This is a genomic window from Atopococcus tabaci DSM 17538 (assembly GCF_000429585.1).
Classification (GTDB): domain Bacteria; phylum Bacillota; class Bacilli; order Lactobacillales; family Carnobacteriaceae_A; genus Atopococcus; species Atopococcus tabaci.
The window spans coordinates 1-57,671 of record NZ_AUCD01000001.1 but is presented as its reverse complement, the minus strand read 5'-3'; the positions used below and the strand labels follow the sequence as shown (position 1 = coordinate 57,671).

The following is a 57,671-nucleotide window of genomic DNA, read 5'->3' as shown; positions in this document are numbered from 1 at the left end:
CGGAAAGACGTTGATGGAATAAAAATTGTCATTTAATTCCATCGCAAAATGAATGGTGGTCATATGTTCCACCGCTTCTTTTATTCTGTTCTCCAACTCATTTCCTGCTTCTTCCGGGTACTTTTCCTTATAAAGCCTGTATTGCTGCAAAAAGAGTTCCCCAGCAGGGTTGGACTGCAGCAAGGTCCCATCTTTATCGTAGTACAGTACACCCGTATCAATGCTGTTCATAATATTTGCAAGCAGGTTTCTTTCCTGCGAAATGGCTGTCGCGGACGTCTCCAAGGCGTTCCCCATTTTATTCATCGCCATGGCTAATTGAGCCAAATCGTCACGCCCATGGATAGGCACTTCTTTACGGAAATCATTTTTCGCATACAGAAAAGCCGTTTCAGTCATCTCATGAAGAGGATCTGAAATTGTTTTTTTCAAATAAAAGAAATACAACACCGATAAAAAGAGGTAAACAACGATCAACCAACCTAATATAGTGTTGGTGCGTTTTTCAATCTCATTCAAAAACGCTACATCTGCATAAGAGTACAATGTATACTCCGTGCCATTGACTTCAAAAGGAAAGACGCGAAAAACAAACGGCACCCGTCCTTGATTCTCTACCTGCAGGGTGGAATGAATCATTCCTCTTTCATTGCTTTCAATTATTTCCACCGCTGATTCATTTTGAAACAATTCGGTTCTGAATTCTGAAGGAAGTTCCTCAAAAAGTTCTCCATATTCCACAGAATTCTCTTCTTCAGAGCGAACATCGTAATAGATCTTTGATTCAATCAAGCCATAATCTTCAATGCTGTTTATTAAAAAATGTGGATCCCTCCAGCTCAGGGTTTCCACATTTTCAATAATCTGGTTAAAGTCTTTCAAATACATGTCTTCAACTTGTTCGGAATAGAACAAGCCGTAAAATAGCGAGGTCGCTAAAAATGAAAACAAAATAAAACCAATAGTATAAATCCATAGTCGAACAGCTACAATATTGACATTCATAAAGAATTCACCTACTCATCGTCAGCAGGCGGACAGGAATTTAACTTATAGCCAAGTCCCCAAACTGTTTCAATCATTTTTGCTGCTTTAGGGGATTTCTTGGATAATTTTTCCCGAAGTCGTTTGATGTGGGTGTCGACCGTTCTTAGATCCCCAAAGAACTCGTATTTCCATACTTCCCGCAACAACTGCTCTCTTCCAAAAATTTGGTCGGGTGAAGACATTAAATAGAGCAACAAATCGTACTCTTTCGGTGTCAAATTGACTTGTTGGCCGTCTGCTAAAACCCGGTGAGCTTGGTTGTCCACTTCCAAGTGCGGAAGTTTGATGACATCCAAATCATCTGCTTCTTTTGTACTTTCCGGCTGTGTTCGTCTTAAAATGGCGCTTACACGCAATACAATCTCGCGTGGACTGAACGGTTTGACAATATAATCATCCGCGCCCACTTCCAATCCTTGAATCCGGTTTGCTTCTTCCCCTTTTGCAGTCAGCATCATGATTGGGGTGTTTTTTTCTTCGCGCAGAGCTTGAGCGACATCAATCCCATCCATTTTAGGAAGCATCAAGTCTAGTAAAATCAAATCATAATCATTGTTCATCGCCATATTTAAAGCAGCTTCGCCATCTGCTGCTTCCTCAATGGTATAATTTTCTTTTTCCAGATACATTTTTAACAGTCTTCTGATACGGTCTTCATCATCGACCACTAGTATGGTTTTGTTTTCTTCGGCCAATTCCTACACTCCTTTACGAACCATGATTGGCATGTCTCAAATATGATTATACAAGAGAAATCAAGGGTGCGCCAATGATAGGTCACTGGGCTCTCTTATTTTTGGCTGCTCTTTGCCAAACGTATCAATTCATTTACTTCGAAAGGCTTTAATTCACGCCATTCTCCAGATTGCAATCCGCCCAAAGTCAAGGAACCATAAGTTTCTCTCTTTAACTTCATGACTGGGTGCTTGACCGCTTCAAACATTTTTTTCACTTGCTGATTTCGGCCTTCATGGATGGTCAGCTCCACCATCGTTGTTTCTTTTTTGTAGTCTTGAGATAAAATTCGTCCTTTTGCGGGTGCGGTTCGTTTCCCGTCAATCACCACACCTTTTTCTAGTTGGCGCAAAGTTTGTTTGTTTAAGATTCCTTTCACTTTAGCCACATAGGTTTTATCAATTTCGAACCGAGGATGCATCAATAGATTCGCAAATTCCCCGTCATTCGTAAGAATCAATGCTCCTGTTGTGTCATAATCCAACCGTCCGATCGGATAAATCCTTTGCGGAATCTCAGGCAACAAATCGACGACTGTCTTTCTGCCTTTTTCGTCGGACACAGAAGAGATGACGCCACGAGGCTTGTTCAATAAAAAATAAACGGGATGTTCCCGCTCAACTACTATCCCGTCTACTGCAATTGTATCTTGGCGGCTAACTTTGGTGCCCATATCCGTGACGATTTCTCCATTCACGGTCACCCGTCCTTCAGCAATCAGCTGTTCAGATTTTCTTCGTGAAGCCACGCCGGCATGCGCCATCACTTTTTGTAAACGCTCCATTTATTCATCTCCTTTACTCTTCAAACGTCTTCTGAAACGTTTCGAAAAATAAGTTATCTTCTTTTTCTTCTTCGTCGATAGACAATTCTGGCAGTTCTTCCAAACTCTTCAAGCCAAAATAGTCCAAAAATGCGTCTGTCGTCCCATACAAAACCGGTCTGCCAGGAGTTTTTAACCTTCCTTTTTCAGCTATCAATCCATGCAGCGACAGCTTTTGGACGGCTCCTGAAGACTGAACACCTCGAATTTCATCAATTTCCATCCGAGTGACCGGTTGTTTGTACGCAATAATGGATAGCACTTCCAATATTGCTTTTGTCAGATTCCCACTCGCCGGGGAATGCGCATAACTTTTAACCACTTCTGCGTATTCTTTTTTCGTTACCAATTTAAATCTTTTTGCAGTGTCGATGACGCTCAACGCGCAACTTTCCCGTGAGAGGTATTGTTCTTTCAGCTCATGGAGAGCCTGCATCACTTCATCTTCAGAAATTTCAAGGAGTCGTGACAATTCATCTGCCCGTACTCCTTCTTCACCTGCAACAAATAATATAGCTTCTATTGACGCTAAACGATTCATCATCAACGTTCCTTCTATCTTTCGAACTGATTGTTTTACCCTTGCGCGCTATAAAAAGAGAGAACAATGTCCCCATAGCTCTCTTCTTGTTCAGCTTGGATTTTATTTTCTTTCACCAATTCCAACAGCGCCAGGAAAACTGTGACTACTTCTCTTTTATTGGGAGACTCGAACAGTTCAGCAAAAAACACTTTCCCTTTATCTGAACTTCTTAATCTCTCCTCTATTAGATCCATTTTTTCATGTATGGACACTTCTTCCGCTTCCACTACTTTGGGAGGCGCCTCTGCTATCGATTTTCGCTTCAGGACATTCGCAAAAGCCATCATTAATTCGTTCATCCCAGCCTGGTTCGGTCGCAACTGAACATTGACTTGGTATTGAGACAAATCAGACGGCTCCTTCGAATACAACAGTCGACGCTCTTGTTGTTTTTCATCCAATTGCTGAGCAGCACGTTTAAATGCTTGGTATTCCAACAGCATTGCCGTCAGCGACTCTCTCGGATCTTCTTCAGTCAAAAACGCTTCTTCCTCGAATTCATCGATTGCTTCTTTCCTCGGGAGCAGCATGGCACTTTTGATGGACATCAAAGTAGCAGCCATGACCAGGTATTCTCCGGCGATATCCAATTGCAGCTCTTTCATCGCATGAATGTATTCCATATATTGAGATGTGACTTCAGCAATGGGAATATCGTAAATATCCAATTCCAATTTCTGAATCAGGTGCAACAATAAATCAAGCGGCCCCTCAAACACATCGGTTTTCACCGTCAAATCAGACATCTCTTCACTCCTTAATCGGACTGGCCGAGTTGTCTTGTTTCAACCGGGCACTCTCTTGTTGCCATTTGGTTACCAAAGAAACCGTCTCTAAGGTTCCTGAAATCTTTTTCGGTGCAAATTGTTCTGAAACTGCATCCAGTATTTTGAAGGACAATTTTTCATTTCGGTACGATGGATTGATTGCAATGTGTCTCATCAACACAACTGCATCCTCTTCTTCAATCCCTATGACAGCAACCAGATCATTTGTTTCTTGACTTCTCCATAAAAAAAGTCTGCGGCTGTCTTCCTTTTGATACCATTCCATTTCAGATATTAAGCGTTGGGTATCTTTTAAATCAGGAACAAAAGAAAGCAAGCCCATTGCAATTTTTTGATAATCTGATTTGTATTCGACTAGCATTGTTCCCCTCCAATTAAAGGTAGAGCTGACACCATTTTAGGCATCCTCTAAAATCACTTTCTATACTTTAACACAAACAATCCCCTTTCACAATTGCTCTCGGGGGCTGAGAGCAGTTTGTTTGCGCGGGACACAGATGTGTTTTGTTTCATTATGAAGGGAATCGATAAAAACAGCAGAAAGAAGGGAACTTGACTGTGATCAAGCTCCCTCAAAATAGTTACATGTTTTCTGGCATCGCACGGACTGTTTCTTTAACGACTTGTTTAAATGTTTCTTTCACTCGTTGAGTGGTTTCCACGACTTCTTCGTGATTTAATTCCGCTTGCATTCCAGCAGCCAGGTTGGTAATACAGGAGATCCCTGCTACTCGCAACCCAGTGTGACGAGCGACAATCACTTCAGGAACCGTGGACATTCCGACAGCGTCCGCTCCGAGTGTCCGAGCCATACGCACTTCTGCAGGCGTTTCGTATGTTGGACCAGAGAAGGCCATATACACGCCCTCACGAAGGGTGACATCCAAGCCACCAGCCACGTCTTTAATGATTTCTTGATAAGCAGGATCATAGGCGTTAGACATGTCAACGAAGCGTGGGCCTTGTGTGTCATCGTTCGGGCCGATCAATGGATGGTCTCCCAGGTAATTGATATGGTCTGTTATCAGCATCAATTCTCCCGGAGTAAACGTCTCATTGACGCCTCCAGCCGCATTCGTAACCACCAGTGAGTGCACACCTAATGCTTTCATCACCCGTACAGGGAAAGTCACTTCTTGGAGGGAATAGCCCTCATAGTAATGGAAACGGCCTTGCATAGCCACGACTTGTTTGTCTCCAATTGTTCCGTAGACCAATTGGCCGGCATGGCCGGCAACTGTGGAAACTGGAAATCCTGGAATGTCTTCATATGGCACTGCCACTGAGTTTTCGGCTTCATCGGCCAATTCGCCCAAACCGGAACCAAGAATCAAACCGACTTTAGGTGCGGTGATTCCTTGTTCACGCAAATAATCTGCTGCTTTGTTGATTTTTTCCGTCATTGCATGTGTGTTTTGTCCCATTATGCTGCTCCTCATCTACTTTTATTTCAAATCTGTCAAAAAACTTTCGCCGAATCCCGTGTTTTGTACCCCGAAATTCTCTGCAATGGTTGCACCGATATCAGCGAAAAATCCTTGTTCCAATCGTCCACGTTCTTTCATGGAAGGAGAGTATACCATCAACGGTACATATTCACGCGTGTGATCCGTTCCTGGGAAAGTCGGGTCGTTTCCATGGTCTGCTGTAATGATCAGCAAGTCGTTGTCATCAAGTTTTTCCATTATTTCCGGAAGGCGGGCGTCAAATTCTTCCAGTGCCTCGCCGTACCCTGCCACATTTCTACGGTGTCCGAATTTCGCATCAAAGTCAACCAGGTTGGTGAAACTCAACCCGTGAAACTCTTTGTCCATGACTTGCAACAGTTTGTCCACACCGTCCATATTGCTTTCTGTACGCACGGACTCTGTGATTCCCTGTCCATTGAAGATATCATTGATTTTCCCAACAGCAACGACATCTTTCCCGCCTTCTTTCAAATAATCCAGCACTGTTTTTCCAAATGGATCGAGAGCATAATCATGACGGTTGCTGGTCCGGGTGAAGTTGCCTGGTTCCCCAACGTACGGACGGGCAATGATTCGGCCGATCATATATGGTTCGTCAGCGGTAATTTCACGTACGTATTCACAGATAGAAACAGTTCATCCAAAGGAATGATGTCTTCATGAGCCGCAATCTGCAGGACAGGATCCGCTGATGTATAGACAATCAAATCTCCTGTTTCCATTTGATGCGCTCCATATTCATCGATGATTTCAGTCCCGCTTGCCGGTTTGTTTCCGACAATTTTCCGGCCGGTATGTTCTTCAATTTGTTGGATCAAGTCATCGGAAAATCCATCTGGAAATACACGAAATGGTTTCTGGATATTCAATCCCATGATTTCCCAGTGTCCGGTCATGGTGTCTTTCCCTACGGAGACTTCTTCTAATTTTGTGTGGTATCCCAAGCTCTCAGCATCTTTTTTGACGCCCTTTAATGATTCAATGTTTCCTAAACCTAAACGCTCCATGTTCGGAACAGTCAAGCCGACACGTTCAGCGATATGTCCTAATGTGTGGGCACCTTTGTCACCGAACTTTTCCGCATCGGGCGCTTCGCCAATTCCGACTGAATCTAATACAATCAAGTGTACACGTTTATACATGCAAACAGCCTCCTTCAATTATAGGTCCTCAAGCTCTTGGATGATACGTTTTGTATACAGAGGACAAACGGTGCTTAGTGATATGCGTATAAATTTGGGTAGTGGAAATATCTGAATGCCCCAAAAGTTCTTGCACAACTCTTAAATCTGCGCCGTTTTCCAATAAATGGGTTGCAAAAGAATGACGCAACGTATGTGGGGTCACTTCTTTTTTTATGCAGGCTTTCCGCACCAAAGCTTTCAAGTTTTTCCATACACCTTGCCTAGACAAGCTTTTCCCCCGGTGGTTCAAAAACACATACGGAGATTCCTGCCCTCTTTGTTCTAACTTGCTCCGGCTGTAAGTCAAGTACTCTTCCAACCATTTAATCGCGGTTCCGCCAATAGGAATGATACGCTCTTTGTCGCCTTTTCCTTTTGTTTGGATCAATCCCATGGACAGATGCAAATCGTCCATCTTTAGATTAGTCACTTCAGACACCCGTAGCCCCGTTGCATACATGACCTCTAAAATTGCCCGGTCTCTTAGTCCAAGTTTTGAAGAAGTGTCCGGTGCTTCAATCAATCGTTCCACTTCAGAAGCGGATAATATTTTAGGAAGCTTCTGTGCTTTCTTCGGTGTATCGATATGCAGCATCGGGTCCAGCGCCATAACATTTTCTTGATGGAGATACTGATGAAACTTCCGCAAACTAGACACCATCCGAATGATTGTATTCGAAGACTTGTTTTCTTCCTTCAAACTTTGAAGGAAAGACAGCACAAAGAAACGATCTACTTCATTCCAATCTTTTTTGCCGTCTTTCTTCAAAAAGTCAATGTATTGAGATAAATCCCGCCGGTAACTCTCAATGGTGTTCGCGGACAATCCACGTTCAATCTGTAAATAAGTGACATATTCTTCCAATACTTCTTCCATCTGTCTCATCTCTTCCACTTGTAATCATGCAAGATTTTCTGAATAAAACGCTACTTTCAGTTTAGTCCACGGCCCATCGTTTTTCAACCGTTCGAATTGTCTTTTTCTTCTTGTGGCTGCTCATTTAAAATCGTGTAACCTGCTTCTTGTCGAACCAGTTTTTGTTTCATCAATCTTCCAAGCGAACGCTTGAATTGTGCTTTACTGATGCCGAACTGTTTTTTTATGTCTTCCGGGCTGCTTTTATCTGTGTAAGGAATTCGGTTTTCTTTCGAGCGTTTTACCACTTCCAAAATCATGGCCGCATCGTCTTCCAATACTTCGTATGCACGTGGCATCAAGGACAGATTCAGTGTGCCGTCCTCTTTCACATCAATGACGCGTCCTTTTATCACTTCTCCCAAACGCGGCTCACGCTCGCGTTCGGAGGGATGAACAAACCCCAAGTAGCCTTCATCCGTGAAGACATAAGTGCCTACCAACTTAGGGTGATAGACGGTGCCGGCGATGTCTTTATTCCGCATCTCTTTACCCGCTTTTCGGGCCAATCCATCAAAGATACTGTCATCTGCCAATTTGCCCCACATCCGTTCTTGATCGTCTACAGAAAGACTGATCAACAACCAGTCCCCTTTTTTCGGCCAAATGTCTTTTTCATTCGGAAGGTCATCCATTGACACAACCACATCTTTGTCCGGCAGGCCGATATCTACGAATACCCCTAAATCTGTCTGGCTGCGGACTACCTCTCCCCATCCATATCGTCCAATCATAGAATTTGGAAGTTCAGGAGTCAATTTATACCGTCCGTCTTTCCCGACGTAAGCAAACCCTTCCACTGCATCTCCTAATTGGTAGAGGGAAAGATTTTCCGCCACCAATCGATACGTCACACCTGCTTTTTGCACAAAGACCGCTTTTTCATTCTTATCCGTCACAATGCCGGTGATTATTTTTCCTACTGATTCATTCATCTATATTGTCTCCTTTTACATCTTCTTTGATGTTTCTATTATACAGAAAAGCAGCCATGGGAGACAGAAACTTAATCAGGTTTACCATAATTCGCTTATGTAAACTTGTTTTAAGGTTCAGCAATAAAAAAAGAGGTTTGAAGGACAGCCCCTCAAACCTCTTTAACAAAACTGCTTAAATCGCTGTAGCTGCACCACGGTAAACAATACCACGACGAGAATCAACAGTGATCAATTCATCGTCTTGGATGGATTGAGTCGCATTTTCTGCGCTGACAATCACTGGAATTCCCATTGCGATTCCAATGACTGCGGCATGACTAGTCAATCCGCCTTGCTCTACGACGATAGCAGATGATTTTTCGATAGCAGGCAAGTATTCACGATCAGTGTTTTTCACGACCAATACGCCGCCTTCTACTGCTTTAGCATTTGCTTCTTCTGCACTTGAAGCAACGATTGCTTTTCCGATAACTGTGTCGGATCCAACGCCTTGGCCTTCTACCAAACGAGAGCCAATCATTTGAATCTTCATGACGTTTGTAGTACCGCGTTCGCCTACTGGAACCCCTGCAGTGATCAAAATCAATTCGCCTTCTTTAGCGAAACCTTTGTCCACAGTGATTTGGGTAGCTAAGTTGAACATTTCGTCTGTGCTGGTTGGTTTTTCTGTGATTGTTGGAATAACGCCCCATTGAAGAGCCAATCCACGGTATGTCTCTTCTGAGAAAGTAACGGCAACAATGTTGGCTTTTGGACGATATTTAGAAATCATACGGGCAGTGTGGCCGGATTCAGTTGCTGCAACAATGGTTTGGATGTTCAAGTTGCGGGCAGTGTGGCCGACAGCTTGTCCGATGGCTTCAGTCATATCTGTTTGATCGTATGCTTTCAATGCAAAAGCGTCATTGCCCAACAAAGCTTCTTCTGTACGAACTGCGATGTTGGCCATCGTTTGAACCGCTTCAACCGGATAGTCTCCAGCAGCTGTTTCACCAGAAAGCATGATAGCGTCTGTTCCATCAAAGATAGCGTTCGCCACGTCACTTGCTTCTGCACGTGTTGGACGTGGGTTTTGTTGCATTGATTCCAACATCTGAGTTGCAGTGATGACCGGTTTGCCGGCTGCGTTACATCTTTTGATCATGTCTTTTTGAACAATCGGAACTTCTTCTGCAGGAATTTCTACCCCAAGGTCTCCACGGGCAACCATCAATCCGTCAGAAACTTTAAGAATTTCTTCTAAGTTGTCGACACCTTCTTGGTTTTCAATCTTAGGAATGATTTGAACATGCATTTTCCCATGTTTTTCAAGCAATTCTGTGATTTCCAACACGTCTTGTGGACGGCGGACGAAACTTGCCGCGATGAAGTCGATGTTGTTTTCAAGTCCGAATTCAATGTCACTGGCATCTTTTTCAGTGATACCTGGCAACTGAACAGATACACCCGGTACGTTTACACCTTTTTTGTTTTTCAAAACACCGGCGTTTTTGACCGTAGTCACAATTTCATTGTTTTCTTTGTCAATGTCAGTAACCAAAAGATCAATCAAACCATCATCCAAAAGGATGTGAGACCCAGGTTGAACATCGTTGATTAATTCACTGTAAGAGACAGAGAATTTTTCGCGGGTTCCTTCTACTTCTTCCATTGCCACACGGACAACATCGCCTTTTTCGAAAGAGACTTTTCCGTCTTTCATTGTGTGTGTACGGATTTCTGGTCCTTTGGTATCCAACAAAATGCCTACCATTTTACCGGTAATTTCTTGAGCTTTGCGGATGTTTTTGATACGAGCCAAATGCTCTTCGTGGTCACCGTGTGAGAAGTTCAAACGGGCAACGTTCATCCCTGCTTCAATCATTTTTACCAGTGTATCGACAGATTCACTGGCTGGACCTATCGTACAAACAACCTTTGTCTTTTTCATAAATGGTTCCCTGCCTTTTCATTTCCTTAATCGGAAATTTGTTTATTTAACTCGAATAATGATAAATCCGGTGTGTGTGTATGGTTTTCCAGAGTGTCGATGATGTCGTTAGCGACAATTTGATTGTTGACAATGCCTACACACAAACCGCCTTTGCCTTCTTTCAACAACTCTACTGCTTTTGCACCAAATGTACTTGCCAGCACACGGTCGCGTGCCGTTGGGGATCCACCCCGTTGGACGTGACCCAATTCGGTCACCCGGACATGGAAGTTTTCGATTTCTGCCAATTCAGCAGCAAAATCATTTCCTTTCATGACACCTTCAGCGAGCACGATGATGCTGTGCTTTTTCCCTTTTTGACGTCCTTCACGGATAGTGTCTGCCACTTCTACAATGCTGAAATCTTTTTCCGGAACGATGATTTGCTCGGCTCCTCCAGCGACGCCGGCCCACAGTGCGATATCTCCGGCATTGCGGCCCATCACTTCAACAATGAAGGTACGAACATGACTAGTTGCTGTATCTCGGATTTTGTCCAAGGAATCCAACACGGTATTGATGGCTGTGTCGAATCCGATACAAAAATCCGTTCCCGGGATATCATTGTCAATGGTTCCCGGAAGTCCAATCGTTGGATAGCCTCTTTTCGTCAAAGCATATGCTCCGCGATAAGATCCGTCTCCGCCGAGGACAACCAAGCCTTCGATGCCAAAACGATCCAGCTGTTCGATCGCTTTCATTTGCCCTTCTTCCGTGCGAAACTCCGGATAACGTGCAGAATAAAGGAAAGTTCCGCCTCGCGAAATTTTATCTGACACGTCTCTACGCGTCAACTTACGAATGTCTCCTGCCACTAGTCCAGCAAAACCATAGTTGATTCCGTAAACTTCTAATCCTTCATACAAACCTTTACGGACGACTGCTCGAACAGCGGCATTCATACCAGGTGCGTCTCCGCCACTGGTTAAAACCCCAATGCGCTTCATACATTTCCACCTCTATAACATTATTCTGTCGACCTCCAAAGCTAAGCTCAGAAGTCGACTTTTGCCAAACTACATAGTCATTCTATCACGTTTGAAAGCAGTTGTCTTACGAAATAGCAAGTTTTTTCATTTGTTTTCAGAAAAATGAGAAAACTATGAGAGAATGACGTTCTCTTTTCCGACTAATTGGGTTAACTCTTGTAGAAATTCTGTTGATCCGTTCACCCAGTACTCCCGCTTCATTCGATATTTCTGTCCTGAGTGTTGATGATAAAGAATGACCGGGATATTTCCAGAATGATTCTTTGTGATTTCTTGTATTTTTTCTGAAAAGTAATTGTTTTCTTCGGACTGGATGCGCACATAACAAGTGAGCGACGGGTTCTCCCGGCTCCACTTCTCGGGCTGAGAAACATGGTTGACAATCACTTTGATGTCGCCGCGGTCGAGCTCTGCTTTGCCTTCTACCACCACATTCGCCCCATCTTTGAGGTGTTGGCCGTACTTGCGGTATTGTTCTGGAAAGAAAGTCAATGAACAGTTGCCCGTAGCATCGCTTATGTCTGCAAACGCCATCGGCTCACCACGTTTTGTTTGGATTTTTTTCACTTCTTTGATAGTGCCCAACAGGCGCGCAGTTTGATTTTTTTTCAATTCTTGGATATACCTTAGCCGACCGGTCTCTCTTAAAGAATCATACTCTTCGCTAGGATGGCCGGAGAAATACATCCCGGTATATTGAAACTCTCCCTCCAGCTTTTCTTCTTGAGACAAATCCGGCACAGGCTCATATTTCGGTTCCAATACTTCAAACAACTCGGTATTGTCTCCACTCAGCTTTAAACTGGATAATATTCCTTCTAAGGAATGAACCAAGGTTGCCCGGTTGGAGCCCAATCCATCAAAAGCCCCACTGTAAATAAGCGGCAAAATATAGTCCGGTTTCCGCCAGCGTTTATCTGCTCGTTTCAAAAAATCAATCATGCTGTAGAACTTTCCACGGTTGTTTCGTTCCATCAGGATGTTGCGAATAAAGTCTTTTCGCAGCCCTTTAATTGCTTCAAGTCCGAACAGCATGCCGTTGTTTTGAACCGAAAAACCGGCTCCGCTGTTGTTGATGTCCGGCCCTAAAATTGCAACTCCTTTTTGTTTGGCCTCCAGTAAATACTCTCTCGCTTTTTCCCCGTTAGCCGGAGTGGATTTCAATAAAGCTGCAAAAAAAGCTACCGGATAGTGCGTCTTTAAGTAGGCCATCTGATAAGCGATAAGAGAATAAGCCACTGAGTGCGAGCGGTTAAACCCATAGTCTGCAAACCGTTCAATATAATTGTACACTTGTTCCGCCGTTCTCGTGTCGTACCCGCGTTCTTCGGCTCCTTTTTTAAAGTGTTCTCTCTCTTCATCAATCACTTTTCGGTCTTTTTTGCTGATGGCGCGTCTTAAAATATCCGCTTCTCCCAAAGAATAACCAGCCATTTTGGAGGCCACACGCATAATTTGTTCTTGGTAAACCATGACTCCATATGTCACACCTAAAATTTCTTCCAAATCAGGATGCGGATAAGAAATGGGCTCCTGTCCTTTTTTCCGCTTGATGAACACATCAATCTGTTCCATCGGGCCCGGACGGTAGAGCGCATTGACGGCAACGACGTCTTCAATAGTGGTAGGAGCAAGACGTTTCAACACGCGTCGGATGCCGTCCGATTCAAATTGAAAGATCCCGGAGGTATCTCCTTTTCGAAACAAATCCAACGTTGCATTGTCATTCAACGGAATGGTTCTTAAATCAATGTCCACTTTTTGGCCTTCTCGAAGGAAATGAAGCGTGTCGGCCAAAATCGTCAAGTTTTTCAGTCCTAAAAAATCCATCTTCAAGAGTCCGATGGTTTCCACATTCCCCATAGGGTACTGGGTCAACGGCAATTCTCCACTACCTTTTTGAAGAGGCACCAATTGCTGCAACGGCTGTTCGCTGATGACCACGCCCGCTGCGTGCGTTGATACATGCCTCGGCAAGCCTTCTATTTTTTTGGCCGTATCGTAAATTTTTCGATTTTGCTCTGACTGACGAATCAATTCGGATAACGCTTTAGATTCTTTCCATGCCCGTGACAGCTTCGTTCCCGGGAAAGAAGGGATGGCTTTGGACCAAGTAGACAGCTCTGCAGTCGTCAACCCGAAGACGCGGCCGGTGTCTCTGATTGCCTGCTTGGCTGCGAGTGTTCCAAACGTGGCAATCTGAGCCACGTGGTCTGATCCATATTTCTGTTTGACATATCTCAGTATCTGCTCTCTTTTGTCATCCGGAAAATCCAAGTCTATATCCGGAAGCGTATAGCGTTCTTCATTTAAAAACCGCTCAAACAGTAAGTCGTATTGAATAGGATCTACATCTGTGATACCCAGTGCGTAAGCAGCCAGTGACCCGGCTGCCGACCCCCTCCCGGCGCCGGTCAGTATCTGCTGTCTCCGTGCATACCGCATCAGGTCCCAAACGATGAGAAAATAATCAGAAAAACCCATTTTAATGATCACCGACAACTCTTTTTCCAATCGTTCCACATATCGCCTGTCCACATTTGAAACTCTTTGTTTCAAGCCTTCACCGCTGATTTGCTTCAAATATCGCTCACTGGTCACTCCTTCTTCCAACGGGTAACGGGGCAGCAAGGAGCGGTGGAGCGGCACAGTGACGTCAACCCGCTCTGCAATAGAAACTGTCGCTGCAGCTGCATCTTCCAATCCATGCTCAGAAAACACCTGTCTCATTTGATTGGATTCCGGCAAATAATACGTCCCCTTTTCTTCCACATCTTCTTCTAACTGCACACCTTCGTCGATTGCACGCAAAACTTGTACGGCAAAATGATCTTCCGCATCTGCGTATTGCACATCATGCATGCCAGCGAGGGGAATACTGATCTCTTTTGAAAGAGTTAACAGCAGCTCTTTGATGGGAAGAAGCGGCTGGTGCACTTGAACGCCCAAGTAAAAATGGTTGCTTGGAAACAGTGAATTCCATGTCTGCGCAATCTGCGCGGCCTCTTCTTCTCTTCCCTCAAACAAAGCCTGTTCAATTTCCCCTTCTCTTCCCGGGGTAATCGCAATCAGATGTTCTGTGTGAGGTCTAAGGCTCTCAGGAGAAAGCAATTGATTTTCTTCCAAAAGCATTTTTTGACTCGATAATTTTACCAGGGATTGGTAACCTTTCTCGTCCACCGCAAGCAGCACAATCGGAAATTCTTGATCGGTCTGCCGGATTCCGGCCAAATCAAGTGTCAGGCCTAAAATCGGTTTTATCGCTTCTTTTTTACAGTAGGTGTAGAAATCCACTAACCCATGCAGCACATTGCGGTCTGTTAAAGCGATGGCAGAATACCCTCTCTTTTTAGCCGCCTGAACCAATTGTTCAATCGTCAATGTACTTTGCAATAGACTGTAGGAACTGGTCACCTGGAGTTGAACAAATGACATCTTCTCACCTCTTCAATATTCATTCTTTCTCATTATACCTGAAACAATCTTTTTCATCAGAAAAATGTTGTTCCATCTACATTCTTTCCTCAAAAAAACAGCCGTCTCCGATTAGAGACAGCTGTTTCGTTTAGTTTGAAGAAGGACTGTTTGCAGTTTCCGTTTCTTCTTCAAAGTGATTTTCAATCACTAAGTGGCCTTGCTCGTAACGGACAGAAACATGGGCACCTGGAAGAATTGTGCCGGATATGATTTTTTTGGCGATGGGTGTTTCAACCGTCTGTGTCAAAAAGCGCTTCAACGGACGTGCTCCGTAAACCGGGTCATACGCTTGTTCGGCGATCCATTCTTTGGCGCCGTCTGTGATGCTCAACGTGATGTCTTGTTCCGACAAACGATGAGATAAATCCCGTGTCATTTTCACAATAATCCGTTTCACGACTTCCTGACTCAACGGAGAGAACAACAGAATATCATCAATCCGGTTTAAAAATTCCGGTTTGAAGGATGAACGAAGCAGGTCCATCACTTGTTCCTGCGCCTGACTTGGAATTTTCCCTTGCTCATTCGTGTGGTCCAATAAAAAGTTTGAACCGATGTTGCTGGTCATAATCAACACGGTGTTGCGGAAATCAACAGTCCGCCCTTTTGAATCTGTCAGTCTGCCGTCATCCAGCACTTGAAGCAGCAGGTTAAAGACATCCGGGTGGGCTTTTTCAATCTCATCCAGCAAAAGAATGGTGTATGGACTCCGGCGAACGGATTCTGTCAGTTGTCCGCCTTCTTCATACCCAACATATCCAGGCGGCGCGCCGATCAAACGAGCAACACTGTGTTTTTCCATGTATTCACTCATGTCCAACCGCACCATATGCTCTTGGGAATCAAACAAATTTTCAGCCAGCGTCTTGGCCAATTCCGTTTTTCCGACTCCTGTTGGTCCTAAAAACAAGAAGGAACCCAGCGGCCGGTTCGGATTTTGAATGCCTGCGCGCGCCCGGATGATGGCATCCGTCACGCGGTCCACGGCTTCATCTTGGCCGATGACTCGTTGTTTTATCCGCTCGTTCAAATGTAGCAGTTTTTCCCTCTCTCCTTTAACCAAACGATTCACCGGTATGCCGGTCACCCGGGCCACAACTGCGGCAATTTCTTCTTCGGTAACCGATTCCTGCACCAACCGTTCCATCCGATCCGATTGGGAAGCATGGGCTTGTTCCAATTCCTTCAGCTCTTTTTCAAGTGCCGGAATTTTCCCGTGCCGAAGAACAGCCGCCTGTTCCAAGTTGTAGTCGCCCTCCGCTTCTTCTAAATCACGTTTCGCTTTTTCCAGTTCTGAACGTTTCTCTTGAATCGACGTCATCTCGTCTTTTTCTTTTTTCCATGTCAGTTCCAATTGCTGTTTTTCTTCACGGAGAGTGCCGAGCTCTTCTTGAATCACTTTAAGTCGTTTGTTGCTGGCTTCATCGCTCTCCTGCTTCAAGGCTTCCTCTTCAATCTCCAATTGCATCACTCTTCTGGTCACTTGATCCAGTTCTGTCGGCATTGAATGCATTTCAACCCGGATGGTGGCACAAGCTTCATCCACCAAGTCGATGGCTTTATCCGGTAAAAATCGATCCGTGACATAGCGCTGCGATAATTTGGCGGCAGATACAAGCGCGTTGTCATGGATGTTGACACCGTGGTGAATTTCGAACCGTTCTTTCAGCCCTCTGAGAATACTGATGGTTTCTTCAATGGTCGGTTCTTTGACGACCACGCGTTGGAAGCGTCGTTCCAACGCTTTGTCTTTTTCCATGTATTGCCGGTATTCGTTGATGGTGGTGGCGCCGATGCAGTGCAATTCCCCACGGGCAAGCATCGGTTTCAGCAAGTTCCCTGCGTCCATGCTGCCTTCGGTTTTGCCTGCACCAACAATATTATGGATCTCATCAATAAATAAAATGATTTTCCCGTCGCTTTTTTTGACTTCTTTCAGCACTGCTTTGAGTCGTTCTTCAAACTCTCCCCGGTACTTGGCTCCGGCAATCAGCGCGCCCATGTCCAATGAAAAGATTGTTTTATCTTTTAAATTATCCGGTACATCTTTTCGGACAATCCTTTGAGCCAGTCCTTCGACGATTGCCGTCTTCCCGACTCCAGGTTCACCGATCAATACAGGGTTGTTTTTTGTTTTTCGTGTCAAAATACGTACGACATCCCGAATTTCATCATCCCTTCCGATGATGGGATCCTGGTCGCCTGAACGAACCGCCTGCACTAAATCGATGCCGTATTTCTCCAATGCATTGTAGCTTTCTTCTTGTGTGGGTGAAGTCACACGTTCTCCCCCTCTCCAATCGAGAATTTTTTCTCTCAAATTCTTCTCTGTTAGTCCTTCTTTTATAAGATAATCTTTCAATGGATGTTGCGGAAGACGCATCAACGCAAGTAATGTTGCGTCAACAGCAATGTACTCATCTTTTAACGATTCAGCCGTTTGTTCTGCTTCCATCAGCACTTGATACAAATCTTGCCCCATCGTTTGGCCGTATTGAACCGCTGTTCCTTCTACAGAAGCGATGCGGTCGATTTCTCTGTCGACTGTTTCTGTGAATCGCTCCATGTTCACTCCTGCATCCTCATACATAGAATAAGCCAGATGATCGGGCTGCAAGAAAATGCGCCATAAATGGGCCACTTGCAAGTCTTGGTGGTGACGCGTTTGGGCGATTTGCTGTGCGTCACCTAGTGCTTGTTGGAGCATTTCCGTCATTTTTGCACTGTTCATGTTCATCGCCTCTTTCTGTTCGTTCTTTTATTATACTTTCTTGGTCAAAATTGGTCAATTGATTCATGCCGCTAAAAAACACGTCCCTATGAAAGGACGTGCTGTTTAGCGAATGCCCAGCGCAATACGCGCATAACGGCTCATTTTTGAAGGATCCCACGCAGGATACCACACAATTTTTACATCTGTTTCTTTGACTTCGGTTACTGCCGTCATCGCAGACAAGATGTCATCCATAATCACATCTGCCAGTGGGCAGCCCATTGTCGTCAACGTGATTTTGATTTCGCAATACCCACCATCGTAAAGGTTTACTTCATAGACTAATCCAAGATTCACAATATCTATTCCAAGTTCAGGGTCAATCACTTGTTCCAATACAGACAGGATGTGTTGTTTGATTTCATCAACTTTTTCTGTAGACCAAAGAGGGTTATTCTCTTCCATCTGCCGTCACCTCCGGGGAGCTTTGGCTTCATTTTACAAGTTCGGGCGACAAAAGTCTATCTTTTGTGAAAAGATTATCATGCTTACAGTTATACTTTAAAGACTCTTTTTAAAGAAATCAGCCATTTCCACCGAAACGGTGTATGGCACTTTATGACCCACTCCATTGCTGGATGAAAAAGTAACATTTTGTGCGTAAGGTTCATCTTTGATTTGTTGATAGAAATCATACGTCATGTTAAAAGGCACCAAATTATCTTCCGTCCCATGCCAGAACATGACCGGACGACCATCTATGGTTTCCGGGCGAAGATTTAAAGATATAGGAATCAGTTGTGCTACCGCATCTTCCATTTGTTCTCGAGGAAGGGTTTCTGCCCAAGCTGTCTGGCTCCTTTCAGCCCAAGGAGAAGAAAACAACCATTTGGTGAAGTCAACCGGTGCGGGGCTCCCCATCAGTACAGCTGCCGCTTTCACCCAATCATATTGCGTCAACATCGCGGCCGTCGTAATGCCGCCCATTGATAGACCGGACACTCCAAAACGGTCGGGGTCACTTAGTCCTTCCGCGATATAATGATCACGAATCAGGGGAGCTTCTTGGATGCTGCGGCCCACCACGTTCCAAAATTCCAAACTTTGCTCTGCCGGCAGCTTGGCATTCATCCGTTTGCCGTGCAAGTGTGCATCCGGCAGCAACGCGCGGAATCCCTGCTTGGCTAATTCATACCCGTTTACTAAAACAGACTCTTTGTAATTGGTCCAGCCATGATAAAAAATGACAGTCGGCAGTATGTGGTCCTTTTTCTTTTCTTCCACAATTTCCAATAAGGGCAAATTGTTTACGGTTGTTTCTTTGATTTGGATCATCGACACACCTTCCCCTTGTTTCATTTATAGGTTTTAGTATGATACCATTTATGATAAAATAAGAAAAATTCATCCACCAAATATTGTACCATATTTTGGGATATACAGCGTCTACGCTGATTGATGATGAGGAGGAAACGACATGACACAAAAGTTGATAGCCATCGACTTGGATGGCACTACTTTGAACAATCAATCTATGATTTCAACGAAGACACAATTTGTTCTCACCCAACTTCAAAAGATGGGCCACATCGTTTCCATAGCCACTGGTCGTCCATTTCGAACAAGCAGACAATACTATGAACAACTGAACCTTACTTCCCCGATAGTGAATTTTAACGGTGCGTTGTGCCATAATCCAGGACAAAACGATTGGAATGAGACATACCATCGAAAACTTTCCCGGGATTTGGCTTTAGACATCTCAGCATTGAAACAAGAAGCAGGCATTCTATTAGTTGCAGCTGAAACTAAAGAGCACGTTTATGTGAATGATTCTTTCGTTCCGTACAGAGATTTTTTTGCAAACGGGCATAAAGATACTAAGGCTTTGACTGCATCGAACTTAAAAGAAGACCCGACCGCTGTGTTGGTATTTACCGGTTCCAAGGAAACTCAACCCTTGATACAAGAAAAAATTATCCGTGAGTACGGAGACTCGGTAGAAATCCGTTCATGGGGCGGGGAGGCTCCGTGTTTGGAAATCGTTGCTGCCGGAGTTCAAAAAGCCTTGGGTGTGGAACAAATCGCTCATCACTACGGTATCCAACAGAAAAACATCTTAGCTTTTGGCGACGAAGACAACGACTACGAAATGATTCAGTATGCCGGACATGGCGTTGTAATGAAAAACGGCATTGACGAATTGAAAGCCGTAGCCAATGACATCACTTACAAAGAGAACCACGAAGACGGTATGGCAGATTATTTGGAGCGGTACTTTAGTCTTGTATAGATTGATTTCAATAAAGCCCCAGCTTGTAACTATCAAGCTGGGGCTTTATTTTTTGTTTTTAGTCCAAATACGGCACTGTTGTGAGACGAACGTTCTCGCTTCCTTGGAGCAATTTGGAAACAGGGCAGCGTTTCTCAGCAGAAGCTGCAATCTTTTCTGCTTCTTCGATTGGCAATCCTTCAATCGATGCTACAATTTCAACATCAAAATAATACCCGACTCCTGACGGTTCGCGTTTCAGTTGAATGGGAACGATCACTTTGCTCCGGCGATCCATTCCCCTAGCTTTTAATAATGATTGGATTGTAGCGTTAAAACAGGTGCTCAAGGACAACCCCAGCAATTCTTCCGGGTTCGTGCCGGGTTCCTCGCTGGTTGGGCTGGAGACGATGACTCTCAGTCCGTCTTTGCGATCAATATACGCAACACCGCTCACTCCGTCTTCATTGACTGCGGTAGTTTCGTACAGATTTTTTTCCAATCCGCCTTTTGCGTCCATTCCTTCTTCACCTTCTTTTAATGATTATGCATTGTTTGAATCAGGGGTGCCTGTAATCTTTTCAATTTCAGGAAGAAGCGCTCGTGCGATATTTCCTCCCATTACCATCATTTCGTATGCTGAACGGACGTCTTCACTCGTTCGGGCCAGCAAGCGCATGTAAATTTCACCGTCTCCGCGGACGCAGAATCGGTAATATCCTGATTTCATCTCGTTCAGTTCGTTAAGCAATTCCATTACTTCCGCTTTCTGTTCGAAGCTTTGGATGTATGCCAAACGGTTGTAGATGATTTGGAAATCTACTGTCGGGTTGTCCCGCCCATCAAAAACGATTCCAAACGGTAACCGTTTGCTTTTAGTCACTCGAAATGCTCCATTATACAATACTTGCCCGTTTTCAATCTCTTTTTTTGTTAGAGGTAAATTCTTTTCTCTCAGAATTTTCTCAAAATTATCAGTAATTTTACTCATTGGCCCATCTCCATTCTTAAATCTAACCTCCAAAAGGTCTCTTTTTTCATTATAACGGATAGTTGTTTGAAAAAACAGGTTTCCCGGGGAGTAAATTAAGAAACCAAAAAAGAGGCCGCCCCAGGTCCAATTTGGACGGGAATGGCCTCTTTTTATGCAAATTAACGACGTGGACGTTCTTTGATACGCGCAGCTTTTCCGTGACGGTCGCGCAAATAGTACAATTTTGCACGGCGTACGCGTCCTTGACGAGTCACTTCGATTTTCGCAACACGTGGGGAATGCAACGGGAATGTCCGTTCCACACCAACACCGTTTGATACTTTACGTACGGTGTATGTTTCACTGATGCCTGCACCGCGACGTTTGATAACAACGCCTTCGAAGAGCTGGATACGTTCGCGGGAACCTTCAACGATTCGAGCGTGAACGCGTACAGTGTCTCCAGGACGGAAATCAGGAAGATCAGAACGCAGTTGCTCTTTTGTGATTTCTTCGATCAATGGATTCATTATTTATACTCCTTCCGACAACTATTCATGCATGTTCATCACCGCAGCGGAATAGTGTTGTTATGAGCGGATTCTCTCCACCCACCAAATTACTTTATCATACTCTTCCTTGGGTGTAAAGTATATTTACTTGTTTTCTTTTGATTCTTTTTCCCATTCTTGGATCCAAGTCTTTTGCTGCTCCGTCAGCGAAGCGCCTTCCAACATGTCCGGCCGTCTCTGCCAAGTACGTTTCAGCGATTCTTTATCGCGCCATTCTTCAATCAAGCCATGGTTCCCGCTCATCAAAACTTCCGGAACTTTCATCCCCCGGTATTCCGGCGGACGTGTGTAGTGGGGATGTTCTAACAAACCGCTGGAATGGGAATCTGTTTCCACAGAGGTTTGGTTCCCCAAAACACCTGGAATCAGCCGGACTGTGGCGTCCATAATCACCATCGCTGCCAATTCCCCTCCCGTCAAGACATAATCTCCCAAAGAAATTTCGTCTGTAACGAGTGTGCGGATTCGTTCATCGTACCCTTCATAATGGCCGCATATGAACACTAAATGCTCTTCTTTTGAGAGCTCTTCCGCCATCTGTTGATCAAACGGTTTTCCAGCAGGGTCAACTAAAATGACTCTTTTTTTCGTTTCGGGGTGCTCGGCATTGATTTGATCCACCGATTCAAAAATCGGCTCCGGTTTCAACAGCATGCCTGCTCCGCCGCCGTAAGGGGTATCGTCCACATGTTGATGTTTTCCTTTGCCAAACTGTCTAAAATCTGTGAATCCAACCTCCAAAATGCCCTTTTCAATTGCCCGGCTCATGATGGAATAACTCAAAGGTCCTGAAAACATGTCAGGAAACAGAGTGATGAGATCGATCTTCATCAGCTATCCAACCCTTCCAAAATGTGTACAATCACTTTTTCTTGTTCAAGATCAACATCCAGTATGACATCATCAATATAAGGGAGCAAAAGATCTTTTTTATTTTGGCGTTGGACAATCCACACATCATTGGCACCGGTAGAAATGACTTCTTTGATTTTCCCGACAACATTGCCTTCTTCATCCACCACGTTCAACCCAATGATTTCATGAAGATAAAATTCATCTTCCTCCAAATCAGATAAATCTTCTTCACTGACTTTCAATACACCGCCGACAAGAGGTTCCACATCATTGATGGACATGTATTCTTCAAACATCAACAAATCGAAGTTTTTGTGTTGGCGATGGCCCCGCACCACCAATTCAATGGGAGACTCGCCTTCTTTGAACCAAGTAAGGACCGCCTGCTTCTTGTACCTTTTCTCCGGAGAGTCCGTGATGGACAACACACGTACTTCTCCTTTAATTCCATGGGTGTTTACAATTTTTCCTACATCGTAATAATTTGTCATATCTTCCACCCGCCTTTCTTTTATTCCAAAAAAAGAGGCTGAGATTATGTCTCAGCCTCTTTTGGTTGTGCGTTAGAGGGAAGAATCCCTTTTGATTTTTCTGAAAAGAAAAACCCGCTTTTTTAATTGTCTCTGATTGTTAAACGAACACGTTTTGGTCCGTTAACTCTTACACTATAGACAATCGTGCGCATCGCTTTCGCTATACGACCTTTTTTTCCGATGACCCGTCCGACATCTTCAGGATTCACCGATAGATGATACTCATAGAAATCATCCGTTTCTTCCATTGCAACTTCGATGTCTTCCGGATGACTGACCAGAGGTTTGACAATTGTCTGAATCAATTCTTTAATATCAGTCATGTTAGGCATCCTTTTTATTTGCTGTATTTAGCTTCATGGAATTTTTGCATGATTCCTTCTTTAGAAAGGATATTGCGAACAGTGTCGGATGGTTTTGCGCCATCTTTCAACCATTTAAGAACCAAATCTTCGTCAACTTTTACTTCCGCTGGTGTTGTCACCGGGTTGTAAGTTCCGATAGCTTCGATGATTCGTCCATCACGAGGAGAACGGGAATCAGCAACGACCATACGGTAAAATGGGTTTTTCTTAGAGCCCATACGTTTTAGGCGAATTTTTACTGCCATGTTTTTTACACCTCCAATTAAAATCTCACAACAAGTAGTTTACCAGTTGTTTTAAAGGTTGTAAAGTGTTTTTTCTTTACACCTTTACTTTTTCTTCTTTTTCTTTTTCTTCTTGTTGCGACGCATCATGGAATTCATGGCCATCTTGCCCATTTTTCCTTTAATGCCGTTTCCAAAAAGGTTTTCCATTCCGCTCATGTTGCCTTTTGACATTTTGTTCATCATTTTTTTCGATTCTTTAAATTGCTTGATTAAACGGTTTACTTCCACTAACGGGCGGCCTGAACCTTTGGAAATGCGGCGTCTTCTCTTTTGAGACAAAATGTCCGGGTTCGCACGTTCTTCCGGAGTCATGGACATCACGATGGCTTTCATTCGATCCAAGTCTTTCGGGTCCACTTGGAAATCATCCATTCCTGGAAGGTTGTTCATTCCAGGAATCATTTTAACCAAATCTTCCAGTGGTCCCATATTGCGGACTTGGTCCATCTGTTCAATGAAATCATTCAAATCATACGTATTTTCTTTCAGCTTTTCAGCCATTTCTTGCGCTTTTTGTTCGTCCATTTCATTCTGGGCACGTTCAATCAGCGTAAGAATGTCGCCCATTCCCAGGATTCGATTAGCCATACGGTCTGGATAGAAAGGCTCCAGCGCATCCAATTTTTCACCCATACCGGCAAATTTAATCGGTTTTTCCGTGACGGAACGAATAGAAAGTGCCGCCCCACCACGAGTATCCCCATCCAGTTTTGTCAAAATGACACTGGTGATGTCCAATTGATCGTTGAACGTTTGGGCAACGTTTACGGCATCCTGTCCTGTCATGGCGTCCACAACAAGGAAAATTTCATCCGGTACAACAGCTTCTTTGATGGAAGCGAGCTCGTCCATCAATGTTTCGTCGATATGGAGACGTCCGGCCGTATCGATGATGACAACGTCACGGTTTTCTGCTTTGGCTTGTTCAATCCCTCTTTGGGCAATCTCCACCGGGCTGACTTGGTCTCCCATGGAAAACACAGGGATATCCAACTGCTCTCCCAGCGTTTCCAACTGATCGATGGCAGCCGGACGATAAATGTCGGCTGCAACCATCATCGGCTTTTTGTTTTCTCTTTTTCTTAAATAGTTCGCCAGTTTACCAGCAGTAGTCGTTTTCCCTGCCCCTTGCAGACCGGTCATCATGTATACGGTAGGAGGCTTGGAAGAAAAATGGAGTTCTTCGCGTTCTCCGCCCATAAGAGACGTCAATTCGTCGTTCACGATTTTAACGACTTGCTGCCCGGCCGTCAAACTTTCGAGGACCTCTTCCCCTAAAGCTTTTTCACGTACCGTTTTCACAAAGTCTTTTACTACTTTATAGTTGACGTCGGCTTCCAAAAGTGCCAAACGCACTTCGCGCATGACGTCTTTTACATCTGCTTCGGTTACTTTCCCTTTTTTTCTTAAAGCAGAAAATGCATCCTGCAACCGACTTGTCAGTCCTTCAAATGCCATTTTAAGCTCCTCTCTTCTCGTCGGTTCCCCAAGTCATGCGAGATAAAATATTCATCATCTGACTGTCTTCCGGGTACTTCTCTTGAATATATTGTATTAGTTCGTCCATCACATGCTTATTCTGCTTGAATTCCTTCACCAATTCAAGCTTTGTTTCGTAATCCAGTAAAATATTCTCAGTCCGTTTGATGTTATCGTAGACTGCCTGCCTGCTGACATCGAATTCCTCGGCAATCTCACCGAGCGAAAAATCATCCGCATAATACAGTTGCATGTATTGTTGTTGTTTTTCGGTCAACAATGGCCCGTAAAACTCGAACAGCGTGTTCATTTGATTTGTTTTTTCCAGTTCCATCTTTGATCCTCTCCAAATCTGTCACACAGGTTATACGGTGCCTTCTATCAAGTCTCTGAACAAGCCATATGCAAATTTCTCCGTATCGAACGGCTGCAAGTCATCCATGCTTTCTCCCAAACCTACATACTTCACGGGAATTCCCAACTCTTTACCGATAGCCAATACGATTCCGCCTTTTGCGGTTCCATCCAGTTTGGTCAGTACAATACCCGTAACATTGGTTGTTTCTTGGAATTGTTTAGCCTGGATTAACGCGTTCTGACCGGTTGTGGCGTCCAGAACAAGCAACACCTCATGCGGACCGTCCGGCACTTCGCGAGTGATGACCCGTTTCATTTTTTCCAATTCGTTCATCAAGTTTTTCTTGTTTTGCAATCGGCCGGCAGTATCAATCATTAAAATATCTGCGTATGCTTCTCTCGCTTGCTTGATGCCGTCAAACACTACTGCTGCAGGATCGCCGCCTTGCTTAGAAGAAACGACATCCACCCCTACTCGGTCTCCCCAAATACGCAGCTGCTCAATCGCTCCAGCGCGGAACGTGTCTCCGGCAGCCAAAATCACTTTCTTTCCTTCCTGCTTGTACTGGTGTGCCATTTTCGCGATCGTTGTTGTCTTCCCGACTCCATTGACCCCCACAAACAAGATTACTGTCAAATCGTTTATTTTAAGGTTGACCCGGGCTTCTTCCGGACTTGTCTCCCCGTACATGTCCACCAACGTTTGGACAATGACCCTTTCTGCGTCATCCATATTGCGGACATTTTGAATACGCGCTTCTTCGCGCAACACGTTGGAAATTTGCATCGTTGCTTCAAACCCAACGTCTGATTCAATCAGCACATCTTCCAGTTCTTCAAAGAATTCTTCATCCACATATCGGAAATTCGCGAACAGTTCATTGATACGTCTGGATAATGTTTTTCTGGATTTTTGAAGCCCTTTGTCATACTTTTGGGTTTCTTTTTGTTCCGGCGTAAACTGGACCGGCTCCGTTGTTTCGGTCGACTCTGCTGGTTGCTCGGCCGGTGATTGACTGGCTGTTTCTTCCACATCTGTCGGGGTCTTTTCTTGCGGTTGTCCAGTAAAAGCTTGTTTGATCTTATCAAATAGCCCCATCTTTTTTCTCCTCCCTGTAAAAAAGCTGCTTTTTTCGAGCAGCTTTTTTGAGTTTATTTTTCTAGCACAAATTTTTTCAATGCATACGCAACACCGTGTTCATCGGCTGCTTTGGTGACAAATTGAGCTTCGTCTTTGATTTTGTCAGATGCATTTCCCATGGCCACACCGGTTCCGGCAAATTGGATCATCTGAAGATCGTTTTCTTCGTCGCCCAACGCCATCACTTCATGCGGCTCGATTTCCAACAATTTGGTCAACTGTTTTAAGCCTTTGCCTTTATCCGCTTCTTTGTGCATAAATTCCAACATATACGGATGAGACTTCATGACAGAAAAACGCTCATAAAAAGAAGCGGGGATATCGGGAATCGCTTCGTCTAAAATTTCCGTTTCTGTATGCACGACGATTTTGTTGATGGTCAATTCATCAGGCAGCCCATTCATGTCAATCGGTTCTGTTTCCAAAAATTTCATTTGATGCGGATATAAAGACGGTCGTCCTTCTGGATAAGGCGGTTCATAAATTTTATCCAAATCAATGAAGTTGCACGGCAGATTCAACTGCTGCGTCATATGGTAAATATCCTGGGCATCGTCTTTTGTCATCGTCACTTGATGAAGTGTTTCTCCAGAATCCGTACGTTGGACCAACCCGCCATTATAAGTGACTGCAAAGTCTCCTGCTTCCCTCAAATTCAACGCATCCAAGAGGTGTAAGACGGCTTTTAACGGCCGTCCGGTACACAAGACAACTTTGACACCTGCCTCTTTTACTTTGCGTATCATTTCTTTGTTTTCTGTTGAAAGTTCTTTTTGGCTGTTTAACAGCGTTCCATCTAAGTCAATTGCGACTAATTTAATCAAAGTGATTCTCCATTCCACAAGTAATAAGATTCAAAGGATTTAGTGTACCCCCACTTTTTCTTCCATGTCTGTTAAACGAACAGACACGAGGTGCGACACTCCTCTTTCCTGCATCGTCACACCGTACAACGTATCTGCTTCTTCCATGGTTCCTTTGCGATGGGTGATGACAATGAATTGAATATCTTCTTCGAAAGTGTGCAAATACCTTCCAAAACGGATAACGTTTGCCTCATCAAGTGCTGCTTCCGCTTCATCCAATATACAAAACGGAATCGGCCGGACTTGAATAATTGAAAACAGCAGCGAAATAGCTGTCAAGGCACGTTCGCCCCCGGATAAAAGACTTAAATGCTGCAGTTTTTTCCCTGGCGGCTGTGCGACAATGTCTACACCAGAATGCAGCAGATCATCCGGGTCTGTCAATATCAACTCTGCTTTGCCGCCGCCAAACATCTTCGGAAATACAACGGAAAAACGTTCTTTGATCAAATCAAACGTCTCTTTGAAACGTCTGCTCACTTCTTGATCCATATCATTCATTGTCTCATGTAAACTGTCTTTTGCTTCCAAAAGATCGGTTTGCTGCTTGGTTAAAAATTCCCATCTGGATGAAACCTTTTCATAGTCTTCAATTGCACCCAGATTTACATGGCCTAATTCCTCGATCCCTTTTTTCAAGAGCTGAACTTTTTTCTTCGCTTCATCGAATGGAATACCAAGAGGTTCCTGGTTGCGTGCTTCTTCAAAACTGATGGCGTATTCCTCTCTCAAGTAATCCAATAAATGGTCCAACTGAACCTCTTTGCGGTTTACCTCGACTTCGGATGTCGACTGAAGGGTTTGAAGCGATTGTTTCGTATTCTGTTGCTGCGTCAAAGCCGCTTCTGCCTGTTCCAACTGCCTCTCGACTTTGTCTTTTTCCACTTTCAACTCTTCCTGCTTCGCTTCCAACTGTTCTTTTTCTTTTGTCAATTGCGCCAATTCAGCTTGGGTTTCTTCTTTTGTTTTAACAGGCGCAGGTGAGGACGCAACCTGAAGCGTACGCGAGGCATCATCGATTTCCGTTGTGACTCGTTCATGTTGTTTCTTCAACACAGCCAGTTCTTTCCGCGTACCGGCTGCCTCTTCCTTGATACTGGACAATGCCGCCTGCAACGTCCTCATCTCTTGGTCGATCCGCTCTTTTTCTTTTTCACGGTCCTCCCATTTAGCTGTGACGGTCTCCATCTCTTGTTTCAAGGAATCAATTTGGTGCCTGACCTTTTCTGCTTGTTCGCTGACTTTGGTCATCCGGGCAGTATCCGACTCGATTTCCTGCGTGGCATCTGCTAATTCGTAACGTGATGCAGTCAACTGTTTTTCCAGCTGGTTTTTCTTTTCTTCCAGTGATTCGATCTCACTTGTCAACTGGCGTTCCTGCCACCGTTTTTGTTCGCCTGCTTCTTTTAATTCTTCCAATTCCAATGCTTGTTTTCCACAAGTGCGCTTCAAATTTCCCAGTTCAGTTTCTTTGTCTTCCAGCGTTTGTTCCATCTTCTTGATCTGTGTATTCAACTGGGCCAATTCGTTTTTCTGAGAGAACAAATTGATAGAAGAGGATTTTTTTCTTGCTCCACCTGTCATGGAACCACCTGCATTCATCACGTCGCCATCCAGGCTGACAATGCGGTAGCGATGGTTCACTAGTTTAGCAATGTTCACGGCTGACGGCAAATCTTCCGCCACCAATGTGTTTCCGAGCAGGTTTCCCATGACGCCTGAAACCTTTTTATCGAATGTAATCAAGTCGCTTGCGACACCTAAAAACCCTCTTTGCGACTTCACTTGTTCTAAAGAGGCCTCAGGTATTTTTCTAGGACGAAGCGTTGTCAGAGGCAGGAAAGTTGCTCGGCCGCTCTTGTTCTTTTTAAGAAATTCGATTGCTTTCCTTCCGGCTTCTTCGTCGTCCACTACCACAAATTGGCTGGATGTGCCTAAGGCCGTATCCAGTGCAGTTTGGAATTGTTTCGGCACTTCCATCAGCTCAGCCACGGTTCCAACAATTCCGTGCAGTTGATTGGTGCGTTTCATCACTGCGCGTACACCTTGGAAGTAACCGGAATAATTGTCTTGAAGTTCTTTCAGTGAGGTGCGCTTGGCTTTCGCTTCCTGCAGGATGCGGACCGCTTCTTGGATTTGGTATTCGCCCGTTTCAAATTGTTTCTTGGCTTCCTTGTACTCTTCCTGCAGCAACCCATACCGTTCAAGAAGTTCTTTTATTTCTTTCTTCAACTGCTTCAACTGGAGAGTTTTGCCTTCCAAATCAGACGTACATTGTTGGTAACTGTTCTCTGCTTCGTTGATCTGGTCATCAATTTTCTTTTTTCTGGCTTGTTGCTGCTGCAGATTTTTCTCCAAATACGTCCGCTCATTGTTGAAAGCACTCTGTTGCTGCATTCCATCGATGTATTGCTCCCGCAACTCTTCAATGACCGCTTCTTTGTTTCCTTCCAACCGTTTTCTCTGATTTTCGAGGATAGCCAATTTATCGGACACTTTCCTTTGGTCGTCTTGATGGCTTTTTAATTCAACGGTCAGGCGGTCAAGTTGGCTTTGCAATTCTTGTTTCTCTTGTTTTAATTTTTGGAGAGTCTGTTCTATTCGCTCAGTTTGTTCTGCAGAATGTCTGTTACGTTCATCAGCCAGCTTGCTTTCTGCTTCAGCTCTTTCATAGGCTTGAACTACCGACAGCAATTTCCGATGAAGCGCATCCTGCTCTTCTTGGATGAGTTTGGATTGTTTTTTATGTTGACTCACCGTTACTGTCTGAACCTGCAGCTCTTCATTAATCTTTTGCAATTTAGATGTATATTGCTTGATTTGAGTATTTTTTTGTTGGATCTCTTGGTGCAGTTCATGAATTTCTTTCGATGTTACCGCAATATCCAATTGTGTGAGCTCGTTTTTTTGGTCGAGATACGCTTTAGCGATACTGCTTTCTCTTTCCAACGGTTCCAGTTGGTGCTCCAGCTCATAAAGAATATCCTGGACCCGATCCAAGTTTTCTTTTGTTTCTTCCAACTTTTGCTCTGCTTTTTTCTTACGGTTTTTGTATTTCAACACTCCAGCAGCCTCTTCAAAAATGGCTCTGCGGTCTTCGGGCTTACTGTTGAAGACCGCTTCTACCTGTCCTTGGGAAATAATCGAAAACGACTCTCTTCCCAAGCCGGAATCCATGAACAGGTCGACAATGTCTTTCAAGCGGCACGGCTGTTTGTTGATAAAGTACTCACTGGTTCCATTCCGGTGAAGCCGGCGGGTAATCGCCACCTCTTCAAATTCTACCGGTAAAAATTGATCCTGATTGTTCAAAGTCAACGTCACTTCAGCGATATTGACTGCTTTTCGGTTATCCGAACCGGAAAAGATCACATCGGGCATTTTTCCGCCTCTTAAGTTTCGGGCGGATTGTTCCCCCATGACCCATCGAATCGCTTCAATGATATTGCTTTTTCCGCTTCCGTTAGGTCCAACAATTGCCGTGATGCCCTCATTAAATTCAATTGTTGTTTTATCTGCGAAAGATTTAAATCCTTGTATCTCTATTTTTTTGAGCTGCACTGATTGCGACTCCTCCCGTTCTTTAACTTTCTTTAGTTTATTGCAGCATCAATTTCCCCGCAATTGTACGAGTGCATTTTGAGCAGCCGCTTGTTCTGCGCCTTTTTTGGTGGTTCCTTTGCCCGTTCCCAGGACATGACCTTCCACCACTACCTCTACTACAAATTCTTTTTGATGGGCAGGCCCGATTTCATCAATCAATGTGTAAACCATATTGACTTCACCTTTTTGTTGAAGAAATTCTTGCAATTCAGTTTTGTAATCCATCCCATGTGAAAAAGCGCCCGAATCGATTTCTGGAAAAATAGTTTTCTCCAGAAAGCGGCGAACCTCATCTACGCCTTGTTCCAAATACAACGCGCCAATGAATGACTCAAACAAATCACACAGCAACGCCGGGCGGTTGCGTCCATTCATGCGCTCTTCGCCTTTTCCAAGTCGGACGTATTCGTCAAAGCGGCATTCTTTTGCATACCGGCTTAAGCTGGCTTCGCAAACAATCGCTGCCCGCATACGCGTCAACAACCCTTCTGGAAACTCTGGATACTTGTGGTACAAGTAATCCGAAACCGTCAATTCCAGTACAGCGTCCCCGAGAAACTCTAATCGTTCATTGTCGTTCAAAGATTCGTTCCGGTGCTCATTCACATAGGAAGAATGGGTGAAAGCTTCTTGCAACAATTTGTTTTGTTGAAAAGAAAGGTCAAAAGTGCCTTTGAGGTGTTCCGTTAATTCTTCTATCATTGTTTCCCATCCCTCATTTATTAAATAGTATCCCTTATATTATACTTCTTTTTTAACATAACGTAAACATCCGCTGCATAAGCAAAAAAGACTTCCTCAGAAAGGAAGTCTTCTTTGTGAACCGAGTTGAATTATTCAGTGACTGGAGCGTCAGCTGTAACGCCCACTGTGTGCCATCCGAAGTCTTCTGGTGCATCGTATCCCCATTGGAATTCACTGACACGGTTGTTAACCGGCAATGTTTCGTTACGGTAAAGAGTTGGGATGATCGGCGCCTGCTCGCTGAAGTATTCTTGCCATTCATGGAAGACTCCTTCACGCCATTCAGTGTCGAAGGACTGTTCACCAGTCATGTCAGCCATGAATTGGTCGTTTTCTTCTGTTGCCCAACGAGTGTAGTTAAATGGTGCTTGACGTCCGTACAATCCATCTGGAGTCGGGTCGGTACCTGTTCCCCAAGCAGCTTGGTAGATGTCAATTTCAGGGTCATCTGCTTCAACGCGGTCATAGAAGCTATTAAACTCCAACAAACGACCGTCTGTCAATTGAACGTTCAGGCCGACTTGAGCCCATGATTGCATGTAGTACTCAGCGATCGGTTCAGCTGTTTCTCCGCCAGCCATGGATGCAAAGTTGATGACCAACTGTTCGCCTTCTGGTGTTTCACGGAATCCGTCGCCGTCGATATCTTCGTATCCAGCTTCATCCAACAATTGTTCCGCACGTTCAGGATCGTATGGGTATCCTTCTACATCTGGGTTGTGGTATCCACCAAATGCCGGAATGATTGCAGAGTTTGCACGACTACGTACGCCTGAATAGAACTGAGATCCAACTGCATCGTTGTCAATGGCATATCCCATTGCTTGACGCAAGCTCAAATCTGCCATTTTCGCGTCTGGGTTAGGAACAACTTCTCCTGCTTCTGAATCCCACTCACCCAATTTGAATCCGATGTATGTGTAAGCCAGTTCTTCACGGCCCAAAATAGTGTATCCAGGAAGGTCCGCATATGTTTCGTACAAGTCAGTCGGCATGCTCAAAGCGATGTCGTATTCTCCGTTTTGCAACGCAGCTACGATACTGGAGCTAGGGACCACTTCAACGATGATACGGTCCAATACCGGTTCGCCTTTGTAGTAGTGTTCATTCGCCACAAACTCCACAGACTCCCCAGGTACGATGTTTTGTACAGCAAATGGCCCAAATCCGATTGGGTTTTCACGGATTTCAGGAGAAGATTCCAATTCGCCTACAGGAATATCTTGCAACTGGTGTTTCGGCATAGCGCCGGACCAAACCCCACCACCAGATTGAAGCATTTGGACACCAGTCTCTTTGTACTGAATTTCAATTGTACGGTCATCGACTACAGTGATACCAGAGATAGTGTCTGCATCTCCAGCTTTGTATTCTTCCATACCTACAATGTTCATCATGGAGGAGTCATAGCGGATACCTGTGTAGTCAGGATGTCCGATAACTTCGTAAGAATACACCATGTCTTCTGCTTTAACCGGCTCTCCGTCAGACCAAGTGACGCCTTCTTTCAATTGAATGGTCGCTTTGTTTGCTTCTTGATCCAAATCCAGTGTAGCGGCTCCGCTGTCGTCAATTTGGAAGTTTTCGTCTGTTCCAAACAATGTTTCAATGTTAAATTGCATCAATTCAGCATCATAGCCGTCTTCATACAATTCATAACTGAACAAACCTTGGAATGGAGAGTCAGTGACCAAGGCAACGTTCAATGTACCGCCTTCTTGGACTTCCCCTTCATTTTGGACGCCGGATTCAAATTCTACAATCCCGTCCGCGTTTTGTTCTGCTCCTCCGGCGTTGTTTCCGCCAGCATTATCAGCAGAAGTGTCGGTGTCTTCCCCGCCACCGCCTCCGCAAGCTGCCAACAATAGAGCAATTGCCGCTGTAGTGCCTAACAAACCATATTTTTTCTTAGACATCTCTTTCTCCCCTTTTCTTAACCTAATCTTTGTTTAGCGTCTGCCGCACGTTTCAGCGCTTGGCCGACGTAGTTTATACACAACATCAGTACTAAGATGACTAATGATGCTGGTAACCAAACCCATGTTTTATTCTCCAAGATATCTGGAGAGGTAGCATAACTGACCAGGGTTCCTAAACTTGGAACAGAAGTCGGTAACCCGAATCCCAAGTAAGTCAAACCGGTCTCAATGCCGATATTAGCCGCAAAGTTCAACGTGACGTTTACGATAATCAAGGAACTTAGATTCGGCATCATTTCGCGAAACATAATCAAAAAGGATGGAGTCGCCATCGTTTTGGACGCGCTGATATAATCTCGTCTGCCTTCAGACAATGCTTTACTGCGGATTAGGCGTGCTTGACCCACCCAGTAGAAGGCACTCATGATGAGGATAAACGTCCATACGTTATAGTTTGGAACGATAGTGACAAATACAATGATTAACATGGTAGTTGGAAGAAGCATGATAAAGTCTACAATTCTCATCAATAAATTATCGATGAACCCTCCGTAGTATCCCGCAACAATTCCGACAACAATTCCGATGGTACTCGTCAGTAAGGTAACTGCTACCCCAATTAAAATGGAGTTTCTCGCACCAACGACCAGCAAGCCGAAAATGTCGCGTCCTCCTGAGTCTGTACCCAGCCAGAATTGTGAGTTTGGAGGAGTGTATTGATCCAACAAGCTAATTCTCATTACTTCATCTAAATCAATGACTGCTGCTCCAATGAATATACTGATAACCAACACAGTCAATAAGATGAAGGCTCCTAGAGCAACTTTATCTTTCAGAAACTCCCTTACAATTACTTTGAATCCCATAGGTGGCGCACTTACAGGTGTGCCTTTTGTCATAACTTCAGAATCTAAACCTTCATTGGCTGCCATTTCTTTCATTCCTTTCTGCTGTAAAGCTCATTCTAATCAATTCGGATACGCGGATCGACGATACTCATGATAATGTCCGATAACAATGTACCGACTAACGTTGCAATACCGAACAGCAGAACCAAAGCAGTGATTACACTGTAATCACGACTGTTGATGGATTGAATGAACAGCTGCCCCATTCCTTGATAGGCAAAGATCTGCTCAATAAACACGGACCCCCCGATTAACCCTGTAATTTGATAGCCTAATGTAGACGCAATTGGCAGGAAAGAGTTCCGGAAAATGTGACGGTTGTACACTACTTTTTCGGGAACACCTTTTGAACGTGCTGTTTTCACGTAGTCTTGTGTTTTCGCATCGATCACTTCACTTCTCAAGTACTGAATGATACTGGTCGTACCTAAGATGGCATATGTGACAGACGGCAAGATCAAGTGGTACGCACGACTCATGTAGTATTCGAACGATCCTGATTGAAGCGTTACTTCCACACTGCCGTTTGTTGGGAACCAGCCCAACGTATAGCCGAAGAACCACAACATCAAAAGTGCCAATACAAACGTTGGGATTGCGTAGCTCACGTAGTTATAAACAATGACTGCTTTATCCATGAAAGAGTCGTTGTAACGCCCTGCCAACATACCGAGAGGCAATGCAATCGCATAAGTCAATACCAATGATACCAATGACAATAGAATGGTGTTTTGCGCTCTTTGTCCGATTAGTACAGAAACCGGCACTTTATAGGTGTAGCTTGTACCAAAGTCTCCTTGCAGCGCATTTCCAAGCCAACGGAAGTATTGAATTGGAAGCGGGTCATTCAATCCTGCCTGCTCCCGAAGGTTCTCGATAACAATTGGATCAGTTTCAGGAGTGATCAACCCTGTAAACGGATCTCCCGGCATGAATTGTGCTACTGCAAAAACCAATATACTCAAAATGAAGATTTGTGGAATCATTAATAAAACTCGTCTGAGAACTGTTTTCCACATTGTTTATTTGCCCCCTTCTTCTGCAGGTTTCAACGCAACGTAATGATTGTCGTTTAGAGGGCGTAAATCATAAACGCGTCCGTTTTCATCATAGTACTGATCTTCAAATTCTTGGTATTCTTTTTCTACGCGTTCTCTTTCAGCCTTCAGTTCCTTCCGGATGGTTGGATCCATTTCCGGAATGGCAGAAAGCAACCGCTTGGTGTAGATATGCTGAGGATTCTTGTAGATTTCTCTGCTTGTACCTTGTTCAACGAATCTTCCTCTGTGCATGATAGCAATATAGTCAGACATATGTTGAACAACTCCCAAGTCGTGAGAGATAAACAAGTAACTCAACCCATACTCTGTTTGGATGTTACGCATAAAGTTCAAAACTTGGGCTTGAACCGACAAGTCCAATGCAGAAGTCGGCTCGTCTGCAATAATCAGCTTAGGATTACTTGCGACTGCTCGTGCTACACCGATACGCTGACGCTGACCACCTGAAAATTCGTGCGGATATTTATACATCGCTTCTTCGTTCAACCCAACAATCTCCAACAGTTCAATAATCCGTTTCTTTTCTTCTTGAGGAGTATAGTTGAAAAAGTTGCGCATAGGTTCCGCAATCACATCAATGATACGTTTCTTAGGGTTCAACGCAGATGTGGAATCTTGGAATATCATTTGAACATCCCGGTTGTAGTCTCTATATTGTCCGCGGCGGCTGCGGGCTTTATTTGTCACATCCACGCCTTCGTAAATCACATTACCGGAAGTGATTTCTTCCAATCCAATGATGGATTTTCCAATGGTCGTTTTTCCAGAACCGGACTCACCGACCAACCCGTATGTCTTTCCGCTTTCAATCGACAAGTTTATGCCGTCCACGGCATAAACATAGTCTTGGATGGTGTTGAGAAGGCCGCCCCTGATTGGGTAATGCACTTTCAAATCTTTGACTTCAATAAATCCCACTATTGCTCCTCCTCTCCTTCAAAGTGAAAATGTTGCCAACATGTACATCTCACTTTATGACCAGGAGAGATTTCATGCAGTACCGGGTCTTCTTCGTGAGTTTCTGCCGGAATCCATGGAATACGGGGAGCAAAGCGGCAGCCTCTTCTTGGAAGATTTTGCAGAGAAGGAACCGTTCCTTGAATGACGTGCAATTCATCGTTTTCATCTTCCAATTCATGAGGAACCGAATTCAACAAGGAACGTGTGTATGGATGTTTCGGGTTTCCGAACAATTCTTCCACTGTTGCTTCTTCGACAATCTGTCCGGCATACATTACCGCTACTCTATCAGCAGTTTGTGCCACAACGCCTAAGTCGTGAGTGATCAAGATGATTCCTGAACCGGTTTCATCTTGAATGTCATTCATCAAGTCCAAGATTTGGGCTTGGATGGTCACGTCCAATGCTGTAGTAGGCTCGTCCGCAATAATGATTGGCGGTTTGTTTGCCAACGCAATAGCGATAACTACTCTCTGACGCATTCCACCAGATAATTCGTGTGGGTATTGTTGCATCACACGCTTCGGATTGGGAATCCCCACCTGGTCCAATAACTGTTCTACACGGTTAGTACGTTGTTTATCATCCATATCAGAATGATAAACAAGTGTTTCTTCAATCTGATCATGAATGGTCATCAATGGGTTTAAGGACCCTAACGGATCTTGAAAAATCATCCCAATGTCATTGCCTCGAATTTTGTTGTATAAAGTTTCATTCAAGTCTAACAGGTTGATGTCTTTGTATATGACTTCCCCTTTAATTTGGGTGTTATTAGGATCGTGCAGCCCTATAATAGATGTGGCCAGAGTACTTTTTCCGGATCCGGACTCACCCACGATCGCTAGTATTTCGTTATTTTCTAATGTGAGAGATACATCGTCAACAGCATTATAATAATCATCCGTAACGCGGAAAGCTGTTTCAAGATGATTAATCTCTAACAAAGGACGTTCGACTGCCAATAGCTTACCTCCTAAACTGCTTTTCAAATGAGAGTTGCATTAAACAAAAGTTTGAACTGTTTAATCACCTGTGTTGAATTATACTGGTTCGAAATGATTATTTCAACTAGTTTTTAATCATTTTATAATAGAATAATAAAAATGCAACCCTGTTTAGGGAAAAAAACTAAAAAAACCGAAAATCAAGCTTACTTAAAAAAATAAGCCGATTTTCGGTTCACCTTACAGAGTAAGTATAAAACCTTTTTATTACCGGTTTGTTTCAATATAATCGACTGCTTTTCCGACAGTTGTGATTTGTTCGGCGTCTTCATCGGAAATTTCAGTCCCAAATGTATCTTCCATCTCCATGACCAATTCTACTATGTCTAATGAATCTGCTCCCAAATCATCTTTAAACGTAGTTTCTCGCGTTACTTTGTCTTCGTCTACGCCTAGTCGTTCGACAATAATGTTTTTTACTTGTTCAAACACATCTTTTTCGGCCATATTGCGTCACCTCCTGCCGGCTTTCAAGATAATTTTGCCTGCATAATTTATTGTATCTTAATCATTTGGGTATTGCCATCCCTTTTTCATAAAAAGCTTTCATCCTCATTCTTTGGAATCCTCTTCAAAATAAGAAACCAGGTCTTCTATCACGCCTGATTGAAGCATTTCACGAATCTGTTTGATTGTATTATAAACAGGTTCACTTGTAGCTGAACCATGTGTTTTTACAACTGGTGCGCGCAAACCAAACAGTACGCCTCCACCATACTTGGAATAATCCAATACATCTTTCAATTCCGACAAGCTGTCCTTCAGCAACAAACCTCCCAGTTTTGCTTTTGTTCCACCATCGAATATGCTTTTCTTCAGCAATGACATCATGGACAACGCTGTTCCTTCAATTGTTTTCAGTACGGCATTGCCTGTGAATCCATCCGTTACCACCACATCGGCAGCACCATTCAAAATTTCCCGTGCTTCCACATTCCCGATAAAATTAATTTGGTCGTTCTCTTGGAGCAACTGGTATGCCTGTTTGGTTAATTCGTTTCCTTTGTTTTCCTCTGTGCCATTGTTTAACAGAGCCACGGTCGGCCGTTCAATGCCTCTCATGAATTTTGCATAGTAACTCCCCAACGTCGCATGTTGATTGATGTTAACTGGTTTGGTGTCTGCATTTGCACCGACGTCCATAAAGTTGAACGCCTCTTTTTCGCCTGAAAGGATTGGAAGAGTGGTCAATAGTCCAGGCCGATCGATTCCTGGAATCCGACCAACAATAAGCAGTCCGGAAGCCAACAAAGCTCCTGTATTCCCCGCTGAAAAGACAGCATCTGCTTCTTTTTCTTTGACAGCACGTGCCGCCATAACCATAGAAGCATTCTTTTTCCGGCGGATTGACCGGACAGGATCATCATCGCTTTCAATTTTTTCATCCGTGTGGACGATTTCTATATTGAGCAATCCCTCTTGCAAATGCTTCCGGATTTCCTGTTCTTTTCCGTATAGGACAATCGTTATGTCCGTAAACTCTTTGGCGGCTTTTTCCGCTCCCACAACAATCGCTTGAGGGGCATTGTCGCCACCCATTGCATCTACTGCTATTCTCATCACTTCCACTCCCTGCTGTTGGTTCAAGTTAATCGAAAACATTTCGTTTTTTTCTACTGATTCCAAGATAGTGTCGCAATTCTTCAAACTGCGGATGTGTGAGGAACTCGTCCTGGCTGAGAAGCTGTTGAGCCTCTGAACGGGCAGCTTCCAAAGCATTGAAGTCTTCCACCAAATCCGCACGCTTGAATTCGGGAATACCTGATTGTTTGTTCCCGAACACATCACCTGGCCCTCTCATTTCGAGGTCCTTTTCACTCAAAAGAAAACCATCATTGATTTGGGTCATCAACTTCATCCTCTGAGCACCGGTTTCACCTTTTGGATCTGCAATCAATACACAATACGATTCTTTGTGCCCACGTCCAACCCGGCCTCGGAGCTGGTGAAGCTGGGCCAGCCCAAATCGATCGGCATCATACACCACCATCAGTGAGGCGTTAGGAACATTGACTCCCACTTCAATAACAGTGGTCGATACCAATATTTGAATTTCATTCTGTTTAAAGGCATGCATAATGTCTTCTTTTTCCTGTGCAGACATTTTTCCATGAAGCAACCCTACTTTGTATTCCGGTTCAAACAAATGTTGGTAATGAGCATACGTTTCCGTTGCTGTTTTTAAATCCAATGTTTCAGATTCTTCAATCAACGGACTGATTATATAAACTTGTGATCCTTCCCGAACATGGTCACGTGCGAACTTCTCAATCCGCTCGGCATGTTTATGACGCACCCAATACGTTTTCACCGGTTTTCTTCCTGCCGGCATTTCATCTAATGTCGATACATCCATTTCTCCAAATGCACTGATGGCTAACGTGCGTGGAATGGGAGTGGCTGTCATGAACAGCACGTCCGGAGTTGCACCTTTTTCACGCAAAATTTTTCGTTGATTGACCCCGAAGCGGTGTTGTTCATCGGTAATGACTAATCCCAAACGATGAAATTCCACATCATCTTGTATTAAAGCGTGGGTGCCTATAATGGCATCAATTTCTCCTGACTGCAATCCAGCCAAAATGTCTCGACGTTCAGCAGTTTTGGTGGACCCGGTCAACAGCGCCACGCGCAAATCCATGTCCGAAAACAGTTCCGATAAACTTTCCATATGCTGTTCGGCCAGTATCTCAGTCGGCGCCATTAACGCAGACTGCCATCCAGCCGTCCATGCCGCTACAATCGCCGCTGCTGCAACGATAGTTTTTCCGCTTCCAACATCTCCTTGGAGCAGACGGTGCATCTGAATCGGCTGCTTCAAATCTCTGCAGATTTCATTAATGACCCGCTTTTGAGCACCCGTCAGTTCAAAAGGAAGGCCAGATAGGAAAGTTCGCAATCGATTCACATCATAATCAACTAAAATTCCCTCGCCCGGTTTACGGTTCTTTTTCCGCAGCCATTGAATTTTCAATTGATACAGGAAAAGCTCTTCGAAAATGATTTCCCGCTCCGCCTGCCGGGATTCTTCTTCGGTTTCAGGAAAATGGATCATACGCACCGCTTCTTTATGTGACACCAATTGATACCGTTTCTTCAAATAACTTGGTACGTATTCCGGAATCAAATCAGCGTATTCTTTCAATGCTTCTTTAATCAAACGCACAATGGTTCCTTGCTTGATGTGTTTGGACGTATGATAAACAGACTCGTAATCTTGCGTGGAATAGCCTATAATGCGGATACCGTTCAATGACTTCCTGATGCCGTCCCACTTGCCGAAAATAGAGGTCTCTTCCCCTGCCTGCACTTTCTCTTTAAGGTAAGGTTGGTTGAAAAATGTCACCGGGACGACTACATTGTCCGAGACAATACGAAAAGACAGACGGTTTTTCCTAGGGGCGAAGTGATTGATTACTGGATCTGAAAGTACCGTTCCGGAAAGGACTACTTTTTCCTTGTCTTCAATCTCTTCAATTTTCTTCACACCTAAATCTTCATAGCGAAATGGATAATGTGTCAATAAATCTAAGACCGTTTCTATTCCCAAGCCATTTAATGCTTCTACTCGTTTAGGCCCTACTTTCGGTAAAACAGATACTGGATCGTATATGCTTTTGTTAGTGAGCCCCGTCGCCGTTTTCTTTTCCACTGCTTCCACCTCCCTCATCATTCTCTTGATAAGAAAATAGACAAAATGCCAGTATGCCTGTCATTCTGTCTAGTTCCTCCCATCAATTGTTTATTCTACTGAAAAAATGTATGGATATACCGGTTGGTCGCCTACATGGATTTCAACTTCCAGATCCTCATTCATCTCTTGAGCTGCTTCCGCAATGGCTTCCGCTTCCTCTAAGGTTCCGTCTTCTCCATAGATAATGGTTAGAATTTCGCTGTCTTCCACAAGCATTTGGCGAACAGTCTCTACTGCAGCCACTTGGCGGTCCTGTTCCGCAACTTTAATGCTGCCGTCGATCAATCCCATGTAATCGCCTTTTTTGATGGCCAATCCTTCTATTTCCGTATCACGGATCGCATACGTTATTTGTCCGCTGATGACGTGATCCAGTTCTTCGATCATATCTTCTTTGTTGGTTGAAAGATCGTTCAATGGATTGAATCCCAGCATAGCTGTCAACCCTTGAGAAATATTGCGTGAAGGGATCACTTCAGCTGGAACTTCTGCTACGGAAGCAGCTTGTTCTGCAGCCATAAAAATATTTTTGTTGTTTGGAAGAATCAAAATATTTTTTGCATGTACTTCTTCAATCGCTTTTAAGATATCTTCCGTACTTGGGTTCATGGTTTGTCCGCCTTGAATGACATAATCCACACCCATGCTTTCAAATAATTTTGCCAACCCTTTTCCTGCAGCTACAGCAATCACGCCAAAATCTTTCATTTTAGTTGGTGTTTGAACTGGAGCAGAAACAGGTTGAGAGTCTGCATCAACAAGGGAAGAATGTTGTTCTCTCATGTTGTCCACTTTAATCTTGATCAAAGAACCAAATTTTTGTCCGTAGTTCATGACTTCGCCTGGTTTTTCGGTATGGACGTGGACTTTCACGACTTCTTCGTCCGCCACAACAAGCAGCGAATCACCCATTTCATTTAAATGATTACGGAATTCGTCATAATCAAAGGCGCTGTCCACGGTTTCCCCTTCGCCCAAACGGACCATGATTTCCGTGCAGTAGCCGTATGTGATGTCTTCTGTGTGGATATGTTCATGGGCGTTTCTGTGGTGCTCGGCACGGACCAATTCAGACAAATCTGCTTCTTCTGTGTCCAACTCTTCAATCGCTTCGCCTTTCAGCGCACTTAAAAAGCCTTCGTAAACATATACAAGACCTTGTCCGCCACTGTCCACCACACCTACTTCTTTTAATACTGGAAGTAAGTCTGGAGTTTTTTCCAATGCTTTTTCAGCCATGTTCAATACCGCAGTCATGACTTCGATTACGTCATCTGTTTCCCCGGCTTTACGTACGCCAGCTTTTGCGGATTCTCTTGCCACTGTCAAAATAGTTCCTTCTACCGGCTTCATGACCGCTTTATAAGCTGTTTCTACACCCGCACGAAATGCAGCTGCCAAATCGTTCGCATTGATTGTTTCTTTTTCTTTGATAGCTTGACTGAATCCACGGAACAACTGAGACAAAATAACTCCAGAGTTCCCGCGGGCGCCCATCAGCAATCCTTTTGCCAAAGCAGCTCCAAGTTCTCCTGCGTGTTCAGAAGTGTTTTCTTTCACTGCTTGTTTTCCACTGGTAAAAGTCAAGTTCATATTTGTCCCTGTATCACCGTCAGGAACTGGAAATACGTTCAATGAGTTGACGTATTCTGTTTTGCTTTCTAATCTTTTTTGACCTGTATTGATCATCGCTCGCAGGTCTTTGGCTTCAATTTTTGAGACTACCACTTTTTTCATTTCCTCCTTCGTCACGTTTGCAGACCTTACCGAGATCAGCTATTCTGCAAAACGCGCACGCCTTGCACATATACATTAATGGAATTCGCTTGGATGCCTAATGTCGCTTCGAGCTGGTATCCAACCCGTTCTTGCACATTTCGGCTGACTTCGCTGATTTTTGTGCCGTAGCTGACAATGATGTATACATCCACTGCAATGCCGTTGTCTTCTTGACGGACCACTACACCGCGAGAGTAATTTTCTTTTTTTAAGATTTCGTTTAAATTGTCCCGGACTTGGCTTTTACTTGCCATGCCGACAATCCCAAATATTTCAGTTGCTGCACCGCCCACAACAGTAGCGATGACTTCATTTGTGATTTCAACTGTTCCATATTCAGTTTGGATATTAATTGCCATGTATTGTTTCCTCCTCCTGCCTTATGTACCAAAAATCTCCTTATCATTTTAGCATAGCAGCTTTCATAATGAAAGAAGAATCCCGTTCAACACCGATTTTCAGACAATGAAACAGCTTTTTTCGAAAGTGTGTCAAGTATTTTTCCTTGAATAAAAGTTGTTGCAAACCTTCCATAATTGTGATAAATTACTAAAGTATGAATTAACGCTTCGTATGCAACAGAAGCACCAAAGGAGGTATACTAATGGCTAAGGAGTGCTACATTACAGGCCGTAAAGCTCGCAGCGGCAATAACCGTTCTCACGCAAACAACCATTCTAAACGTACTTTCGGAGCAAACTTGCAAAAAGTTCGCATCTTGGTCGACGGAAAACCTAAAAAAGTTTGGGTTTCTGCTCGTGCTTTGAAATCCGGAAAAGTAGAACGCGTTTAATTCCGTAACTGTCTGTTCCAGTGAGCAGACAGTTTTTTTGCATCATTACATAGTAATTGAAAAAAAGACGCCGCCTTTCTTTAAGGCAGCGTCTTTTTGATTACAAAGAATACTAATCTTTTGATTGGATAACCGCAAGCAAGCCTTCTTTGAAGGAGGCCTGTGCCACTTTTTCTTGGAATTCATTGCTCACATATGCCATGGGATGAGGTACGTCATGATCTGTCAACGGGTACTTCAACCCTCTTAACGTCAGCGAACGTACCGGAGTCAACGCGACAAACGACACATATGTTTTGTCGTCTTCTTTTATCATTTCATACTCCCCAGGCAAATAATACGTAACGGTGTTTTGTTTATCTTTGATAGCGATTTTTTCTACATACGCTGAAAAACGCGTCTGCGCAGGAAGCAACAACACGCTGAAAAGGTGGTCGATTCTTCCGCCGGTTCCGCCATACAACACAACTTTTTCGGCTTTCAGCGTATCAAACGCTTCTTGAATAGCCAACTCCGTATCGGTATCATCTTTTTCAGCCTTTACCTTGATTATCGTTGGAACTGCCTCTTCTATCTTTTGAAATTCTTCATAAGAAACTGAATCGAAATCGCCTAACGCCATAGTTGGAACAATGCCATTCTCTAAGAGTCGAAGCGCCCCGCGGTCCACGCCTATCCACAAACTTCTATGTTGTTCGGACGCCAAGTATTTAGGCAGATGTTCCGACGGGCCTCCTAGCATAATGGATACGACAGTCATGTTATTTCACTGCCTGCTTCAATTGGTCGATGCGTCCGTTTGGTTCTTCCGCTCCGAAGATATAGGATCCCGCCACCAAAACATCTGCGCCAGCTTCTTTACAGAGTGGTGCCGTTTCATGGGTGATTCCTCCGTCAACCTCAATGAGGTAGGAGTACTCATTCACTTCTCTCAATTGGGCCAATGTAGTGATTTTAGAGACTGTTTCCGGCAAGAAGTCCTGACCGCCGAATCCCGGGTTGACGGTCATCACCAGCACCAAATCGACCATTGCCAATACCGGTTGAATGCGCTCCACAGGTGTGCCTGGATTGATGGCAATTCCTGCTTTTGCACCGGCATCTTTAATCATTTGCAATACACGGTGAACATGCGGCGTGCTTTCCGCTTGAATGGTGACAACATCCGCACCTGCTTCACAAAAGTCACGGACGTACCTCTCTGGTTCTGCAATCATCAAATGACAATCCAAAGTTTTAGTGGTGCGCGGACGAATGGCGGAAACAATGTTTGCACCAAACGTAATGTTCGGAACGAACTGGCCGTCCATACTATCGATATGAATCCATTCAGCTTCATCCACTTTTTCCAAATCGGTTTTCAGATCATACAAATCAGCACTTAAAATAGATGGAGCAATAATCATTTACATCTCTCCCTTTCTTATAGAAAAACGAGATTCTTCTATTCTTTGTTATTTCTTTTTTGAATAGTCAGGCTTTCGGTTTTGAATTTCCTCTAAAAATAGCAGATAGTTTTTGTAGCGTTCTTCTGGAAAGGTTCCATCCACCACCAGCTGTTTTACTTTGCAACCCGGTTCATTTTGATGCAGGCAGCCGTTAAAGCGGCATTCCGGAGCAACCTCTCTGAAATCGGGGTATAAAAACGGCAGTTCTTCTGCTTCAATGTCATCAAAATTCAAGGAACTGAATCCCGGGGTGTCAGCCAAAAGGCCTCCATACAAAGGCAACAACTCTACGTGACGGGTCGTGTGTTTCCCCCGCCCCAATGACGTAGAGACTTCTCCGGTTTCCAGTGAAAGCTCTGGTGAGAGCTTGTTCAACAATGTTGATTTTCCTGCACCGGACTGCCCGATCAATACCACGAGTTTTCCTTCCACTTTTTCAGCGAAAGCTTCTCGTTCTTGCTGTGTTACGGAGTCGGACGATGAGGAGAGAAGGCAGGGATACCCCAGACCTTCATAATACGAAACAGCACTCAGGATAGATTCTTTTTCGTCAACCAAATCCATTTTAGAGACGTAAATCAAAGCTTCCATATGGTTGCTCTCAAGCGTCACCAAAAAACGATCCAGTAATTGTGTGGAAAAATCAGGTTCTACCGCAGACATGACGACGATTCCCACATCCACGTTTGCTACCGGCGGCCGCTTTAATTCATTTTTTCTCGGCAGCAACTCTTTGATGACTCCTTCATCCTGATTTCCACTTTCGAAAACAACGTAATCCCCGACTAACGGGGTAAGGTTTTGTTTTCTGAACACTCCACGTCCTCTGGTTTGGTACACTTTCCCATCGGCATATACATAGTAAAACCCGCTGAGCGCTTTTCTGATTTGTCCTTCCGCCATGTTCTCCCCTCTTCTCTTTTCATTTTTACGCTTCTACTTCTTCTTCAATGATTGTTTCGCCGTCCCGTACAATACGGTAACGCCCTTTGGTTCCTTCTTCAAGCGTTAAATTCAGCGTCACTTCTGTGTCTTCGGTTATTTCCAATTCTCTATACGGAGAATCTAAGTTGTTTTCTGTATCTTCGATGAATATTTGAATGGTATTCGGTGTGCGGGTCTCTTGCGGCTCTCCGGAATTTTCTTTCTCGCCATTTTCTCCCTCCGCAGGCTGCTCTTCCGAACTATCTTGTTCTGTTTCTTCCGGAGCTTTATACGGAATAGGCACGGTGACATCGATCGTTTCATACTGAATCTCTTCCGGCCCAAGTGACATGACGACTGAAATGTGCGAATCGGCGTACACAAGCGTTCCAGCCTCAGGTTTTTGAGAGATGACCTGACCTTCCGGAACACTGTCGGAATGGGCCTCTTCCACAGTTACATTCAAATCATGATCCCGTACATAATCTTGTACTCCGCGCAGAGAATAATTGGCCAAATCCCGCAGTTCAAATCCGGCTCTTCCTTCACTTACCGTGAGCGTGACCGTAGTTTCTTCCGGAACCACTTCATCTCCGGCTTCTATATCCTGTGAAATAATATATCCGGCCTCCACGGTATCGCTGCTCTCATTTTCTTGTTCTACGATGAATCCAAGTTCAGTCAATCGGGCACGGGCTTCCTCAAAAGGTTCACCGGTATAATCTTGAAACTCTACAGTTTCTTTCCCGGTACTGATAAACAAATCGACTGCTGCATCCTCTTTAACCGTGGAATCGCCTGCTGGAGAAGTTCTGGTCACCCGGCCCTCTTCCACTTCTTCACTGGACTCCAGGATGGTTTCGCCGAGGACCAAGTTGGCCTGCATCAACGCTTGCACAGCCTCTGCTTCTGTCATACCTGAAACATCGGGCACTTGCACATCGTCTGTTCCAGATAAAAGGAATACCAAGAATGCCGCGAATGTCGCCAACAACAGCAAAACGGGAATCAGCCATTTTTTTCGTTTCTTTTTCTTGTTTTCTTCGGGTTGAGTTTGGACTTTATCGGCGTCAGGAACAGGTGCAATCACCGTTGTTTCCGCCGTTTTCCCGCTTGCCGTGTCACCATCAACAGAAATCGGTTGAAACTGCTTTGTTTCTTCCATGCTGGTATTGACTGGAATAAACTTGGGTTCATCCGCTCTCTCCGGAGACAGAGACGTTTCCAGATCGTCAGCCATCTCCTGTACGGTTTGATACCGTTGTTCTTTTTCTTTGGCCGTAGCTTTCAATACCACGTTTTCCAACGCCTGGGGAATATGTGGATCACTTTCCCGAATGGAAGGGATTGGTTCTTGGAAATGCTTCAATACGATGGATACCGCTGATTCTCCGTCAAACGGAACATTTCCGGTCAACAATTCAAACAATAAAATGCCCAAAGAATAAACATCCGACTGCTTGGTCGCCATCCCTCCGCGAGCCTGCTCGGGGGAAATGTAATGAACCGACCCCAACAATGAATTGGTTTGAGTGATGGAGTTTTGTGACAAAGCTATTGCGATTCCGAAATCGGTGATCTTTACATAATCATCATCGTCTATCAATATATTCTGCGGTTTCAAATCCCGGTGAATTAAACCGTTTTGATGCGCATACTCCACAGCAGACAAAATTTGTCCCATAATATCCAGTGCTTTTTTATAAGGAATAGGGTAGTTTTCTCTGATGTATTCCTTTAAATCTGTTCCTTTGATGTATTCCATTACAATATACGGGTTATCATCTTCTTGCCCGACATCGTAAATGCTGACAATGTTTGGATGAATCAACTCCGTGGAGGCGAGTGCCTCACGCTTAAACCGTCGAATGCTGCTCTCGTCATTCCGAAAATCATACCGCATAAGTTTCACAGCCACTTGCCGCTCGAGAATCAAATCCTCAGCGAGATAAACATTTGCCATCCCGCCAGATCCAACCGGTTTAAGAATTCTATATCTGCCATTGATACGTTGACCGATTTCCATAGGTCACTCTCCTCCTTCCTTTGTTGATTCAACCAAGAGTACACTGATATTGTCATATCCACCTTGTTCCAACGCTTGCGCTACCAACGCTTCTGCTTTTTCTTGTGCCGACAGGTCTTCTAAAAGAATGTTTTCTATTGTTTCCTGGGCCAATGAATTGGATAAGCCGTCTGAACAAAGCAGCAGACTGTCTCCTTTTTCAAATTCCACATCAAAAAAATCCACGTCAATGGTTTCATTTACACCCAACGAACGCATCAACACATTCCGGTTTGGGTGTTTGATAGATTCCTCTTCCGTGATTTCCCCTCTTTTCATCAATTCATTGACGAAAGAATGGTCCTCTGTGATCTGTCTCAAAGTTTGACTCTCCAATAAATAAGCACGGCTGTCTCCAACATTCGCCACCAGCGCTCTTCCTTCAAGAAACGCTGAGGCGACCAGAGTGGTCCCCATGCCTTCTAAGTCTTTATATTGCAGAGATTTATTGTAAATCCGTGAGTTTTCCTTGTTTATTTCTTCATATACCCACTGCTTGGTTTCATCCAAACTCATCCATGCGGTGGATTCCCAAGCGTGACCCATATGTACAGCAGCCATCTCGCTGGCTACATCGCCAGCATTGTGGCCGCCCATGCCATCACATAAAATGCCTAACAGCTGCCGGTCAGAATTATAGAAATGAGCAGTATAGTCCTCGTTTGCTTTTCGCACGTTTCCTATATGACTCTTTATCCCGATATTCAACGTGTCACCTTCCCTGAACCTATTCACTTTCAATCTGTTTTAACTGGTCGTTTTCTTTAAGCAGCAAATGTAAAAGCCATCTGTTCCGTATTGATGCGGATAAATAGTCACATCACCGCTTTCGGCATCTACCAAATCTGATTTCTCCACAAATACTGTTTCTTTTTTGTATTCGGGGTGTTTGTTTAGGAACCGATCAACAACTTCATGATTTTCTTCCTTTGTTATTGTACAAGTACTGTACACAAGAAGTCCACCTTTTTTCAATAAGGTAGAAACACTTTCCAATATCGCAAGTTGGATGGTCTGCAGACGCTCAAAATCCGTTTCTTGCTTGTTGTATTTGATATCCGGCTTTCTACGCATCAACCCTAAACCGGAACACGGGGCATCAATCAGAATACGGTCGAATTGTTCTTCCTCAAAACGTTCCCCCGCCTCGCGCGCGTCCATCACAAAGGTATCCACCACTTCTCCCAGATGCTGCCGCTTGGCATTTTCTTCAATCAACTTCACTTTGTGCGGGTGCAAATCCAATGCCGTTACTTTCCCGCCCTGTTCAACGGATAAATAAGTTGCGATATGTGTGGTTTTTCCTCCTGGAGCGGCACATGCATCCAAGACTTGGTGATGAGGCTCCACGCGTAACGCAGGTGCCACCAACATGGAAGACTCGTCTTGGATGGTGATTTTCCCTTGTTTGAAAAGGAGTGAACCTGCAAAATGCCCACTTTTCGCCACAATCCCTGCAGAAGTCAACTGACTTTTTTCCACATTGAAACCTTCTTCTTTCATCGTGTCCAACGCTTCTTCCACAGAGATGAGGTTTTGGTTTACACGGGCACTGGATCGGTTCTTCTCCAAGAGAGACGCTGCCAACTTCTCCGCTTCTTCCATCCCGATTTCTTTAGCAAAGCGTTGAACCAGCCATTGAGGGAGGCTGTATTGAATGGAAATCCGTTCCGATGGATCTGTGAGATTATCAAATGAACGCAGCTCTTCACGCAGGAAGTTCCGCAGCACGGCGTTCACCATGTTGCCGATTCCTTTGTGTCCTCTTTTCTTTGCGATTTCAACCGCTTCATCCAACACCGCATGATTGGGAACACGCTCCAAATAAACCAGTTGGTATACTGACAAACGTAACAACTGGATCACCCATGCATCTACTTTTTTTGATTTTTTAAGGAAAGGCGCCAAATAATAGTCCAATGTCAGGCGGCGTTGCGTGACACCGTAAACCAACTCCGTCAATAACCCGGCTTCTTCAGACGACAATTGATTTTTGCGGATCACTTGATCGATTTCCAAGTTGGAGTAAGAACCGCTTTTTTCAATTCGATTCAATGTCTCCATGGCCAAGTATCGACTGCTCTTTTGTATGGATTGTTTATTCACCAAGTTTCTGCCCTTCTTTCAAGTGGCTGCCTGCACCAGCTAAGAAGTCTCTGACCGGCATTTTCCCTTTGCCTGAAGGCTGGAGCATGTCAATGGTCACAACGCTTCCTTGGCCGCAAGCAACCGCAAGTTCTTCTTTTGTTTTTTCAATGATCGTTCCCGGTGCTTCTTTTGTCTGGTGGGAAGCTATCGACACACCCCAAATTTTCAGTCGTTTGCCATCCAAGAGTGTGTAGGCTCCAGGGAACGGACGCATTCCACGCACTTTCCAATCAATTTGTTGGGCAGACAGACTCCAATCGATTTGTTCTTCTTCACGAGTGATGTTTGGCGAATACGTTGCCTGTGCCTCATCTTGCGGGACTGGGGTCAACTTTCCGGCCAACAAGTCCGGCAATGTATCAATCAACAAGTCTCTGCCCAGCAAACTTAATTTGTCAAAGAGGATGCCGGTGTCATCTTCTGTGGTAATTGGAAGTGCACGCTGGGAGATGATCGGCCCTGCATCCATTTTTTTCACCATGTACATGATGGTGACCCCTGTTTCCTTTTCGCCATTAATCAGCGCGTGGTGGATCGGGGCACCGCCCCGGTACTTCGGAAGCAGAGATGCATGCACATTGATGGAACCATGCGTAGGGGCCTCCAACAGTTTTGTAGGCAGAAACTGACCGAAAGCTGCCGTGACAATGAGGTCGGGCTTCATTTCCAGAATGGTGTCCATTTCCTCGGAACCTGAAATTTTTTCAGGTCGCAGCACAGGAAGCCCCAACCGCTCTGCCGCTTGCTTCACTGGAGTGGGAGTCAACACTCTTTTCCTCCCTACCGGTCGATCTGGTTGAGTGACCACCGCCACTACATTAAAATCATTTTCCACTAAAGCTTCCAGTATGGGAACGGAGAACTGAGGTGTTCCCATGAAAACAATTTTTGTCATATAACATCCTGTCCTTTCTCTTCTGTGTGTTATTTTTTTGGCTCAGATAAAACTGGTTGGTTCCGAATCGATGGCGATTACCATCCCTTTCGCCACATCTTTTTGACTGTTTTGCAGCAATTCATGCAGTTTTTCTTCCAAGTAAGGTTCCCGCTTATATTTGATTAAAATTTGATAGTGATAGCGGTTATGGGTGCGGGCAATTGCTTTAGGCGTAGGCCCCAGCATAACTGCCTGCGGTCCGAGACTAGGTCTTAAGAAATTGGCAATTTCTCCTATCTTTTTAGCGGCAGCCATCTCTTGTTCGTGGCTGACAGTGAGTCGGATAATGAAAAAGTATGGAGGGTATTGCCCTTTGTGACGCAGGGACATCTCTTTCAGATAAAACGTGTTGTAGTCTTGCATCTGCGCCAACTGGATGGCGTAGTGTTCCGGGTTGAACGTTTGAACAATCACTTCTCCGGGTTTGTCGCCTCTCCCCGCTCTTCCACTGACCTGCGTCAACAACTGGAATGTCCGTTCACTGGAGCGGAAATCCGGCAGTCCCAAAGAGGTGTCTGCATTCAATACACCCACAAGCGTGACATCCGGAAAATCCAGTCCTTTGGCGATCATCTGCGTTCCCAATAGAATGTCCGCTTCTTTGTTTCCGAAGCGATTCAACAGTTTTTCGTGGGCGCCTTTTCTACGGGTGGTGTCCACGTCCATTCGGATAACTCTCGCTTCAGGTATCAATTGTTTCAATTCTTCTTCCACTTTTTGCGTACCCGTTCCGTAATACCGGATGCTCCGGCTTCCGCATTGCGGACACAGCGATGGAATGCCTTCTTCATGTCCACAGTAGTGGCACTTCATCGTTTTTGTGTCCATGTGCAGCGTCAGAGAAATGTCGCAGTTCGGACACGGCAGCACAAAACCGCAATCCCGACACATCACGAATGAGGAATAGCCTCGTCGATTCAGCATCAAAACAGATTGCTCCCGTTTGGCCAATCGATCCCGGATGGCTTCTTGAAGAGACAGCGAAAATGTGCTCCGATTTCCTTTACTGGCTTCTTCACGCATATTTACGATGCTGACTTCCGGTAATTCTTGCTTATTGGCCCGTTCATTCAATTCCAATAAATGGTACACGTTCTTTGTGGCACGCGCACGCGACTCCAGAGACGGTGTGGCGCTCCCGAGAACGACTGGGCATTGGTGGTATTCCGCCCGCCATATGGCCACATTCCGCGCATGATAACGTGGGTTTTCTTCCTGCTTATAACTTGTTTCGTGTTCTTCGTCGATGATGATGAGACCAAGATTTTTGACAGGCGCAAAGACAGAAGAACGAGCGCCGACAACGACACGCGCTTCTCCCTTTTCTATTTTTCTCCATTCATCATACCGTTCGCCGTTGGACAATCCGCTGTGCAACACGGCCACTTCTTCCCCAAATCGACTTTTGAAGCGTTGCACCATCTGAGGGGTCAATGCAATTTCCGGTACCAACATCAACGCACTTTGATCTTTTTTCAAGACCTCAGCGATGGTTTGGAGATAAACTTCCGTCTTACCGCTTCCGGTTACCCCTTTCAAAAGGAATACATCCGATGTGCCACCTTCCACGGCTGCCATGATCTGATGATACGCGTGTTCCTGGGAAGGTGTGAGCTGCAATGCCTGTGTCTGTTCAAAGGTGTGGTTTTCAAAAGGATCTCGGTACACCTCGACATCAAACTGGGTCAGCCACCCTTTTTTTTCGCCTTCTTTAATGACAGCCGTACTGATTCCATATTCTTCACGTACGACTTTGGTGGGTACTTGTCTTCCGGCTAATGACTGCAATACGTTCAACAAAAGCAGCTGCTTGGTTGCGCGTTTGGTCAGCCCCGCCTTTTCTTCTTCCAGTTGGTCAAAAGACAGCAAGGGCTTAAGGTGACGTTCTGTCTTTACGGTTATTTTGTCTTTCACCAAATAAACGACTTCCACCAATTCCTGTTGTTTTAATTTCATCAATTGGGTCAAAATCCCACGTTCAGTTGCTTCCTGCCAAGTTATTTCATCCCGGGAAGCAAATAACGTCTCCCACAAGTCACCAGGAAGTTCATCGATGACGCGAATCACTTTGTCATACTTTGCACGCAAAACAGACGGCAGCATCGTTTGGTAACAACTGATTTGGAAACTGAATGTTTTTTTTGCCATATCGGCTCCCAGTTGAATGAGTTCTTCGTTCAACACGGGATCCAAGTCCATGACTTCCAATATTTCTTTCATCCTGCCATCGTATTCTGTGGAAGAGGCAAGTCCCACCACGAAACCTTGGACGCTGCGAGACCCATTCCCAAATGGAACAACCACTCTCATCCCTGGAACAATTTGTTCTTCGTATTCTGATGGGATAAGATAGTCGAACGGTTTATTGGTCTGCATCGTAGGGATGTCCACAATTACTTCAGCGATTCTTGCCAACTCAATCATCCTTCTTTTTTCATGTCTTCAACGGCATACTGTAGTATCTTTTCAGCGATTTCTTTTTTGTCTGCCAGCGGAAGGTAAATTGTTTCGCCTTCTTTTCGATACAGATGCACTTCATTTGTATCCACGTTAAATCCGGCATCTTCTTTACTGACATCATTCGCTACAATCATATCCGCATTTTTTTCTTTTAATTTTCTTTGTGCATATTCTTCTATATTTTGTGTTTCAGCTGCGAAACCAATCAAAAACTGGTCGGTTTTCTGCTGTCCCATCTCTTTTAGGATATCTTTTGTTTGAGCCATCTCAATAATTAGGTTTCCCGTATTCTTTTTTATTTTTTGATTGGATGACTTGGCGGGAGTATAATCTGACACTGCCGCAGCCATAATCAACACATCTGTTGAATCAAACGCTTCTGAGACAGCTTCATACATGTCCTGCGCCGACTCCACAGCCACCGACTCCATGCCATTAGGCACAGGCAGGCTGCTGGCTGTGATCAATCGAACAGTTGCCCCTAAGTCGCGGGCCGCTTCTGCCAGGCGATACCCCATCTTTCCGGATGAATCATTGGTGATGTACCGGACAGGGTCAATGCGTTCTTTCGTCCCTCCTGCTGTAACGGTGACACGTTTTCCGCTCAATGGTCCTGAAACTTGCTCCTGTTTCAGCCAACCTGTCAATTCTTTAACGATTCTTTCTTTTTCAGGAAAGCGTCCTTTCCCTTCGTATCCTTCTGCCAGAAAACCTGTATCAGGGTTCATGATGTAAGCTCCTCGTTCTTTTAGAAGAGCAAGATTATTCGTTGTCGCCGGATGCTCGTACATGTTCTTGTTCATCGCCGGGACGACAAAAATAGGTGCTGTCGTAGCAAGGAGTGCCGATGTTACAAAATTATCTGCCAATCCATTGGCTAGTTTCGCAATTGTATTGGCAGTCGCCGGGGCAATGACAGCTGCGTCCGCCCAGTCCGCCAAATGAATATGATTAACCACTTCCGGCTCCGTTTCTTCGAACGTATTCGTCATGACGGCGTTTTTTGTAAGTATTTGAAAGGTCAAAGGAGAGACAAATTGAGCCGCAGATTTCGTCATGGCCACTTTGACTTCTGCGCCTTCTTTTATGAAGGAGCGTGCCAAGTCCGCCGCTTTGTAGACTGCGATGCCTCCTGTTACGTATAAAGCAATTTTTTTCCCATCTAGCATGTGTCCGCACCTCTTCTTATCCATTTCTTCCATTTTAAACGATAGCCCAACTAAACCAAAGAGCAAAATGCCGATATCGAAAAAAAGTGTTTCAAGCTGAGATGCTTTGAAACACTTTTCTATCTAAATTCAATTTGTATTAATCGGTTTTTAGATGATGGTCTGGGAGTCGATTACGATATCTCCCGATTCGATTTCTTCCAAGGCTCTCCCTACATTTGTATGAGATTTGTACTCAGACAACATTGGTGTAGCTCCGTCATGCAATTCATGCGCACGTTTGCTTGCCAAAATCACTAAAGAATACTTAGAATCAATTTTCTCCAACAAACGGTCTTGCGAAGGATACAACATCATATTATTCCAGCTCCTTTATTATTTTTTTATACGTATTCAAGTTGCGGGAAACTTTCAAGTGCTCGCTTTCAATGATGTTCCGTATTTTTCGCGCAGCGTTTTCTACTGTATCGTTTTGAACAACATAGTCGTAATACTCAATTAACTTGAGTTCTTCCACTGCTTTTTCCATCCGCTCTTCGATCACATCCATTGAATCCGTGCCTCGTCCGATGATACGGGATTTAAGTTCATCCAAATCGGGCGGTGCCAAGAAAATGAAGATTCCTTCCGGCATCCTCTTCCTTACTTTCAATGCTCCTTGGACTTCAATTTCCAAAAAGACATCTTTCCCATTATTTAATGTTTGATTGACGTATTCCAACGGTGTTCCGTAGTAGTTTCCTACATACTCTGCGTATTCAAGCAAACCGCCCGTTTCAATCAAAGCTTCGAATTCTTCCCTGGTTCGGAAAAAGTAGTCCACGCCTTCTCTTTCGCCGGTTCGCTTTTTACGAGTCGTCATCGAAACAGAATAGTCAAAATCGTTTTTGTACTTGTCAAAAATTGCTTTTCGGACTGTTCCTTTGCCAACCCCTGAAGGACCTGATAGAACAATCAATAAACCACGTTCACCCATTCGTATTACCCTTCCTGTCACAGTTAAAGAATTGTTTAGTCTAAATCTCACTTATTTTTTAGTGTATCATATTTAGAAAGTCTTTGCTTGATATTTTTAAATACCATAGATACAAACTCAACAAAAAAGGAAGCGGACGTAGTTGAATCAGAATTCGATTGGGCAAAGACAGACACCGACTCGGTTCCTCCTCCAAAATAATAGAAAAGTGAGCAGCCATTCTCTTGTCAGATATAAAAGGGACTTTCTCTTTGTAATGGTTCATCCACTCTGTCCCTGACATTGGAAAATCTTCCGGAACAATTTGGTCCATTGCCTGTGTAAAGTCTTCTTTCTCAAAGTAGGCCGCTTTTTGTCTGATTTTCTCTTTCAAACCGTCCATTTCGTATACTTCTGTAGGCGGTACCCAAAACACCTTGCCCACGACTTCAGCCAGTACCAAAAACAGTTCTTCACTTCGAATCCGCTTTCCCCAAGCACTTCTTAGTGCGTTTAACCAGATGAACTGTTGTTTTCGGTCGGTTAACAACGGAGACAACTCGGGAAAATGGGTGCCTTCTACGAGTTCTTTCATGAAACGATCGAACATCCGCGCTTCTTTCTTTAAGCTGCGTGCATGAATAGTGTACCAGTTTCCGGCATAGCGGCCAAAAACTTTCATTGTTTCCAAATAACCTAGAGAAATATTTGTTTCCGTCCTTTTTTCATGGAAATAGAGGATGTCTCCCAACTCCCAATTCGTTTTAATGACATGGACTTTTTTATGTTTCAGTTCCGGGGCCGGCTTCACTCGCGCAAATTCTAAAATATTGACGAGGACGATTTCATCCGCTTGTTTCTCCAACGCCAAATCAATTGGGAGATTGTTCTTGTAGCCTCCATCGATATAAGGAGTGTCACCGATGTATGTTTTTTCCATCACGGGATACAAAGAAGCACTGGCCATCAAATAAAGCGGCAATTCTCCCGGCGGTATATCCTGCAGATAAAAAGGCACAGCTTCCCCTGTTTCATAATCAGTCACGGTTAGCCCAAATTCTATCCCTTTGTTACGAATGGTCTCTTCGTCATTAACATACTTATCAATCATCTCAAACAACGGCGTCGCTGAAATCCCCTTACTCTTAAGCGCATCGAACAAGAAGCGGAATAGCGTTTTTTGATACGTACGAAAGTTATCTACCTTTAAAGGAAATTCATAATCTAACACATCACCGGCTTCTATTTGTTTCCATAATCGTTCGGCCTTGTCATAATCACCTTGCAAGTACAGCGCGCCATTTAAAGCACCGACAGAAGTGCCTGCAACAATGTCAGGTTCATAATGCAACTCATCCAAAGCTTTCCACACACCGATTTCAAAGGCTCCTCTTGCTCCACCGCCACTGAATACAACAGCTTTTTTTCTACCGGACCCGGATGAAGGCACTGTTTCTTGTTGCGTCAAATTCTTATCCCCCTTCCTGATTCTAGTTTAATTCTTTCGTTTGTCAAATTAAGCTAGAAATAATTTAAACCTGATACATTCTCCAGAAAGACCTCCAATGGGGTCTTATAGTTTAAAGATTTTCTAGGTATTTTATTCCTTCGGATTGCGACAGAAGAAATAAATTGTTGATCGACTTCGTTGAAGTCCATTTGTTTAGGTAACCCATCTTTACGTAAGAGACCGTTTGAATGTTCATTTAGTCCGCGTTGAGAGGGACAGCCTGGATCCGCAAAGAAAATAGAAATATCTTGTT

52 protein-coding genes and 2 pseudogenes (1 of these 54 running past the window's edge) are annotated in these 57,671 nt (G+C 44.3%); 2 read left to right on the top strand and 52 right to left on the bottom strand.

Going from position 1 to position 57,671, the window contains the following annotated elements; genetic code table 11:
- The 16 genes and pseudogenes from G470_RS0100275 to G470_RS0100195 all read right to left on the bottom strand — a co-directional run.
- A protein-coding gene (locus G470_RS0100275; protein WP_035444758.1) for a HAMP domain-containing sensor histidine kinase crosses the window boundary here: on the bottom strand, positions 1 to 1,005 show its 5' portion. 816 nt of this gene lie to the left of the window's left edge; 1,005 of the gene's 1,821 nt are visible here — the first part of the coding sequence; its start codon is at positions 1,003 to 1,005; its stop codon lies beyond the left edge, outside the window.
- 11 nt (positions 1,006 to 1,016) lie between these two features.
- On the bottom strand, positions 1,017 to 1,742 hold the full coding sequence (locus G470_RS0100270; protein ID WP_028273075.1) for a response regulator transcription factor: 726 nt from the start codon (positions 1,740 to 1,742) through the stop codon (positions 1,017 to 1,019).
- 95 nt (positions 1,743 to 1,837) lie between these two features.
- Positions 1,838 to 2,566, bottom strand: coding sequence for a pseudouridine synthase (locus G470_RS0100265; RefSeq protein WP_028273074.1), 729 nt, complete (start codon positions 2,564 to 2,566; stop codon positions 1,838 to 1,840).
- Between the two features lie 13 nt (positions 2,567 to 2,579).
- The gene (gene scpB / locus G470_RS0100260; RefSeq protein ID WP_028273073.1) at positions 2,580 to 3,146 is read right to left on the bottom strand and encodes an SMC-Scp complex subunit ScpB; all 567 of its coding nucleotides are present in this window, start codon (positions 3,144 to 3,146) and stop codon (positions 2,580 to 2,582) included.
- Positions 3,147 to 3,181: 35 nt separating this feature from the next.
- Complete coding sequence (locus tag G470_RS0100255) at positions 3,182 to 3,934, bottom strand: segregation and condensation protein A (protein ID WP_028273072.1); 753 nt, start codon at positions 3,932 to 3,934, stop codon at positions 3,182 to 3,184.
- Positions 3,935 to 3,938: 4 nt separating this feature from the next.
- Positions 3,939 to 4,337: a GNAT family N-acetyltransferase gene (locus G470_RS0100250; protein WP_028273071.1), complete on the bottom strand. Its 399-nt coding sequence runs from the start codon at positions 4,335 to 4,337 to the stop codon at positions 3,939 to 3,941.
- Positions 4,338 to 4,557: 220 nt separating this feature from the next.
- A complete protein-coding gene (locus G470_RS0100245) occupies positions 4,558 to 5,400 on the bottom strand; it encodes a purine-nucleoside phosphorylase (protein ID WP_420806579.1) in 843 nt (280 codons plus the stop codon).
- 21 nt (positions 5,401 to 5,421) lie between these two features.
- Positions 5,422 to 6,587: pseudogene (gene deoB, locus G470_RS12190) on the bottom strand (phosphopentomutase).
- A 28-nt stretch (positions 6,588 to 6,615) separates the two neighbouring features.
- A complete protein-coding gene (xerD, locus tag G470_RS0100235) occupies positions 6,616 to 7,506 on the bottom strand; it encodes a site-specific tyrosine recombinase XerD (RefSeq protein ID WP_028273069.1) in 891 nt (296 codons plus the stop codon).
- Between the two features lie 83 nt (positions 7,507 to 7,589).
- Entirely contained in the window at positions 7,590 to 8,480 is an 891-nt protein-coding gene (locus tag G470_RS0100230) for a CvfB family protein (protein WP_028273068.1), read from the bottom strand.
- 175 nt (positions 8,481 to 8,655) lie between these two features.
- Complete coding sequence (pyk, locus tag G470_RS0100220; RefSeq protein ID WP_028273067.1) at positions 8,656 to 10,413, bottom strand: pyruvate kinase; 1,758 nt, start codon at positions 10,411 to 10,413, stop codon at positions 8,656 to 8,658.
- Between the two features lie 26 nt (positions 10,414 to 10,439).
- On the bottom strand, positions 10,440 to 11,402 hold the full coding sequence (gene pfkA, locus G470_RS0100215) for a 6-phosphofructokinase (protein WP_028273066.1): 963 nt from the start codon (positions 11,400 to 11,402) through the stop codon (positions 10,440 to 10,442).
- Between the two features lie 153 nt (positions 11,403 to 11,555).
- Positions 11,556 to 14,879 (bottom strand): DNA polymerase III subunit alpha, encoded by a 3,324-nt coding sequence (gene dnaE / locus G470_RS0100210; RefSeq protein WP_028273065.1) that lies wholly within the window; start codon positions 14,877 to 14,879, stop codon positions 11,556 to 11,558.
- A 130-nt stretch (positions 14,880 to 15,009) separates the two neighbouring features.
- A complete protein-coding gene (gene clpB, locus G470_RS0100205; RefSeq protein ID WP_028273064.1) occupies positions 15,010 to 17,652 on the bottom strand; it encodes an ATP-dependent chaperone ClpB in 2,643 nt (880 codons plus the stop codon).
- 105 nt (positions 17,653 to 17,757) lie between these two features.
- Positions 17,758 to 18,099 carry a metal-sulfur cluster assembly factor gene (locus G470_RS0100200; protein ID WP_028273063.1) on the bottom strand — a complete coding sequence of 114 codons (342 nt, stop codon included), beginning with the start codon at positions 18,097 to 18,099 and terminating at the stop codon, positions 17,758 to 17,760.
- Positions 18,100 to 18,195: 96 nt separating this feature from the next.
- Positions 18,196 to 18,969 (bottom strand): prolyl oligopeptidase family serine peptidase, encoded by a 774-nt coding sequence (locus tag G470_RS0100195; protein ID WP_028273062.1) that lies wholly within the window; start codon positions 18,967 to 18,969, stop codon positions 18,196 to 18,198.
- A 142-nt stretch (positions 18,970 to 19,111) separates the two neighbouring features.
- Between G470_RS0100195 and G470_RS0100190 the strand changes: the two genes are divergently transcribed.
- Complete coding sequence (locus G470_RS0100190) at positions 19,112 to 19,927, top strand: Cof-type HAD-IIB family hydrolase (RefSeq protein WP_028273061.1); 816 nt, start codon at positions 19,112 to 19,114, stop codon at positions 19,925 to 19,927.
- 58 nt (positions 19,928 to 19,985) lie between these two features.
- On the opposite strand, the gene G470_RS0100185 is transcribed toward G470_RS0100190, so the two are convergent.
- From G470_RS0100185 to G470_RS0100075, 23 genes are all read right to left on the bottom strand, one after another.
- The gene (locus tag G470_RS0100185; RefSeq protein WP_205617857.1) at positions 19,986 to 20,426 is read right to left on the bottom strand and encodes an OsmC family protein; all 441 of its coding nucleotides are present in this window, start codon (positions 20,424 to 20,426) and stop codon (positions 19,986 to 19,988) included.
- A 24-nt stretch (positions 20,427 to 20,450) separates the two neighbouring features.
- Positions 20,451 to 20,789 carry a hypothetical protein gene (locus G470_RS0100180; RefSeq protein ID WP_240470611.1) on the bottom strand — a complete coding sequence of 113 codons (339 nt, stop codon included), beginning with the start codon at positions 20,787 to 20,789 and terminating at the stop codon, positions 20,451 to 20,453.
- A gap of 269 nt (positions 20,790 to 21,058) precedes the next feature.
- Complete coding sequence (gene rplS, locus G470_RS0100175) at positions 21,059 to 21,409, bottom strand: 50S ribosomal protein L19 (RefSeq protein ID WP_028273058.1); 351 nt, start codon at positions 21,407 to 21,409, stop codon at positions 21,059 to 21,061.
- Between the two features lie 126 nt (positions 21,410 to 21,535).
- Positions 21,536 to 22,282: a tRNA (guanosine(37)-N1)-methyltransferase TrmD gene (gene trmD / locus G470_RS0100170; RefSeq protein WP_028273057.1), complete on the bottom strand. Its 747-nt coding sequence runs from the start codon at positions 22,280 to 22,282 to the stop codon at positions 21,536 to 21,538.
- Positions 22,282 to 22,797: a ribosome maturation factor RimM gene (rimM, locus tag G470_RS0100165; RefSeq protein WP_028273056.1), complete on the bottom strand. Its 516-nt coding sequence runs from the start codon at positions 22,795 to 22,797 to the stop codon at positions 22,282 to 22,284. Before rimM ends, trmD begins: the two co-directional genes overlap by 1 nt.
- A gap of 122 nt (positions 22,798 to 22,919) precedes the next feature.
- Positions 22,920 to 23,162, bottom strand: a complete 243-nt coding sequence (locus G470_RS0100160) for a KH domain-containing protein (protein WP_028273055.1) — start codon at positions 23,160 to 23,162, stop codon at positions 22,920 to 22,922.
- Between the two features lie 14 nt (positions 23,163 to 23,176).
- Positions 23,177 to 23,449: a 30S ribosomal protein S16 gene (gene rpsP / locus G470_RS0100155; RefSeq protein ID WP_028273054.1), complete on the bottom strand. Its 273-nt coding sequence runs from the start codon at positions 23,447 to 23,449 to the stop codon at positions 23,177 to 23,179.
- A gap of 84 nt (positions 23,450 to 23,533) precedes the next feature.
- Positions 23,534 to 24,949, bottom strand: a complete 1,416-nt coding sequence (gene ffh / locus G470_RS0100150) for a signal recognition particle protein (protein ID WP_028273053.1) — start codon at positions 24,947 to 24,949, stop codon at positions 23,534 to 23,536.
- A gap of 1 nt (position 24,950) precedes the next feature.
- Positions 24,951 to 25,304 (bottom strand): putative DNA-binding protein, encoded by a 354-nt coding sequence (locus G470_RS0100145; RefSeq protein ID WP_028273052.1) that lies wholly within the window; start codon positions 25,302 to 25,304, stop codon positions 24,951 to 24,953.
- A gap of 30 nt (positions 25,305 to 25,334) precedes the next feature.
- Positions 25,335 to 26,426, bottom strand: coding sequence for a signal recognition particle-docking protein FtsY (gene ftsY / locus G470_RS0100140; RefSeq protein WP_028273051.1), 1,092 nt, complete (start codon positions 26,424 to 26,426; stop codon positions 25,335 to 25,337).
- Between the two features lie 53 nt (positions 26,427 to 26,479).
- Complete coding sequence (locus G470_RS0100135; RefSeq protein WP_028273050.1) at positions 26,480 to 27,292, bottom strand: Cof-type HAD-IIB family hydrolase; 813 nt, start codon at positions 27,290 to 27,292, stop codon at positions 26,480 to 26,482.
- A gap of 39 nt (positions 27,293 to 27,331) precedes the next feature.
- Positions 27,332 to 30,895 (bottom strand): chromosome segregation protein SMC, encoded by a 3,564-nt coding sequence (smc, locus tag G470_RS0100130; RefSeq protein ID WP_028273049.1) that lies wholly within the window; start codon positions 30,893 to 30,895, stop codon positions 27,332 to 27,334.
- 48 nt (positions 30,896 to 30,943) lie between these two features.
- A complete protein-coding gene (gene rnc, locus G470_RS0100125; protein ID WP_028273048.1) occupies positions 30,944 to 31,639 on the bottom strand; it encodes a ribonuclease III in 696 nt (231 codons plus the stop codon).
- Positions 31,640 to 31,770: 131 nt separating this feature from the next.
- On the bottom strand, positions 31,771 to 33,597 hold the full coding sequence (locus G470_RS0100120; protein ID WP_028273047.1) for an oligopeptide ABC transporter substrate-binding protein: 1,827 nt from the start codon (positions 33,595 to 33,597) through the stop codon (positions 31,771 to 31,773).
- 17 nt (positions 33,598 to 33,614) lie between these two features.
- The gene (locus tag G470_RS0100115; protein WP_028273046.1) at positions 33,615 to 34,532 is read right to left on the bottom strand and encodes an ABC transporter permease; all 918 of its coding nucleotides are present in this window, start codon (positions 34,530 to 34,532) and stop codon (positions 33,615 to 33,617) included.
- 32 nt (positions 34,533 to 34,564) lie between these two features.
- Positions 34,565 to 35,527: an oligopeptide ABC transporter permease gene (gene opp4B / locus G470_RS0100110; RefSeq protein WP_028273045.1), complete on the bottom strand. Its 963-nt coding sequence runs from the start codon at positions 35,525 to 35,527 to the stop codon at positions 34,565 to 34,567.
- 3 nt (positions 35,528 to 35,530) lie between these two features.
- Complete coding sequence (locus tag G470_RS0100105) at positions 35,531 to 36,487, bottom strand: ATP-binding cassette domain-containing protein (RefSeq protein WP_028273044.1); 957 nt, start codon at positions 36,485 to 36,487, stop codon at positions 35,531 to 35,533.
- Positions 36,487 to 37,494 (bottom strand): ABC transporter ATP-binding protein, encoded by a 1,008-nt coding sequence (locus tag G470_RS0100100; RefSeq protein WP_028273043.1) that lies wholly within the window; start codon positions 37,492 to 37,494, stop codon positions 36,487 to 36,489. The genes G470_RS0100105 and G470_RS0100100 overlap by 1 nt, the downstream gene beginning before the upstream one ends.
- A 249-nt stretch (positions 37,495 to 37,743) precedes the next feature.
- Complete coding sequence (gene acpP, locus G470_RS0100095) at positions 37,744 to 37,983, bottom strand: acyl carrier protein (RefSeq protein ID WP_028273042.1); 240 nt, start codon at positions 37,981 to 37,983, stop codon at positions 37,744 to 37,746.
- 105 nt (positions 37,984 to 38,088) lie between these two features.
- Positions 38,089 to 39,096, bottom strand: a complete 1,008-nt coding sequence (plsX, locus tag G470_RS0100090; RefSeq protein ID WP_028273041.1) for a phosphate acyltransferase PlsX — start codon at positions 39,094 to 39,096, stop codon at positions 38,089 to 38,091.
- A 28-nt stretch (positions 39,097 to 39,124) separates the two neighbouring features.
- The gene (recG, locus tag G470_RS0100085) at positions 39,125 to 41,188 is read right to left on the bottom strand and encodes an ATP-dependent DNA helicase RecG (protein WP_240470610.1); all 2,064 of its coding nucleotides are present in this window, start codon (positions 41,186 to 41,188) and stop codon (positions 39,125 to 39,127) included.
- A 90-nt stretch (positions 41,189 to 41,278) separates the two neighbouring features.
- Positions 41,279 to 42,958, bottom strand: coding sequence for a DAK2 domain-containing protein (locus tag G470_RS0100080; protein ID WP_028273039.1), 1,680 nt, complete (start codon positions 42,956 to 42,958; stop codon positions 41,279 to 41,281).
- A gap of 44 nt (positions 42,959 to 43,002) precedes the next feature.
- Positions 43,003 to 43,368 carry an Asp23/Gls24 family envelope stress response protein gene (locus G470_RS0100075; RefSeq protein WP_028273038.1) on the bottom strand — a complete coding sequence of 122 codons (366 nt, stop codon included), beginning with the start codon at positions 43,366 to 43,368 and terminating at the stop codon, positions 43,003 to 43,005.
- Positions 43,369 to 43,613: 245 nt separating this feature from the next.
- Here G470_RS0100075 and rpmB point away from each other — a divergent pair, with 245 nt between their 5' ends.
- Entirely contained in the window at positions 43,614 to 43,802 is a 189-nt protein-coding gene (gene rpmB / locus G470_RS0100070) for a 50S ribosomal protein L28 (RefSeq protein WP_028273037.1), read from the top strand.
- A 112-nt stretch (positions 43,803 to 43,914) separates the two neighbouring features.
- On the opposite strand, the gene G470_RS0100065 is transcribed toward rpmB, so the two are convergent.
- From G470_RS0100065 to G470_RS12185, 13 genes and pseudogenes are all read right to left on the bottom strand, one after another.
- Positions 43,915 to 44,562: a thiamine diphosphokinase gene (locus tag G470_RS0100065; protein ID WP_028273036.1), complete on the bottom strand. Its 648-nt coding sequence runs from the start codon at positions 44,560 to 44,562 to the stop codon at positions 43,915 to 43,917.
- Between the two features lies 1 nt (position 44,563).
- Positions 44,564 to 45,208 carry a ribulose-phosphate 3-epimerase gene (gene rpe, locus G470_RS0100060; RefSeq protein ID WP_028273035.1) on the bottom strand — a complete coding sequence of 215 codons (645 nt, stop codon included), beginning with the start codon at positions 45,206 to 45,208 and terminating at the stop codon, positions 44,564 to 44,566.
- 48 nt (positions 45,209 to 45,256) lie between these two features.
- Positions 45,257 to 46,153 carry a ribosome small subunit-dependent GTPase A gene (gene rsgA / locus G470_RS0100055; protein WP_028273034.1) on the bottom strand — a complete coding sequence of 299 codons (897 nt, stop codon included), beginning with the start codon at positions 46,151 to 46,153 and terminating at the stop codon, positions 45,257 to 45,259.
- Positions 46,154 to 46,178: 25 nt separating this feature from the next.
- The gene (gene pknB / locus G470_RS0100050; RefSeq protein WP_028273033.1) at positions 46,179 to 48,200 is read right to left on the bottom strand and encodes a Stk1 family PASTA domain-containing Ser/Thr kinase; all 2,022 of its coding nucleotides are present in this window, start codon (positions 48,198 to 48,200) and stop codon (positions 46,179 to 46,181) included.
- A gap of 3 nt (positions 48,201 to 48,203) precedes the next feature.
- A complete protein-coding gene (locus G470_RS0100045; protein WP_028273032.1) occupies positions 48,204 to 48,947 on the bottom strand; it encodes a Stp1/IreP family PP2C-type Ser/Thr phosphatase in 744 nt (247 codons plus the stop codon).
- A gap of 39 nt (positions 48,948 to 48,986) precedes the next feature.
- On the bottom strand, positions 48,987 to 50,348 hold the full coding sequence (rsmB, locus tag G470_RS0100040) for a 16S rRNA (cytosine(967)-C(5))-methyltransferase RsmB (RefSeq protein ID WP_028273031.1): 1,362 nt from the start codon (positions 50,346 to 50,348) through the stop codon (positions 48,987 to 48,989).
- On the bottom strand, positions 50,338 to 51,282 hold the full coding sequence (gene fmt, locus G470_RS0100035) for a methionyl-tRNA formyltransferase (protein WP_028273030.1): 945 nt from the start codon (positions 51,280 to 51,282) through the stop codon (positions 50,338 to 50,340). The genes rsmB and fmt overlap by 11 nt, the downstream gene beginning before the upstream one ends.
- A 42-nt stretch (positions 51,283 to 51,324) precedes the next feature.
- Entirely contained in the window at positions 51,325 to 53,739 is a 2,415-nt protein-coding gene (gene priA, locus G470_RS0100030) for a primosomal protein N' (protein WP_028273029.1), read from the bottom strand.
- A 5-nt stretch (positions 53,740 to 53,744) separates the two neighbouring features.
- Positions 53,745 to 54,953, bottom strand: coding sequence for a bifunctional phosphopantothenoylcysteine decarboxylase/phosphopantothenate--cysteine ligase CoaBC (gene coaBC / locus G470_RS0100025; protein WP_028273028.1), 1,209 nt, complete (start codon positions 54,951 to 54,953; stop codon positions 53,745 to 53,747).
- Between the two features lie 150 nt (positions 54,954 to 55,103).
- Entirely contained in the window at positions 55,104 to 55,310 is a 207-nt protein-coding gene (gene rpoZ, locus G470_RS0100020) for a DNA-directed RNA polymerase subunit omega (RefSeq protein ID WP_028273027.1), read from the bottom strand.
- A gap of 1 nt (position 55,311) precedes the next feature.
- Positions 55,312 to 55,929: a guanylate kinase gene (gmk, locus tag G470_RS0100015; RefSeq protein ID WP_028273026.1), complete on the bottom strand. Its 618-nt coding sequence runs from the start codon at positions 55,927 to 55,929 to the stop codon at positions 55,312 to 55,314.
- Between the two features lie 58 nt (positions 55,930 to 55,987).
- Positions 55,988 to 57,376, bottom strand: a complete 1,389-nt coding sequence (locus tag G470_RS0100010) for a patatin-like phospholipase family protein (RefSeq protein WP_028273025.1) — start codon at positions 57,374 to 57,376, stop codon at positions 55,988 to 55,990.
- Between the two features lie 53 nt (positions 57,377 to 57,429).
- Positions 57,430 to 57,671 (bottom strand): annotated as a pseudogene (locus G470_RS12185) (IS30 family transposase); the annotation flags it as partial.

Excerpts from the sequence above, each read along its gene's own strand:
- G470_RS0100265 (WP_028273074.1), bottom strand. The coding sequence starts at position 2,566 with ATGGAGCGTTTACAAAAAGTGATGGCGCATGCCGGCGTGGCTTCACGA.
- scpB (WP_028273073.1), bottom strand. The coding sequence starts at position 3,146 with ATGAATCGTTTAGCGTCAATAGAAGCTATATTATTTGTTGCAGGTGAA.
- G470_RS0100255 (WP_028273072.1), bottom strand. The coding sequence starts at position 3,934 with ATGTCTGATTTGACGGTGAAAACCGATGTGTTTGAGGGGCCGCTTGAT.
- G470_RS0100250 (WP_028273071.1), bottom strand. The coding sequence starts at position 4,337 with ATGCTAGTCGAATACAAATCAGATTATCAAAAAATTGCAATGGGCTTG.
- G470_RS0100245 (WP_420806579.1), bottom strand. The coding sequence starts at position 5,400 with ATGGGACAAAACACACATGCAATGACGGAAAAAATCAACAAAGCAGCA.
- xerD (WP_028273069.1), bottom strand. The coding sequence starts at position 7,506 with ATGGAAGAAGTATTGGAAGAATATGTCACTTATTTACAGATTGAACGT.
- G470_RS0100230 (WP_028273068.1), bottom strand. The coding sequence starts at position 8,480 with ATGAATGAATCAGTAGGAAAAATAATCACCGGCATTGTGACGGATAAG.
- pyk (WP_028273067.1), bottom strand. The coding sequence starts at position 10,413 with ATGAAAAAGACAAAGGTTGTTTGTACGATAGGTCCAGCCAGTGAATCT.
- pfkA (WP_028273066.1), bottom strand. The coding sequence starts at position 11,402 with ATGAAGCGCATTGGGGTTTTAACCAGTGGCGGAGACGCACCTGGTATG.
- dnaE (WP_028273065.1), bottom strand. The coding sequence starts at position 14,879 with ATGTCATTTGTTCAACTCCAGGTGACCAGTTCCTACAGTCTATTGCAA.
- clpB (WP_028273064.1), bottom strand. The coding sequence starts at position 17,652 with ATGAACAGTGCAAAAATGACGGAAATGCTCCAACAAGCACTAGGTGAC.
- G470_RS0100200 (WP_028273063.1), bottom strand. The coding sequence starts at position 18,099 with ATGGAAGAGAATAACCCTCTTTGGTCTACAGAAAAAGTTGATGAAATC.
- G470_RS0100195 (WP_028273062.1), bottom strand. The coding sequence starts at position 18,969 with ATGATCCAAATCAAAGAAACAACCGTAAACAATTTGCCCTTATTGGAA.
- G470_RS0100190 (WP_028273061.1), top strand. The coding sequence starts at position 19,112 with ATGACACAAAAGTTGATAGCCATCGACTTGGATGGCACTACTTTGAAC.
- G470_RS0100185 (WP_205617857.1), bottom strand. The coding sequence starts at position 20,426 with ATGGACGCAAAAGGCGGATTGGAAAAAAATCTGTACGAAACTACCGCA.
- rplS (WP_028273058.1), bottom strand. The coding sequence starts at position 21,409 with ATGAATCCATTGATCGAAGAAATCACAAAAGAGCAACTGCGTTCTGAT.
- trmD (WP_028273057.1), bottom strand. The coding sequence starts at position 22,282 with ATGAAGATCGATCTCATCACTCTGTTTCCTGACATGTTTTCAGGACCT.
- rimM (WP_028273056.1), bottom strand. The coding sequence starts at position 22,797 with ATGACAAATTATTACGATGTAGGAAAAATTGTAAACACCCATGGAATT.
- G470_RS0100160 (WP_028273055.1), bottom strand. The coding sequence starts at position 23,162 with ATGACTGATATTAAAGAATTGATTCAGACAATTGTCAAACCTCTGGTC.
- rpsP (WP_028273054.1), bottom strand. The coding sequence starts at position 23,449 with ATGGCAGTAAAAATTCGCCTAAAACGTATGGGCTCTAAGAAAAACCCA.
- ffh (WP_028273053.1), bottom strand. The coding sequence starts at position 24,949 with ATGGCATTTGAAGGACTGACAAGTCGGTTGCAGGATGCATTTTCTGCT.
- G470_RS0100145 (WP_028273052.1), bottom strand. The coding sequence starts at position 25,304 with ATGGAACTGGAAAAAACAAATCAAATGAACACGCTGTTCGAGTTTTAC.
- ftsY (WP_028273051.1), bottom strand. The coding sequence starts at position 26,426 with ATGGGGCTATTTGATAAGATCAAACAAGCTTTTACTGGACAACCGCAA.
- rnc (WP_028273048.1), bottom strand. The coding sequence starts at position 31,639 with ATGATAGAAGAATTAACGGAACACCTCAAAGGCACTTTTGACCTTTCT.
- G470_RS0100120 (WP_028273047.1), bottom strand. The coding sequence starts at position 33,597 with ATGTCTAAGAAAAAATATGGTTTGTTAGGCACTACAGCGGCAATTGCT.
- G470_RS0100115 (WP_028273046.1), bottom strand. The coding sequence starts at position 34,532 with ATGGCAGCCAATGAAGGTTTAGATTCTGAAGTTATGACAAAAGGCACA.
- opp4B (WP_028273045.1), bottom strand. The coding sequence starts at position 35,527 with ATGTGGAAAACAGTTCTCAGACGAGTTTTATTAATGATTCCACAAATC.
- acpP (WP_028273042.1), bottom strand. The coding sequence starts at position 37,983 with ATGGCCGAAAAAGATGTGTTTGAACAAGTAAAAAACATTATTGTCGAA.
- plsX (WP_028273041.1), bottom strand. The coding sequence starts at position 39,096 with ATGAGAATAGCAGTAGATGCAATGGGTGGCGACAATGCCCCTCAAGCG.
- G470_RS0100075 (WP_028273038.1), bottom strand. The coding sequence starts at position 43,368 with ATGGCAATTAATATCCAAACTGAATATGGAACAGTTGAAATCACAAAT.
- rpmB (WP_028273037.1), top strand. The coding sequence starts at position 43,614 with ATGGCTAAGGAGTGCTACATTACAGGCCGTAAAGCTCGCAGCGGCAAT.
- G470_RS0100065 (WP_028273036.1), bottom strand. The coding sequence starts at position 44,562 with ATGACTGTCGTATCCATTATGCTAGGAGGCCCGTCGGAACATCTGCCT.
- rpe (WP_028273035.1), bottom strand. The coding sequence starts at position 45,208 with ATGATTATTGCTCCATCTATTTTAAGTGCTGATTTGTATGATCTGAAA.
- rsgA (WP_028273034.1), bottom strand. The coding sequence starts at position 46,153 with ATGGCGGAAGGACAAATCAGAAAAGCGCTCAGCGGGTTTTACTATGTA.
- pknB (WP_028273033.1), bottom strand. The coding sequence starts at position 48,200 with ATGGAAATCGGTCAACGTATCAATGGCAGATATAGAATTCTTAAACCG.
- fmt (WP_028273030.1), bottom strand. The coding sequence starts at position 51,282 with ATGACAAAAATTGTTTTCATGGGAACACCTCAGTTCTCCGTTCCCATA.
- coaBC (WP_028273028.1), bottom strand. The coding sequence starts at position 54,953 with ATGCTAGATGGGAAAAAAATTGCTTTATACGTAACAGGAGGCATCGCA.
- rpoZ (WP_028273027.1), bottom strand. The coding sequence starts at position 55,310 with ATGATGTTGTATCCTTCGCAAGACCGTTTGTTGGAGAAAATTGATTCT.
- gmk (WP_028273026.1), bottom strand. The coding sequence starts at position 55,929 with ATGGGTGAACGTGGTTTATTGATTGTTCTATCAGGTCCTTCAGGGGTT.